This is a genomic window from uncultured Amaricoccus sp. (assembly GCF_937891315.1).
In the GTDB taxonomy this organism is placed as follows: domain Bacteria; phylum Pseudomonadota; class Alphaproteobacteria; order Rhodobacterales; family Rhodobacteraceae; genus Amaricoccus.
On the sequence record NZ_CALAGI010000052.1, the window covers coordinates 1 to 51,254 of the forward strand.

33 protein-coding genes and 1 tRNA gene are annotated in these 51,254 nt (G+C 69.9%); 13 read left to right on the plus strand and 21 right to left on the minus strand.

What is annotated here, in order from left to right; all coding sequences use genetic code 11:
• Positions 1–117 precede the first annotated feature (117 nt).
• From Q0480_RS04380 to Q0480_RS04400, 5 genes are all read right to left on the minus strand, one after another.
• Complete coding sequence (locus Q0480_RS04380) at positions 118–1,194, minus strand: ABC transporter ATP-binding protein (RefSeq protein WP_299131090.1); 1,077 nt, start codon at positions 1,192–1,194, stop codon at positions 118–120.
• Positions 1,191–2,768, minus strand: a complete 1,578-nt coding sequence (locus Q0480_RS04385) for an iron ABC transporter permease (RefSeq protein WP_299131091.1) — start codon at positions 2,766–2,768, stop codon at positions 1,191–1,193. The genes Q0480_RS04380 and Q0480_RS04385 overlap by 4 nt, the downstream gene beginning before the upstream one ends.
• A gap of 29 nt (positions 2,769–2,797) precedes the next feature.
• Positions 2,798–3,811: an iron ABC transporter substrate-binding protein gene (locus Q0480_RS04390; protein WP_299131092.1), complete on the minus strand. Its 1,014-nt coding sequence runs from the start codon at positions 3,809–3,811 to the stop codon at positions 2,798–2,800.
• Positions 3,812–4,009: 198 nt separating this feature from the next.
• The gene (locus Q0480_RS04395) at positions 4,010–5,371 is read right to left on the minus strand and encodes a HAMP domain-containing sensor histidine kinase (RefSeq protein WP_299131093.1); all 1,362 of its coding nucleotides are present in this window, start codon (positions 5,369–5,371) and stop codon (positions 4,010–4,012) included.
• On the minus strand, positions 5,368–6,039 hold the full coding sequence (locus Q0480_RS04400) for a response regulator transcription factor (RefSeq protein ID WP_299131094.1): 672 nt from the start codon (positions 6,037–6,039) through the stop codon (positions 5,368–5,370). The genes Q0480_RS04395 and Q0480_RS04400 overlap by 4 nt, the downstream gene beginning before the upstream one ends.
• Before the next feature lie 455 nt (positions 6,040–6,494).
• Here Q0480_RS04400 and Q0480_RS04405 point away from each other — a divergent pair, with 455 nt between their 5' ends.
• Together Q0480_RS04405 and Q0480_RS04410 are read left to right on the plus strand one after the other, a co-directional pair.
• The gene (locus tag Q0480_RS04405) at positions 6,495–7,091 is read left to right on the plus strand and encodes a hypothetical protein (protein WP_299131095.1); all 597 of its coding nucleotides are present in this window, start codon (positions 6,495–6,497) and stop codon (positions 7,089–7,091) included.
• 8 nt (positions 7,092–7,099) lie between these two features.
• Positions 7,100–7,849 (plus strand): hypothetical protein, encoded by a 750-nt coding sequence (locus tag Q0480_RS04410; RefSeq protein ID WP_299131096.1) that lies wholly within the window; start codon positions 7,100–7,102, stop codon positions 7,847–7,849.
• Positions 7,850–7,869: 20 nt separating this feature from the next.
• Here the strand turns inward: Q0480_RS04410 and Q0480_RS04415 are convergent, their stop codons facing one another.
• The 4 genes from Q0480_RS04415 to Q0480_RS04430 are packed head-to-tail and all read right to left on the minus strand — an operon-like array spanning position 7,870 to position 18,318.
• Entirely contained in the window at positions 7,870–8,841 is a 972-nt protein-coding gene (locus Q0480_RS04415) for a hypothetical protein (RefSeq protein ID WP_299131097.1), read from the minus strand.
• Positions 8,838–9,431, minus strand: coding sequence for an SCO family protein (locus Q0480_RS04420; RefSeq protein ID WP_299131098.1), 594 nt, complete (start codon positions 9,429–9,431; stop codon positions 8,838–8,840). The genes Q0480_RS04415 and Q0480_RS04420 overlap by 4 nt, the downstream gene beginning before the upstream one ends.
• The gene (locus Q0480_RS04425; RefSeq protein WP_299131099.1) at positions 9,428–11,182 is read right to left on the minus strand and encodes a hypothetical protein; all 1,755 of its coding nucleotides are present in this window, start codon (positions 11,180–11,182) and stop codon (positions 9,428–9,430) included. Before Q0480_RS04425 ends, Q0480_RS04420 begins: the two co-directional genes overlap by 4 nt.
• A complete protein-coding gene (locus tag Q0480_RS04430) occupies positions 11,176–18,318 on the minus strand; it encodes a hypothetical protein (RefSeq protein WP_299131100.1) in 7,143 nt (2,380 codons plus the stop codon). The genes Q0480_RS04425 and Q0480_RS04430 overlap by 7 nt, the downstream gene beginning before the upstream one ends.
• A 259-nt stretch (positions 18,319–18,577) precedes the next feature.
• Between Q0480_RS04430 and Q0480_RS04435 the strand changes: the two genes are divergently transcribed.
• The 3 genes from Q0480_RS04435 (at position 18,578) to Q0480_RS04445 (ending at position 22,054) form a co-directional block, all read left to right on the plus strand.
• Positions 18,578–21,166 (plus strand): trypsin-like peptidase domain-containing protein, encoded by a 2,589-nt coding sequence (locus Q0480_RS04435; protein ID WP_299131101.1) that lies wholly within the window; start codon positions 18,578–18,580, stop codon positions 21,164–21,166.
• Between the two features lie 269 nt (positions 21,167–21,435).
• Entirely contained in the window at positions 21,436–21,732 is a 297-nt protein-coding gene (locus Q0480_RS04440) for a type II toxin-antitoxin system RelE/ParE family toxin (RefSeq protein WP_299131102.1), read from the plus strand.
• Positions 21,733–21,745: 13 nt separating this feature from the next.
• Complete coding sequence (locus Q0480_RS04445) at positions 21,746–22,054, plus strand: HigA family addiction module antitoxin (protein WP_299131103.1); 309 nt, start codon at positions 21,746–21,748, stop codon at positions 22,052–22,054.
• 495 nt (positions 22,055–22,549) lie between these two features.
• Here the strand turns inward: Q0480_RS04445 and Q0480_RS04450 are convergent.
• Positions 22,550–22,639: transfer RNA gene (locus Q0480_RS04450), tRNA-Ser, on the minus strand.
• A 149-nt stretch (positions 22,640–22,788) separates the two neighbouring features.
• Here Q0480_RS04450 and Q0480_RS04455 point away from each other — a divergent pair.
• Both Q0480_RS04455 and Q0480_RS04460 read left to right on the plus strand, forming a co-directional pair.
• Positions 22,789–23,190 (plus strand): hypothetical protein, encoded by a 402-nt coding sequence (locus Q0480_RS04455; RefSeq protein WP_299131104.1) that lies wholly within the window; start codon positions 22,789–22,791, stop codon positions 23,188–23,190.
• A 449-nt stretch (positions 23,191–23,639) separates the two neighbouring features.
• Positions 23,640–25,346: a bifunctional sulfate adenylyltransferase/adenylylsulfate kinase gene (locus tag Q0480_RS04460; RefSeq protein WP_299131128.1), complete on the plus strand. Its 1,707-nt coding sequence runs from the start codon at positions 23,640–23,642 to the stop codon at positions 25,344–25,346.
• Positions 25,347–25,535: 189 nt separating this feature from the next.
• On the opposite strand, the gene rfbA is transcribed toward Q0480_RS04460, so the two are convergent.
• The 3 genes from rfbA to rfbB are packed head-to-tail and all read right to left on the minus strand — an operon-like array spanning position 25,536 to position 28,326.
• A complete protein-coding gene (gene rfbA / locus Q0480_RS04465) occupies positions 25,536–26,426 on the minus strand; it encodes a glucose-1-phosphate thymidylyltransferase RfbA (RefSeq protein ID WP_299131129.1) in 891 nt (296 codons plus the stop codon).
• The gene (gene rfbD / locus Q0480_RS04470; RefSeq protein WP_299131105.1) at positions 26,417–27,286 is read right to left on the minus strand and encodes a dTDP-4-dehydrorhamnose reductase; all 870 of its coding nucleotides are present in this window, start codon (positions 27,284–27,286) and stop codon (positions 26,417–26,419) included. Before rfbD ends, rfbA begins: the two co-directional genes overlap by 10 nt.
• Positions 27,286–28,326: a dTDP-glucose 4,6-dehydratase gene (rfbB, locus tag Q0480_RS04475; protein WP_299131106.1), complete on the minus strand. Its 1,041-nt coding sequence runs from the start codon at positions 28,324–28,326 to the stop codon at positions 27,286–27,288. Before rfbB ends, rfbD begins: the two co-directional genes overlap by 1 nt.
• Positions 28,327–28,578: 252 nt before the next feature.
• Between rfbB and Q0480_RS04480 the strand changes: the two genes are divergently transcribed.
• The 4 genes from Q0480_RS04480 (at position 28,579) to Q0480_RS04495 (ending at position 38,163) form a co-directional block, all read left to right on the plus strand.
• Positions 28,579–30,546: an autotransporter assembly complex family protein gene (locus Q0480_RS04480; protein ID WP_299131107.1), complete on the plus strand. Its 1,968-nt coding sequence runs from the start codon at positions 28,579–28,581 to the stop codon at positions 30,544–30,546.
• Positions 30,543–35,147: a translocation/assembly module TamB domain-containing protein gene (locus Q0480_RS04485; RefSeq protein WP_299131109.1), complete on the plus strand. Its 4,605-nt coding sequence runs from the start codon at positions 30,543–30,545 to the stop codon at positions 35,145–35,147. Before Q0480_RS04480 ends, Q0480_RS04485 begins: the two co-directional genes overlap by 4 nt.
• A 180-nt stretch (positions 35,148–35,327) precedes the next feature.
• Complete coding sequence (locus Q0480_RS04490) at positions 35,328–35,507, plus strand: hypothetical protein (RefSeq protein WP_299131111.1); 180 nt, start codon at positions 35,328–35,330, stop codon at positions 35,505–35,507.
• A 106-nt stretch (positions 35,508–35,613) separates the two neighbouring features.
• Positions 35,614–38,163 carry an AMP-binding protein gene (locus Q0480_RS04495; protein WP_299131112.1) on the plus strand — a complete coding sequence of 850 codons (2,550 nt, stop codon included), beginning with the start codon at positions 35,614–35,616 and terminating at the stop codon, positions 38,161–38,163.
• A 4-nt stretch (positions 38,164–38,167) separates the two neighbouring features.
• On the opposite strand, the gene Q0480_RS04500 is transcribed toward Q0480_RS04495, so the two are convergent.
• From Q0480_RS04500 to Q0480_RS04530, 7 genes are read right to left on the minus strand one after another with little or no spacing between them, the layout of a single operon-like run.
• Complete coding sequence (locus tag Q0480_RS04500; RefSeq protein ID WP_299131113.1) at positions 38,168–39,082, minus strand: sulfotransferase; 915 nt, start codon at positions 39,080–39,082, stop codon at positions 38,168–38,170.
• The gene (locus tag Q0480_RS04505) at positions 39,082–40,089 is read right to left on the minus strand and encodes an acyltransferase family protein (protein ID WP_299131115.1); all 1,008 of its coding nucleotides are present in this window, start codon (positions 40,087–40,089) and stop codon (positions 39,082–39,084) included. Before Q0480_RS04505 ends, Q0480_RS04500 begins: the two co-directional genes overlap by 1 nt.
• Positions 40,082–41,491 (minus strand): oligosaccharide flippase family protein, encoded by a 1,410-nt coding sequence (locus tag Q0480_RS04510; RefSeq protein WP_299131116.1) that lies wholly within the window; start codon positions 41,489–41,491, stop codon positions 40,082–40,084. Before Q0480_RS04510 ends, Q0480_RS04505 begins: the two co-directional genes overlap by 8 nt.
• Entirely contained in the window at positions 41,492–42,448 is a 957-nt protein-coding gene (locus Q0480_RS04515; RefSeq protein WP_299131117.1) for a hypothetical protein, read from the minus strand.
• Positions 42,445–43,329 carry a glycosyltransferase family 2 protein gene (locus Q0480_RS04520; protein WP_299131119.1) on the minus strand — a complete coding sequence of 295 codons (885 nt, stop codon included), beginning with the start codon at positions 43,327–43,329 and terminating at the stop codon, positions 42,445–42,447. The genes Q0480_RS04515 and Q0480_RS04520 overlap by 4 nt, the downstream gene beginning before the upstream one ends.
• Positions 43,319–44,458, minus strand: a complete 1,140-nt coding sequence (locus Q0480_RS04525; RefSeq protein ID WP_299131121.1) for a glycosyltransferase family 1 protein — start codon at positions 44,456–44,458, stop codon at positions 43,319–43,321. The genes Q0480_RS04520 and Q0480_RS04525 overlap by 11 nt, the downstream gene beginning before the upstream one ends.
• Positions 44,455–45,498 carry an acyltransferase gene (locus Q0480_RS04530; RefSeq protein WP_299131123.1) on the minus strand — a complete coding sequence of 348 codons (1,044 nt, stop codon included), beginning with the start codon at positions 45,496–45,498 and terminating at the stop codon, positions 44,455–44,457. The genes Q0480_RS04525 and Q0480_RS04530 overlap by 4 nt, the downstream gene beginning before the upstream one ends.
• 132 nt (positions 45,499–45,630) lie before the next feature.
• Between Q0480_RS04530 and Q0480_RS04535 the strand changes: the two genes are divergently transcribed.
• Positions 45,631–47,052, plus strand: coding sequence for a hypothetical protein (locus Q0480_RS04535; RefSeq protein WP_299131124.1), 1,422 nt, complete (start codon positions 45,631–45,633; stop codon positions 47,050–47,052).
• On the opposite strand, the gene Q0480_RS04540 is transcribed toward Q0480_RS04535, so the two are convergent.
• The gene (locus Q0480_RS04540) at positions 47,021–48,640 is read right to left on the minus strand and encodes a hypothetical protein (protein WP_299131125.1); all 1,620 of its coding nucleotides are present in this window, start codon (positions 48,638–48,640) and stop codon (positions 47,021–47,023) included. The genes Q0480_RS04535 and Q0480_RS04540 overlap by 32 nt on opposite strands.
• Before the next feature lie 172 nt (positions 48,641–48,812).
• Here Q0480_RS04540 and Q0480_RS04545 point away from each other — a divergent pair, with 172 nt between their 5' ends.
• Positions 48,813–50,978 carry a GNVR domain-containing protein gene (locus Q0480_RS04545; RefSeq protein WP_299131126.1) on the plus strand — a complete coding sequence of 722 codons (2,166 nt, stop codon included), beginning with the start codon at positions 48,813–48,815 and terminating at the stop codon, positions 50,976–50,978.
• Positions 50,979–51,254: the final 276 nt, after the last annotated feature.

Below are 51,254 nucleotides of genomic sequence, written 5' to 3' on the forward strand. Positions count from 1 at the left end.
GCCTCGGCTTTGTCGGGCCTGCGCCTCGCGTGCCTTCGGCGCGCTTGGTCGGAAAATCGACGAGATGGGCCGTTGGTATCAGCCACCAGACGATTCCGTCTGGCCTGAATATTGCTGCTAGTCCGGCGCCGGAGCGGCGGGGACCGGATCGCCGTCGTTCTCGTCGAAGGCATGCGCCTCGCCGCGGATCACCAGACCGACCGCGCTTCCCGGCGCGGGGGCGTCGAGCGCCGAGGCGCGCAGGGCGACGCGGATCGCGCCGACCTCGATGTCGAGCAGGCAGGCGGCGCCCTGGAACTCGACATCGACCACCCGGCCGGTGATGCCGGCCCCGGCCGGATCGGTCAGGGCGATCTGCTCGGGCCGCAGCATCACCTCCCGGACGCCGCCCGCGACGCCGGCGCGGCCGGGCGGGTGGACGGGCACGCGGCCGAGCGCGCAGTCGGCGCGGCCATCGACGATCCGGGCCGGCATCAGGATCGCATCGCCGAGAAAGCGCGCCACCTCGCGGTCCCGCGGCCGGAGATAGATCTCGCGCGGCGGGCCGGCCTGGGCGAGCCGGCCCCGGCGCAGCACCGCGACCTGATCGGCGAAGGAAAGCGCCTCGGCCTGGTCGTGGGTGACGAGGATCGTCGTGACGCCGGCGGCGGCGAGGACCGCGGCGACGGCGCGGCGGGTGCTGGCGCGCAGGCCGGTGTCGAGGGCCGAGAAGGGTTCGTCGAGGAGCATGAGGCGGGGCCGCCGCGCCAGCGCCCGCGCCAGCGCCACCCGTTGCTGCTGTCCGCCCGAAAGCGCGTCCGGGGCGCGGGTCGCGAGATCCCCATCGAGCTCGACCATCGCCATCAGGTCGCGCACCCGGGCGCCGCGGTCGGGGTCGCGCCGCGGCAGGCCGAAGGCGATGTTCTCGGCGACGCTGAGATGCGGGAAGAGGGCGCCGTCCTGGGTGACGATGCCGATATTGCGCCGGTGCGCCGGCACGAAGCCGCCGGGCCCGGCGAGGATCGCGCCGTCCAGGGTGACGGTTCCCGCGTCGGGTGCGTCGAACCCCGCGATGATGCGCAGCAGCGTGCTCTTGCCGGAGCCCGACGGCCCGACGATGGCGGCGCGCGTGCCCGCCGTCACCGCGAGATCGACACCCGCGACGGCCACCACGTCGCCGTAGCGCCTGCCGATGGCGGAAAGTCGCAGCGTCATCGTCCGGAGCTTCGCCGCGATTGCAGCCGCAGGACCACGACGAGAGGCAGAGAGAGGAGTACCATCAGCAAGGCATAGGGCGCGGCCCCGGCATAGTCGAGTTCTCCCGACAGCGCCCAGAAGCCCATCGCCAGCGTGCGGGTGCCGTTCGGGGCCAGCATCTGCGTCGCCGGCAGTTCGTTGAGGATGCCGAGCGCGGCGAGCGCCATGCCCGCCGCCGCGCCCGGCGCCGCCAGTCGCAGCGTCACCGTGACGAGGGCGGCGGTCGGCGTCCGCCCGAGGCCGCGGGCGGCCTGCTCCAGCTCCAGCGGCGCCTGGGCGATGGCGGCGCGCAGGCTGACGAGCGCGCGCGGCAGGAAGATGACGGCATAGGCGAAGAGGACGGTGGCGACGGACTGGTAGAGCGGATGCGCCACCCGCACCGTGATCGTGACCAGCGCCAGCGCGACCACGACGCCGGGCAGCGATCCGACGATGTAGTTGCAGGCTTCGAGGCCGCGTTGCAGGCGCCCCGGCGCGCGCACCGAGAGCCACGCCATCGGCACCGCCGCGAGCACCGCCAGCGCCCCGCCGGCGAGGGCGTAGCCGAGGCTCTGGCCGAGGGCGGCGAGGAGGGCGGGGTTCGTCCACACCGCGAGGCCCCCGGCGGCGAGCCAGCGGGCGAGCGTGATGAACGGCACCCCCACCGACAGGGCGGCGGCGGCGGCGCACAGCAGGAGGCAGGGCAGCGTCGCCCGCCCGAGGCGGCGACGCCCCGCCGCCCGCGCCGCGCCGGAGCCGACGCGGGCATAGCGCGCCCGCCCGCGCGCCCGCGCCTCCAGCGCCAGCAGGCCGAGGCAGAGGACGACGAGCGGCACGGCCAGCATGTTGGCGGCGGCGCTGTTGAAGCCCGCCTGGAACTGCGCGACGATCGCCGTGGTGAAGGTGTCGAAGCGGATCATGGCGAACAGCCCGTATTCCGCCAGCAGATGCAGGCTCACGATCAGCGCCCCGCCACAGAGTGCGATCCGCAGTTGCGGCAGGACCACCCGCGTGAAGACGCGGAGCGGCGGATGGCCGAGCGCCGCGGCGGCGTCCTCCAGCTCGGGATCGAGGCGGCGCAGCGCGGCGGCGACCGGCAGGTAGAAGAAGGGGAAATAGGCGAGCGTCGCGACCAGCACGCCGGCCCCGAGCCCGTGCAGCCCCGGCACGACGCTGACCCAGGCGTAGCTGTGGACAAAGGCCGGCACCGCCAGCGGTGCGACGGCGAGCCCGTCCCAGAGCCACCGGGCGGGCAGGTCGCTGCGCTCGACGAGCCAGGCGAGCGCCGTCCCGAGCAGACCGGAGACCGACCCGGCCAGGATCACGAGGAGCAGGGTATTCAGCAGGAGTTCGCCCGCGCGCGGCCGGAAGATCAGCGCGCTCGCCGTTGTCCAGCCGGTCGCGACCAGTTCCCGGAGCACGAAGCCGAGCGGCAGGAGCGCCAGCGCCGTGACCGCCAGCGCCGCGACGGCGATGGCCGGGACGCGCGGACCGATCCGCCGGGCGTGACCCGGCGGATCGGTTTCGGGCAGGAGCCGCGCGGCACGGACCATGTCGCGTCGCTCCTGCCCCGTGGTTGGCGTCAGAGCAGGCCGGCGGCGGTCATCAACTCGACCACGGCCTTGCTGTCGAGATCCGAGGGCGCGACCGTGGGCGCGTGCAGGTCGGCGAGCGGCACCAGCGCTGGGTTCGACGCCTGGCCTTCGCCCACGGCGTATTCGAACGAGGTCCCGGTCCGCAGGATCGCCTGGCCGGCCGGGCCGGTGATCCACTTCAGGAAGGCCTGCGCCTCGGCGGGATGCTTGCTGGAAGCGAGCACGCCGCCGCCGGAGACGCTGACGAAGGCGCCCGGATCCTCGTTGCCGAAATAGTGGAGGGCGACGTTGCCGCTGTTCTCGCCGGTCTTGGCCTGATCGCCGAACCAGTAGTAGTGATAGATGAGCGCGGCTTCGGTCTCACCGGCGTTCACCGCCTTCATGGCCGTGGAGTTGCCCTTGTAGGCGGTGAAGTTCTCCTTCATCCCCTTCAGCCAGGCTTCCGTCGCATCCTTGCCCTTCAGTTGCAGCAGCGCCGCGACGATTGCCTGGAAGTCGGCGCCGGTGGGCGAGGCGGCCCAGCGGCCCTTCCATTCCGGCTGCGCGAGGTCGAGCATCGACTTCGGCAGCGTGTCCTCGGTGAGCTTGGTCTTGTCATAGGCGAGGACGGTCGAGCGCGCGGCGATGCCGGTCCAGTCGCCGTCGGCCGGGCGGAACTGCGCGGGAACCTGGGCGAGGGTCGCGGGATCGACCGGGGCGAACAGGCCCGCCGCGTCGACCAGCGCCATGGCCGGGGAATTCTCGGTCAGGAACAGGTCCGCCGGAGAGGCGGCGCCCTCCTGGACGATCTGGTTGCCGAGCTCGGTGTCGCCGCCGTGGCGGATGGTGAGCTTGATGCCCGTCTCCGCGGTGAAGGCGTCCGCCCAGGCCTGGCCGAGACTCTCGTGCTGGGCGTTGTAGACGACGAGGCCGGTGTCATCCGCGGTGGCAGCCGTCCCCGCGCCCAGCGCCACGGCCAGCATCGCGCCACCGAGCGCCCTCATGGCAATCCGAAGTGTCATCCTGTCTCCCCTCTGAAAATGTCGTTCGAAAACTCGTCTTGTCCGCGGGAAATCCGACCCCATCGGCTGGGGCCGCCATTCCCGACGGCTCGGGCCATCGCCCCGCCCCATTCCTTAATACAGGTCCGCCACCATTGTCGACAAATTAAGTCATAATTAGGCGCTCCGGCGCCTGGTTTGTCCGCGCACCCGCGACACTCACTTCAGGTCGAATTCCGCCCGCAAGCCCGGCGAATTGTCGGACAGGCGCAAGGCGGTGTCATGCAGGCTCAGGATCGCCGCGACGAGGCTCAGCCCAAGCCCCGCGCCGTGCGCGCCACGGCTGGGGTTCAACCGCACGAACCGGTCGGTAACCCGTGCGCGGTCGGCCTCGGCGATGCCCGGTCCGGTATCGGCGAGGGTGATCCGGGTCCGGTCCACCCCGGCTGTCACCGTCAGACGGATGTCCGAAGGAGCCGGGCAATGGCCGATCGCATTGTCGGCAAGGTTCAGGATGGCCTGTGCGATCAGGTCGCGGTCGCCGTGCACGACGGCGGCCGGCGGCAGGTCGACGGTGAAGCGGTGCCCCGCGTCTTCGGCGGTCGGCGCCAGCATTTCGGCCAGATCACGGACGAGGGCCACGAGGTCAAAGGCTTCGACCCGCGGGGACACGAGCCCCGCCTGCATCCGTGACAAACGCAGGATCGCATCGAACGTGGCCGATATTCCGTCGAGATCGGCCAGCGCCCGGCCCAGATCGCCGCGCAGCGCGGGCGGGGTCCGATCGGTCAGGACATGCGGCTCCAGCCGCATCCGCAGGCGGGCCAGAGGTGCTCGCAGGTCATGCGCCACATCGGTCGAAACCTGCCGGATCGCGTCGATTCCGGCCTCCAGTTGCGCCAGCGTCCGGTTCACCTGGCCTGCCAGCCGCCCGATGTCGTCGTGGCCGTCATCGGCGATCCGCATACCATGCGCGCCGGCGCCGACGGCCCTGAGGGCATCCTCGAAGCGTTCGATCCGCGTCTCGTTCCGCCGGGCGATGAAAACCGCCAGCATGATTGACAGGATCAGCGCGACGCCGAGACCCCAGGCCGTTCCCTGCGAGAGGATTTCGGTGTTTTCCGCGACCCAGTCGGCATCGCGTCCGGTGATGATCCAGCCCCGGGGCGTCTGAAGCCCGTAGGCGAAGTAGTCGGTCGGCGCGACGCCATTCGGCACTTCGACCAGTGTCATGTCGCGACCGACGCGCAGGGCGCGGTGACCGGCGAAGGGATGGTCCGGACTGAAGTTGCCAGCGATGCGCTGACCCTGGGGATCGAGGAAGGTGGCCACGGCGGACCCGTCCCGCGCATTGGCGGAGATCGCGTCGATCTGTTCCAGCAGATCCTGAGGGCCGCCGTTCTGAAGCGTATAGGCCAGATTGCCAGCCATGTTTTCCACGTCCTGGCGCAACCGGTCCGTCAATTCGCCCGACAAGAGCATGTAGGCGATTGCCCCGGCCAACACGGCCGCCCCGGCGAACGCGCCCGAGATCATCAGCGCGAAGCGCATCGACCAGGACAGGCGGCGCCGCGCGCTCACGGCTGAAACACATAGCCCACCCCGTGCAGGGTCGTGAGGCAGGCCTTGTCGAACGGCTTGTCGATCTTGGCGCGCAATCTGCTGACATGGGTTTCCACAACGCTGGTCTTGGGGTCGAAATGCAGGCCCCAGACGGCTTCCAGCAGGATGGTGCGGGTCTGTACCCGGCCGGGGCGTTCCATGAAGTGCTTCAGGAGCAGGAACTCGCGGGGTTGCAGGTCGATCAGGACGCCCGCCCGGCGCGCCTCGCGCGTCAGCAGATCGAGATGCAGATCGCCCTGGCGCAACTCGGTCACCTCGGCCCGCAGGCTCGGGCGTCGGGCGATGGTGTCGATGCGCGCCAGCAACTCGGCAAAGGCGAAGGGCTTGACCATGTAGTCGTCCGCCCCGGCCCGCAGACCTGCCACCCGGTCATCGACCGCGCCCATCGCGGTCAGCAGGATCGCAGGCGTCGCCACTTGCGCGGCGCGCAGGGATTTGAGCAACGACAGGCCGTCGAGCCCCGGCAGCATCCGATCGAACAGGAACAGGTCGTAGGGTTGCAGCGTCGCCTGCGTCAGCGCCTCGCGCCCGTCGGTCAGATGATCGACAGAATGGCCTTCGGCGACCAGCCCCCCGCGGATGTAGTCGCCGATCTCCGCGTCATCCTCCGCGACAAGAATTTTCACCCGAAGAACTTTCCGAAGGGCCGCGTTGGGCTTTTCACGCCTTGCAACCATCGCCCTGGAACGGACCGGCAACAAGCCTCGAAGGCGATTTTTCCCTGTTCTTACAATTTTGTAGGAATTGCCCGGCGAATTTCCCCGGCCGGCGGCGGTTCTTACGAAACTGTAAGAGCGTCACAAGACCTGACGGGGATTGAGGGGTCAGGAAGCCATATCGACGGGCCATCCGCCGCCACTCCCCTTCCCGAAGGTTTCATGTCCACGACAGCCGGCCCCCCCATCCACAGCCGACCGACGCGCCCGCGGCGCGCCGCGGCCTGCCTGATCGGCCAGGCGCCGAAGGGACTCTTCAACCTTGCCCGCGACGACACGTCCCCCGGGCCGGACATGGTCATATGGTCATATGGTCATATGGTCATCGAAAGGATGTTGAATTGATGCGAAATCTTCTGCTTTCCGTGGCGCTGATCGCGGTGCCGGTCGCGGGTTTCGCCGCGGTGGAGACGTGGCTGATGCCCGCGCCCGCCGGCCAGACCGCCAGCGCGGGCCTTGGCGATCTGGCACCGTTCGCCGCCATCGTGACAGACACCCAGACGATCGCCGCGACCGGCGATCTGGCCGCCGCGCAAACCCGGATCACCGATCTTGAAACCGCCTGGGACGAGGCCGAGCCTGCGCTGCGGGCCGCGGATGCCAACGCCTGGGGTGTCGTCGATACATCCATCGACGATGCCTTGTCGGCCCTGCGAAGGAAGACGCCAAGCCCGGTCGAAGTGAACGATACGCTGGCCGCCCTTCAAGAGACGCTGGCAGGCCCCGTGGCCGCCGTCGTCACCGGTGCCCGGACGGTCAACGGTATCGCCGTGACCGACGAAACCGGACACGCGCTGCCCTGCGAGGCGATGCTGGCCGATCTGGCCAAAGCGCTGGACAACGAGATCGCCACGCCGGAGGTGGTCGATCTTCGGGCCAAGGCGCTGGAACGCTGCAATGCCGATGACGACGCCCGCGCCGATGCCTTCACGGCGCAGGCGCTTGCCCTTCTCAAATCCTGAGGTCGGTCATGCGTACCGCGTCCGTGAACCGCGTGCCCGATGTCACGCCCTCCTTCTGGCTGATCAAGCTGATGGCCGTGACCATGGGCGAAACCGCCGCCGACTATCTGGCGGTCAATCTCGGCCTTGGCCTGACCGCCACGACCTTGCTGATGTCGGCTGTCCTGATCGCGGCCCTGGTCTGGCAGTTCGGCCAGCGCCGCTATGTGCCGCGTGTCTACTGGACCGCCGTGGTGCTGATCTCGATCGTCGGCACCCTGGTCACCGACAATCTCGTCGACAATTTCGGCGTGGCATTGAGCACCACTTTCTGGGTGTTTTCCGCCGCCCTCGCCGCGACCTTCGCGCTCTGGTTCCGGTCCGAACGCACTCTGTCGATCCATGAGGTGTTCACCGCCCGGCGCGAGACCTTCTACTGGCTGGCGATCCTGTTCACCTTCGCGCTCGGCACCGCCGCCGGTGACCTCGTGGCCGAAAGGTTCGGCATGGGCTACTTGGCGACCGGTATCCTGTTCGGGCTGATCATCGCCTCGCTGGCCTTCGGCTATTTCGCGCTGAATCTCGGCGGGCTCTGGGCTTTCTGGCTCTGCTACATCTTCACCCGTCCGCTTGGCGCGTCCTTCGGCGATCTTCTCTCGCAGCCCAGGGAGTACGGCGGCATGGGCTTCGGCACGATCCCGACCAGCCTCGGTTTCCTCGCCGTCATCGTCCTGACCGTCGCCGTGCTGACCCTGCGCCCCGCGCCCCGCGCGGCCTGATCCGCCCCCCCCCGCCGGCGTCAGAAATCATAGCGGCGCAGCCAATCGGCCGGTTCGGCCCGGTCGATTGCCAGCCGCGCCCGCGACCGCGACAACCCCCGGCCCTGCCCGGCCAGGATGGCAAGCGCGCCAGAGGTCAGCATCCGGATCTCGGCCGCGTCGGCCCCGAGACCTTCGGCCCTGGCCCAGGCCATCGCTTCGGGCGGCGGGGCCAGCAGGGTCAGGCGGTTGCCTCGCTCCCGCAGGGTTTGCGCCAATGGCCCCACCAGCCTCGCGTCGGCGACGATATGACGGTCGCGCGGCAAGGACGAAGGCTCCGGCGCTTCGGTCAGCAGCAATGCGTCGGGAATGTCCGCGGCCAAGCCGGCCAGTCGTGCCTGGCGCCCCTCGTCGATCCGTGCGGAAAGGCCGGCCAGAACCTCGCCCAGATCCAGAAAGGCGGGGCTGCCTTCGACGGGCAGGCGCCCCCAGAACCCGTCGCCGCGGTTGAAGGCCGCCATGGCCGCCAGCGCGGCGGCATGGGCGGGCTCGCCGGTGGGCAGCGACAGGTTCACCCGGTCGGGCAGCAGACCCCGCGTCTCGTCGCGGTCAAGCTGGCCGAGAAACAGGAACAGCGCCTCGGCCATCCCGGCTTCGCTCCGAAAGCGCGGCATCTCGGCCGCGAGCGGTCGCCCGTCACTGGCCACGCCCTCGGTCAGCGCCCGCGCGAAACTGGCCGCGTCATAGCCGGGCCGAACCGCGGTGGGACGGGAAAGGGCGGCGGCGTTGATCGGGGGGATCGGCTGCCCCCCCTCGGACGCGGGAAAGGGGCCACGCCCGTCAACACCGTGACAGCCGGCACAGGCGACCGCGCGGTCGCGCAGCACCAGCGAAGTGCCCGCGATGCCGGCGGACAGGCCTTCGCCCCGGCGGAAGGCCGCCGCGCCGTCCGGCGCCCCGGCCCAAGCCACCCCCGCCGCCGCCACCAGCAGCGGCACGTACCAAGGCTTCAATGCATTGCCCCGGCGAGGCGCAACAGCTCCCGCGGATCGGGAAGGCCGACGATGCGGCGAAACTCGCCGCTGGCCATGTCGCCCAGCAGGAACACCGGATCATGCGACTCGATCGGGCCCGACGCGACGCCCAGCGCGGAAAGCAGCGCCGGGGTATCGGCGGGGCTCGCGACCAGCCATTGCCAACGGGGGCTTGCGTCCAGTTCGCGCGCGGTGGCAGCCAGCCTTTCGGGGGTGTCGTTGGCCGGGTCGATCGACAGCGTGACGATGGTCAGCGGCGGCGTCTTTGATCCGCGCATCCCCTGATCGACATCGGCGAGGATGGCATGGGTGATCGGGCACAGCGACACGCAGCCGGTATAGGAAAACCCGATCAGCACCGGGCCAACCTGCGCAAGGCGGCCGACGAAACCGGCGGTGGCGCCCTCCTTGTCCGTCACGGGAATATCGGGCAGGACCAGCTGCTCGACCGGGGCACCGGCGGAGGCGACGATCCGGGTGCCGGCCGCGTCCTGCGAATGCTGCTTCATGTCATGGGCCGCGACGGGCGGGCAGGTCAGCGCGAGCAGCAGGCAGGCGGCGATTCTCATCGGTCGTTCTCCAGCAATAGCGGTGCGACCTCGCCGCCGTCGGCCAAGGAGAGGGTGACGATGATCGGCCCCCCGTCGGGTAGCGCGATGACCGGGCTCCGCCCCCGCGCGTCCGAGGAAAAATCGCGGGCATCGCGCCAGTTGCCGGTCAGCGAGCTGAGCGTCAGGCGCCCGTGGCGATAGGCGCCTGGCCCTCCCTGGGGATCGGTCAGGACCAGCCGGTAGCCGTCCGCCTCGGGCTCAGCCCGCAATTGCGCCAATCGCGGCTCGGGCTTGTCGGGCCGGGCGACCGGCAGCATCGCGCAAAAGGACGCCTGGCCGATGCCCGCGCTCAGCACCAGCTCATAGCGGCCCGGTCCGGGCAGCGAGGTCACGGTGCGAAACCGGCCCCGGGCGGTCTCGACCAGCCCCCGGTTCAGGATCGCGACCTGACGGGGCGTGCCCCCGCGCAACACCAGCGCCGCCATCGGCGGCTTGTTCGAACTTGCCTGTGTGCGATCCAGCCGGAAGGCCGTGTAGTTGCCCGGATGCAGCGCCAGCAGCGCGGGTTGGGGCGTCAACGGCACCAGCAGGCGCTGGTCGTCCGGCGAGGCGGGCATGGGATCTCCCATGGCGAATTGCCCGACCGGAGCCGGATCCTCGCCACCGGCGAGGCGCAAGTCGATGATCCCGGTCATGCTCTGGTCGGCCAGCCGCAGATAGGCGGTATCGTCGGCAAAGGCGATCTCGGCCACCTCGGCATGGGCGGCGATGCGCTGCGCCGGCCGCCCCTGCGACAGATCGACCAGCAGGGCGCCCCGCATTTCGCCCCCGAAGACAAAGGCGAAGCGACCGGCGGGATCGACGGCCAGCCGGCCGGCCCCGCCCTCGATCGGGATGGCCATGCGCTGCCCCTGCGCGTCGCGCCACGCCAGATGCAATCCGTCGGGCGCCAGCCAGATCACCGCGTCGGCGCTGAGCGCCAGGTCAAGCGCCCCGGGCGCCTCGATCACCGCCCCTTCGCCGCCATCCGCGGCATGAAGCTCGATCCGGTCGGCATAGAGCACCGCGCCAGCGCCGTCCGGACCGCTGGCCAGCTTGCGCGCCGCCTTCAGCGGCCGCTGCCCGCCCGAGGCATCCAGCAATACCAGCCCCTCACGCACCTTCGCGGCGATGCCCTTGCCCATGGCCGGGGTCAGGGTCCGCGGCTGATCGAGACCGGAAAAAGCCTCGGTGAGCGGCCCGACCGGCGGCTGGGCCATGATGCGCCCCTCGGCCGGCAGGCTGACGAGAAAGCGCCCGTTCGCGGCATCCGCCATTATGTCGGCCGGCCGCGAGTCGAAACGCCGCGCCTTGAGGATATTGGCCGAGGCGAGGCTGCGCTCGGGATCGACCACGGTCAGGACGTCGTCCTCGGTCAGCACGCCCAGCACCGGACGATTGAGGTCGATCCCGTCGCTCGGCCCCTGATCGGTGGCGCGATAGGCGGCGGCGCTTTCGGCGCAGGACAGATCCGTCGGGCTGGCCAGACGCAGCCAGCCCATCAGCGGCAGGCGTGCCGGGGTCGGGGTGCCGCCCGCGCCCTGCGTCTCGACCACCACGGCGAAGGGCTGGCCGGGTTCGATGGCCGCGAGCGGCTCACCCTCGGGCGTCTGGACGCTGATCGCGGCGCGCAGGGCGCCGCGCGTCTCGGGCCGGGTCTGCGCGGCACAGATCCCCGGCCAGAGCAGCAGCGCCCCCAGCCCGAGACCCAGCCCGAGGCGTTTCAGCATTTCCCGCCTTCGGTCACGATCCTGCCCCAGAGACCGCGGGCGAACAGCGTCAACGGCCCGTCATGCCACAGCGCCCCGCATTCTCCGGCCTTCGGCGCCAGCCAGGCGCTGACACTCAGCCCCGGCCCCACCAGCGCGGAATGCGGAAAACCGAAGCCCGGGAACAGGTCGTCGTAGTCGTAGCCGTTCATCACGAAGGAATGTTGCCGGGCGCGGCCGCCGGGATCGACGACGCGGATCACGATCCGCTGCCCCTTGCCGACCGACAGCGTGGTATCGCCGTTGTCGCGCAGGAAGTTCGGCGGAAACACGACGCGGTTCAGATCGTCGCTTGCCTCGGCCGGAATCCCGATCGCGCGCAGCAGCGGCGCGAAGGCAGGGGACCGATAGCTGACCCCGGCATCGCCGAAATCGTAGCTGTCGTCGCAGATGAGACAATTGGGCACCATCGGGCCGGCGGCGGCATAGCGCGCGCGATCGACCGTATTGCCCGCCTCGACCGCGTTGCTCCAGCGCAGCGGCGAGTTCCGGTCGCGCAGGTTCAGCCCGTCCTGCCAGAACAGCACATATTCCCGGACATTCATCGCGGGGGTGCGCAGCCCGTCCTGGTCCCTGTCGGCCACCACGAAATCCACCGGGGCGCCGAAGCCCGCCACGGGCAGCGCCGTGCGCCAGTTGACCGGGCCGTCGTAGCCCAGATGTTTCTCCATGACGGGATCGGCCGCGGCATCCGCCAGCGGCTTGACCGTCCCGGCCTCTGCCAGCGGCCAGTCCTGTGGCAGCACGTCGATCACGCCGATGAGCCCATGCGGCACATGCGAGATCATGTCCCCCGTCGCCCGGACCGGCACCGGCCCGAAGGCATAGGGGATCCAATGCGTGTTCCGGTCGATCTCGGCGGTGACGCGGGCCTGCATGATCTTGATCAGCGCCGACGGCGGGTCATCGACGGTCCGCCCCCCCGCCGTCACGGCCAGCGAGGCGGGTTGGCCCAGGATCGACAGCGGCTGCTGACCGTCGTTCTTACTCACCCCGATGCTGGTAATATTCGCCAGCCCGCTGTCGGCGCTGATCTCGGCGAGGGCCTGCGGGGTATTGGCATCCTGCGTGACATAGGTGGCGATGGCCGTCGCATCCGAGTCGCCGGGATTGACGCCCGTCCCCTTCTTGTCCACGTCCAGCCGCATCCGTCCGGCGTAGAAGCTGAATGCCGGGCTGGCATCGACGGTTGTCCCGCCGCCGGCCTCCATCGCCTGCCGGTTGCGGCCATAGCCCAGCGGCAGATCGCGGATCAGCTCGCCCCCCGGCAGCCCGATGCTGAGCCCGAGCATGGTCGAGGGCCTGACCAGATGGCTCGCGGTGGAAAGCGCGGCGGAGACGGTCCTGCCACCCTCGTCGACCTGGACCAGCGGAACGGGATCGACGTTCAGCGGCGCGATCCGGGGCATCAGCGCATCGCCGAAACCGTCGGGCAGGTAGCGGTCGCCCGCGGCCCCGCCCAGCAGGTTGATATAGCGCAACTGCACGCAATCGCCGGCATTGACCCGCATCACGAAGGGTTCGGCCCGGCCGCCGTAATGGGCCTTGACCGCCGCGATGACGGCGGCGCGGCCAATGCCCTTCCATGGGCCGCTAGCGCGGGTGCCGTCATCGCGCAAGGCGCCTTCATCCAGGAACCCACCCGCGCCTTTGGCGGACAGGGAATCCGAGGGCAGCAGCGCCAGCATCAGCCCGTCCGGGTCGCTCTGGCCGTTGCCGAAATCGGTGCCGCCCGGCCAGACATCGGCGGTGCGCAGCGCCACCGCGATGCCGGTGGTATAGGTCACGCCGTGCTCATCACTCGGCAGTGGACAGGTCGCTGGATAGGATCGTTCATCGGTCGCCGGATCGCCGGATCGACTGCCCGCGGTTTCGGTGTCCGCGGGGTTCGGGTCCGCGGGGTTCGGGTCCGTACCGGTCGTGGGGAAACCACGCACCGGCGGGGGCGCGTCCCCGGCATTCTCGACATGGACGCGGATGAAGCCCCAGGCGCCATTCCAGAGCGAGTCGATCGAGCCGAAATTGTAGAGATAATCCGACAGGCTGGGGCTGCCCTTCTCGGCCGATCCCATATCCTCGGAGAGGCGTGCTCTCTCCGGACGCACAGCCTCGGCCGAGGACACGTCGGCGCGCGGCCTGCCGCGCATCTCGAAATGTTCCGAAATGCCGATCGCCTGCGCGAAGTTGTACCCTTCCACATTGTCGCAGCGCGCCAGCGTGGCCTTGATCTTGTCCCATTTCGCCGCGTCCGGCGGGGAGGAGCCGTCCCGTTCCCGCCGCTCGTTCCATTTCAGCCAGTCCTCGTATTCCTCGGGATAGCTGATGCGCACCGCGTCGAAACAGTCCGCGCGCGGGTCGGGTTCGGTCCGGCCGATGTCGGTCATGCCCTGCGAAAAGATCTGGTCGATATTGCGCCGGAACGGCAGGCCCGCGACGTTGAAGGTGTGCTGCACCTCTTGCGCGCCCTGGATCAGCCGGATCACCATGCGATCGCCCTGCACGGCCGGAAGGATCGGCGTGTCGGGCTCTCGCCCCGCGACATCCGGCCTCCAGCCGCCGGAGTCGTCCGGGTCGTCGGGGTTGGCCTCGTCATACCAGCGGCCCCAGGAACTGAACGCCCAGCCCAGATCGCCAAAATCGCCGCTCATCTGATAGGTCAGCGAGCAGCGGTTGAAACCGCCGTTTTTCAGCGCCTTCACGACCTTGCTGTCCCCGGTGGCCGCTTTGGGCTGCAGGCTGAGCGGGGCATTCATCCCCTTGGGCTCGCAATCGGTCGAGGGCAGCCGGCTGGCCAGTTCCGTGCCGATGCGGACCGGGATCGGGGCATTGCGGTAATTCACCAGATAGGGGTCGTGGTGATCGACCGAAATCGCCTCGGGCCGTTCGGGCGGAGCCACCGGCGAGGCAAGCACGGCGCCGATATTGTCGTTCTTGTCCAGCATCCCGGCGGCCTGGCGGCGATAGTTCAGAAAATGCGCGCTCAGGTCCTCAAGATCGGTCCGCGTGATCAGGTCGAGCAACCCGCTGTTGTGGTCGCCGTCACCGGCCATGCCGCCGGCCAGCCAGGCGGGCGCGGTCAGTTCAGCCGCGCGCCAGACGCCGGCCTTGTTTTCCAGGGCCGGTTCGTCCTCGGCCGAGGCGCAATCCAGCAGCGCCCGCGGATCGCGACGGTTGCGCCCCTCGCATAACAGCCGCGCCATGCCCTTCGATCCCGAGGCCAGGGCCTGCGCCTCGGTCTGGCGGTCGCGCGGATCGTAGAGCAGGGCGAAATCGGCGATGGCCAGCGCGAATTCGCGATAGTCGGGGTGCAGCGGATCGTCCGGCCCATCGACCAGCACGACGCGATGCGCGCCGACCAGCGCCGGGGTTCCCTGTTGCAGCGGATAGGTGCCGTCGGCATTCGCGGCCTGCCCGGTTTCGCATCCGGCGCCGAAGGGCTGGCAGATCCGGGTCGGCTCGCTTGGCTGCTGGTGCCCGCCATCGTTGCCGCCGAAGCCGCCCGCCGCGGTCACCCCGCCCGTCTGTTCCGTGTTAGCCCGCGGCTCGATCAGCAGCGCGGTATAGAACCCGTGCTGCTGGATCGAGGACGGGCCGAAATGGTCATGGCTGAAGACCGTGCGCATGGTCCGGTCCACCTCGCCGCCGTCCGAGGTGCGGGTGGTCATCGGATCGGCGAACCAGCGTTGCACCGTGGTCTGGAACTTGTCGCGGTTTGTGGACAGCGGCAGGCGCCAGTTGTCCTTGCGGCCTTCCCAGTCCTTGCATTCCGCCGCGGTCGGCAGGGCGGTGCCCTGACCCGCGAGCAGGTTGGTCGCCGCGCAGCGCCGCGACATGATCTCGTCGGGGGCGAAGGTGCCGTCCTCGTAGTTCCAGCCGTTGCCCGAACCGTCCGACGAGGTCACGTCGAATTTCACCAGATGGATGTGCTGGCCGATGGTGTCGGTCGGCGTGCGGACCTGAAAATCGTCCAGATCCAGTTCCTTCGGCAATTCGTTGGTATGGCGGAACTCGATGCATTCGCCCGAGAGCGCGCGGAAGAAGAACGGCTCCTCCTGATCGCTGATCGTGGGCGAGGCGCGGCGGGGGCCGGCAATGGCCTTCTTGTAGCGGTCCGAATTGCCGTCCGCGGTCAGCACGTTGACGCGGGCCTGCGGATCGTGCCAGCCGGCGCCGTTCACGATCATGTCGAACTGCACCGCCGAAGCCTCGTAGCGCCGGAACCCGGCCAGATCCCGGTCGGCGAAATACCCGGCCAATGTGCCGTCCAAGGGATCGTTCGTCGATTTGGCATCGTTCCGCCCCGGGGCGCCGCCGCAGGGATCGGCAAAGGGCGCGCCGGGCTTGGGCGGGGCGCCGTTCACCATGAAGGGCCTGGCCTGTGGCATTCCTTCATCCGGTCTTGGCGCCTCCTTCGAGGCATAGCCGCCCGAGACGATCCCGGCCGCGTTGCCGAAAGCATCCTGCATCGCCAGCGGGACCGGCCCGCCGGAACGCGGGTTGTAGATTTCGCCGTCGTGGTGGAAGCCCATCGCGGCGCGCTCCAGCGGCGTGCCGTCCTCATCCAGCGTAGTGATGCTGGCGCCGTGCTTCAGATGTCCCGACAGATCGCCGAGCGCGAAGGCCCGGGCGACCAGTTGCGCGCTGAGCCGCTCGAGCTTGCGCGTGGCGTCGGAATCCGAAGGCGCGGCATCGAAAGCCGCGCGCGCCTTGGCGAGTTTCGCGGCCCGGTCGCCATCCAGCGGCTTTCTGCCATATTCCGCCTCGCCCGAGGTGACGACATGGCGGCCCAGCCCGCCGGAAAACAGCCCGTCGTAGCTGCCGGGCCTGGAATCCGTCGTATCCTTCGCCATGTCCAGCGGCGGTTGCGGCGGGCGGTGGCCGGGCTGTCCGCCGATGTAGAAGGGATAGCCGGGCATCGCCGCCACATCCTTGGGTGCCACGTCCTCGGGCGCCGGCGTTACCGTCTCGGGTTGGTCGGCGGTTTCGGTCGCGGCGGCCCGATAGATGCGCTCTGGCCCGCCGGTTTGCGCAACGGCGGGTCGCGGCATGTCGCGGCGCAGGGCCGCCTCGTCCTGCGCCGCCTTCGGCGTCACCGGATCCGGCGCATAGAGCGGCAGCAGCGGCAGCGGCTCTCCCGGCAGGGGGACGAGCGCGGGAACCGGCGTGCCCTTGGCATTCGCGATCCAGCGCCCGGTGACCGGATCGACGCTGCCCATGCGCAGATGGATCCGGTCGTCGCTGTTGCGCAAGGTCAGGGACAGTCCCGCCTCGGCCTGCCCGTCGGGCAGCTTGCGGCTGCCGTCCTCCAGCACGTCATGCACCCGCCAAAGCGCCCACATCCCTTGGGCGAAATGCGGGTAGAGATGGCAGTGAAAGATCGAATCCCCCACCGTGCGGTTGCGGTTGCCCGAGCCGCCATCCTGCCAGCCGCCCTCGCCGTTGTTCAGCCCGCCGCTGTAGATGTTGTAGGTGAAGCCCTGCTGCGGCGCGACGGTCTGGCTGTCCAGATAGCTGCCGCGCGAGGGATCGTTGCCCGCGAACCATTGATGCGCGTGCAGGTGAAAGACATGGGTTTCCTTGGGCCCGGCGTGGAAATTGCGAAACACCACCGGATCGTTCAGATAGGAATGATGCACGTTGGACGGATCGTCCGGGAACCATTCCAGCAGCGCCGGATCGCCGTTGGCCCATGAACTCAGGAAGAATTCCTCGTAGAGGCATTCGGCGCAGCTCGCCGCCGGGCCGATGCCCTTGCGGTTGGCCAGCAGCAGCGCCCCCATGCCGCTGGCGCCGTAGTTGATGCCGAAGCCGTCGCGCACCCCGGCAAGCTGGCCAAGCCGGCCCAGTTCCTCGAAATTGCGGGTGTAGAAGGTCTTCAATTCGTCATGGAAGAAGACCGAGAACTCGCGGAAGGATTGCGGCAGGGCGGCGGCGGTCGGCTGGTCCGCCGGGGCCGTGCTGTAGGCAGGTTTCGGACGATCGCAGCCGCCGTTATTGCTTTCCTTGGCGGTCGCCCAACCGGGATCGCAATAGACGATGCCGTTCAGGTCGGTATGGACCAGTTCCAGCACGCGCGAGTCGCGGAAACCTGCCTGGGCCCGGCGCTCGCCGGTCGCCACCGGGGCGACATCCAGCGGCCGCGCCATGGCGACAAGGGGCACGCCCCCGGCATCGACCACCTCATAGAGCGGGTCGCCCTGGCGGGCATGAACCGGCTTGCCTTCGCCGGCGGGCGTCCAGAAGTCATCGAATTCTGCCTTGGTCAACTGGCCACGATACCAGCGCGTGCCCGCGCGCTCGGCAACAATGGCGCCGAACAGCCCGTGCACGATGCCGCCGCCGGCGCCCTCTCCGCCCGTGGGCGCGGCGTTGCTGGCCAGAAAATGCGGCCCCTCGACGGTGACGCGGTAAAGGCACTCGAAATGCTCGCCCGGCCGCGCCGCGTCGAAACCCATGCAGGCCCCGCGCGGCGGCCGCCCGTCCAGAGACAGCGGCATCAGCCCCTGAACGACGAAATTCACGCCCCGGGTCGCGGGCCAATCGGACAGTTCGGAGGTTTCCGCCCCGATTTCGTCCTTGGCAGAGGGGGCGGGGCAGGTAACCTCGCGATGGTCCAACTGGCTTGCATCGCCGGTCGAGACCGCCGGCTTCAGCTTGGCGGCGCCGTCATCGCGGGGGGCGGTCTTGCAGAAATCACTGGAAAAATCGGGCGCCGCTTCGGGCTTGAGGAGATTTTCCACCCGCACCAGCAGCATGTCGCCGACATTGGCCCGCAGCACCAGCGGCCTTGGCCGCTTGCAATCGCGCAGCCGCGCATTGCCCGGTGTCAGGCTGCCCGGGCCGCCCGCGTCGGCGCCGCCGAGGCCATCGCAGTCCTGCGCCGTCAACGCGCCGCTGTTGGTGCCGTCGATCGCCACCAGATCGCGCTTGAGCGCGAAGATCATGCCGAACGGATTGAACGAACCGAAGCGGTTGTAGACCAGCGTCTGCTCGACCGCGCCGATATCGGCGCAGATCAGCCTGCCCTCCTCACCCAGATCCGTCTTCAATGCCTCGCGCTGCTCGCGGCAATGCCTGGCGAATTCGTGCTGTGGCAAGTCCTTGGCGGATGAAGCGGGAACCTCCGCGTTCGCCGGCGCGGCCAAACCAACAAACAAAACAGCCGCGAAAAAACGACATGACATGACCGCACCCATCTACAGGTGAAAATCTGCAATAGCTTTGGCCAGAAAACCCGGCCGCGGAACCTGGAGGCAAAAAAAAGCACTCGATCCGCCATAAATACTTCAAATATCCGCGACAGAAAATGATTCGTGATACGCTTTCGGGGCAAGCCATCCCGCCGAGAGGCCCGACATGCGTGCCCGCAGCCCCCGCGACGATAGCGATACGCAAACCGAAAGCCCTGAATTCCAACGCTTCCTGCTGGAATCGGTGCTCAATCTGAACGGCCAGTTCAATCCCGCTTACCCGCTGAGCGGGACGCGGCTCGGGGCACCGCTTTCGGACGCCTCGAACTGGCAGGGCGAGGCGCAATCGATGCAGGCCGTGGCCACGGCATGGGCGCCTCTGGTCGGCTGGCTGGAATACGAGACCGACAACGGCGGACGCATCCGCATCGGCACCGCCTTTCGCATTCCCGGCCCGCGGCCGCTGGCGCTGACGGCGCGGCATATCCTGCCCCTTATCCTGCCGCCCACCGCGGGGGTCGTCGACTATCCTTTCGCGACGGCGTCGGCGGGGGTCAGCCATCGACCGCTTCGGCTGGTCTTCGACGGCGGCCCGGTCGACGCAAAGGTGCTCTGGTGTCACAAGACATTCGACCTGTTGCTCTTGGAACTGAATGCCGCCGGGAACCTGCCCCCGGTCGGGCCGGGCATTCGCGCGCCCAAGCATAATGAAAAAATCGCGGTGATCGGCTTTCCGCTGGACGCGGGCAACATTGCCAGAGCGGGCAATGGTGTCTTTGGCCAGAGCTCGCTGGGTCGCAAGCACCTCTCTCCGGGGTTTGTATCGGCCGGCGGCATCCGTACGGCCATGAACTATCACATGGCTTCCACCCTGCCGGGGTTTTCGGGCGCCCCGGTGATCGCGCTCAGCGACGGGGCGCTGCTCGGGGTGCATGTCTGGGGCAGTTCCGGGGAAGAAGAAAACGCCTGGCTGAACGACCTGTGCGGGCTGCGGAGCGTCTTTCAGAACGATCAGGAATTCGGGGCGATGGTCCAGCCCCCGAACACTCCGCCCGGTTCCCATGTAACCGGCCCGGTGCCTCTGGATCTGTCGGGGGGCGCGAGCGCCGAGTCGCGGCTGCGACAGCTCGACCTCGACATGGACGAGCTGCGCGACGAGCCGCTGCTGGCAAGCCTGGCCCAGGACCGGCCGGATTTTCGCGACCTTGCCTATGTCCCCGGCCTGCGCCGCCCGCGCGACACCGTCCAGCCGCGCGGGCGCAGCCATATCCGCGACCAGAGCGGCCTGTCCTATTGCGCCGCCTGCGCCCTTGCCGCCGTGATCGAGCGGCAGCTTGCCAACGGCGCCCGCGTCAATGTGCGGATGCTGCATGAAAACGCCCGGTTGCAGGACGAATGGGCGATCCCCGGCCTGCGCGGCACCAGCCTGCGCGGCGTGATCAAGGGGTTCTTTCACAACGGCGTCTGCCCTGAAGGCCCCGAGGGGCGGATCGAGACCGACCCGTATTGGATGCTGACCCGCGAGCGGGCCAAAGCGGCGCGCAAATGCGTGCCGGGCAGCTATTTCCGCGTCGGCCGCAGCGTCACCGACATGCGGATGGCCGTGCAGGAAACCGGCGGCGTGCTGATGGCGGCCCGGATACACAAGGGATGGATCAAACCTGACACGGACGGCCGGATCCTGCCCGACCCGCGCGTGATCGGCCAGCACGCCTTCGCGGTCACCGGCTACACCCCCGAGGGTTTCATCGTCCAGAACTCCTGGGGCAAGGGCTGGAGCGGCTTCGAAGGCCGCGACGGCCACGCGCTGTGGAGCTATCAGGACTGGGCCGATTCGATGATCGACGCCTGGACGCTGCGGCTGGCGCCCTCGTCGTCGAGCGCCTTCAATCTGGTGGCGCGCGATCTGGACGACAAGCTGCCGATGCCCCGGCGCAGCCAGTTGATCGGACATGTCGTGTCGGTCGAGGCCGACCGCGTCCTGACTTCCGGTACCCTCGCCATGGGGGTCTTGCCGCTCATGGAAACCATGCGCTTCCTCAAGAGCGAGGAGTTCCGCGCATCCTACGATGCCCTGCTGCTCATCCATCACGACCCGTTCCTCGGCAGTGAGCTGGTCGCGCGCATCGCCGGGCAGATGACCAAGCGGCTGAAGCAGGCGCGCATCTATCCGATGCATGTCCTTTACGGCTTCGATGAAATCGCCACCTGGGTGCTGAGGCTGCGGACCGAGGCCGAGCGGGTCGCCGCCGCCTACGCCGGCTCCGGCGTCGACGGGTCTGACTATCTCGAGCGCCGGGTGGCACCGCTCGTCAAGCAGGCTCTGGCCAATCTTGAGCCGCGCCTGCGCAGCTCGGCGAAAGATGGACCATTGCGTCAGGTTCTCGACCTGCTGACCGGCCCCGACCTGCCCCGGACGATGGTCCTGGCAGCCGGTGCCGGATGCCTGATAGCGCGCGCGACCGCGCTCCCGAAACAGCAATTGCCCCCCGAACGGAACTTCTGGCTGATGCCGGTTGTCTCAAACCCCGCCGGATATACGGTCCTGCGCCTCGGCGCGGAAACCAGAACCGGGGCCATACCCGGCTATGAAGGTGACTGGCCCGATCTGGTCGCCGCGACAACCGGCATGGCAGGCAAACCGCGCAATCTGGCTCGAAGCAAGGGAACCGCGTCGGGTGGCAACCTGTGCGAGGCGCTGACAGGAAGCGAGTTGACAGAGCGGCTGAGGGGCTCCGTCGCACGAGCCTTGTGAGGGATTCATCCCGCAAATCCAGTGTGATGGCGGGTGGCATCAGCATACCGGGTACGCCGATCCACAAGAGCTTGAACCAACGGGTTTGATTTCCTCAATGACTATTGACCGCGGGGACAGGGGCGGCGCGGCCGGAACACACGGATCCGGCAATGACAGGCCGCGCACGGCGTCGGAGCGGCTTGAGGAACCGCCGGGCTATTCCTGGCCGTTTCCCGTTGCAGAATGAGTTATAGCGTGGTACACTAGCCCACCATTGGAGTGGACCTGTGATCGCGGGCTTTCGAGACGACTGGCTTCGGGTCTTCTTTGTGGATGATGTTCGTTCCCGCGACATCCCGCCAGATCTTGAAGCCCGCTTGTTCCGCAAGCTCCAGATGATTGACGACGCCGTGGCCGATCAGGACTTGCGTGTGCCGCCCAGCAATCACTTCGAGAAGCTGCGCGGCAATCTCGCAGGCTTCCATTCCATCCGCGTCAACCAGCAATGGCGGTTGATCTTCCGCTGGGATGGCGAACGTGGTGAGGCGGACGGGATTTATCTGGACGATCACAGCTACCGATGAAATCGAGGCAACCATGCTGACCACAAAGCGCAAGCCGGCGACTGTCGGCGAGATACTGGCCGAAGAGTTCATGCGGCCGATGGGACTGACACAAGGCGCGCTCGCCGATGCGATGGGCGTTCAGCGCAAGCACGTCAACGAACTCTGCGGCAATCGCAGGAACGTGACGGCTGCGACGGCGCTGATCCTCGCCCGCGTATTCGGCACCAGCCCGGACTTCTGGCTCAACGCGCAGCGGCGCAGCGATCTTTGGGAGGTGATGAATACACCCAAGGAACGCGAGCGGGTTGAGCGTGCGCGTCCGTTACGGAATGCGGCCTGAGCGCGGCCAGCGGCTCACTCGTTTGGGTCGATCCAATATCGAGAAGGGGACATCACCATGACCGTGCCCCTGCGCGCCGCCCTTTGCCCGCGCGTCTCGACGGCGCGGCAGGCCGAGCATGATGCGGTGTGCCAGCGACCGGGCGGGCTCCATCGCGGAATGCGCTGCGCCGCGTTCGCCCGAGACGCCGCGAAGCGGGCTGAGGCACTCAAGGCGCGGCACGCGGTCAGCAAATCTCGCGCGAAAGAAACCGGGCCGGTTCATGGTCGTGCCACAATGTGTGGCACGACCGGACCCGCCATCCCCAAGCCACCCAAGCGCGCGACCGCCGCCAAAGCCGCTGCGAGCAAGACGAACCGCGGCACGGGCGAGCGTGGCGGCGAAGCTGGATCGCGGCGGACCGGCGGATAGACAGGCAAATCTGCCTGTTTTTTCCGCTGTCCGAGCGGGTGCGCGATGATTTCTCGTTTGATATCACATATTTACAGACTGAAGTGGCGGTGGGTCAGGGATTCGAACCCTGGAAGGGGTTACCCCCTCGCTAGTTTTCAAGACTAGTGCCTTCAACCGCTCGGCCAACCCACCGAAAGAGCGCCCGGGCGCCGGTCCGTTCTAGCCGTCGGCGACGGAGGCGTCCAGACGCGGCGCGCGCGAAAGGATGGCGGCCCTTCCCTCGCACCGGGCGGGCCGCTACATCCTCCGGGAGGCAAACCCGAACGGAAAGGCGGTGGGGCGTGGCGCGGCGACTTCACCCATGGAAGGTCGGCGCGGCGCTGATCCTCGCCGCCTGCGCCGCCGGGCAACCTCCGGGCGGGCCGGGGCCCGACACTTTCGGCGTCACCTTCGACGATGCCGACGCACCCGCCGCCTTCTCGCGCGAGATGCTCGGCCGGCGGGATCGACCGAAAGGCGCGCAGGGGCTCTGGGCGACCGTGCCCGGCCTGCGGCGTCCCGAACGCGCCGAGATCGAGAACCTCGCGAACGGCGCCAAGGTCACCGTCGCGCTCTATTCCGGCGGGACCGCGGGCGAGGCGCGGCTTTCGAACGCCGCCGCCGAACTGCTCGGCATCGACGCGACACCGGAGCGCGTGCGGATCACCGCCGTCCGCCGCGAGCCGAGACTCGTCGCGCCCTGACCCCGGCATTCGCCGCCAGCGCGACACGGTGAGGAAAGCCCCGATGCCCGCGGCCCTGGCCCTCCCGGCGCACGCGGCTTCGGCGGCGCGGGAACCATGTTCCGGCGATCTCCGTCCCGGGCGATGATCTTCCGGAAAACCCCGCCGGCCGCCGTGCTCCCGGCCCTGACGGTACTCGGCGACCGGGTGACGGATTGCTGTCTGAATCCAGCGCCCTGCCCCCCATCGCCCCGGGATTCCGTCAAGAATAACGTCCCGTTACGGCGGAGTGTGCGAGGGATCGTGCCCATGTTGCCGCGCAGCAATTAATTCGCATTCGCCCGCTGGCCGTGCTTTGACCCTGCCCTCGGCGGGTGCTAGCACGCCAGCCAATCGAATCACGCGACGAGGGTTTCGCGATGCCTGACGGGAATATGTCGACCGTGGACGCGGCGACCAAGGACAACAAGATGCCAGCCAACGTTTTCGGTCCCCTGCCGGAGCTCTATGCCTCCCCGGAGAGCGCCGCCAGGCTGAAGCTGGAGGCCGGCGGCCTGCCTTCGTGGGATCTGACACCCCGCCAGGTCTGCGACCTCGAACTCTTGATGAACGGTGGTTTCTCGCCGCTCGGAGGCTTCCTCGGCGAAGCCGACTACAACGGCGTCGTCGAGGAGATGCGGCTCGCCGACGGCACGCTCTGGCCGATGCCGGTCACACTCGATGTCAGCCAGGCCTTCGCGGACAAGGTCGCGCCCGGCGGGGACATCGCGCTCCGCGATCCCGAGGGCGTGATCCTCGCCATCCTGTCGATCAGCGACAAATGGACGCCCGACAAGGCGCGCGAGGCCGAGAAGGTGTTCGGCGCCGACGACATCGCGCATCCGGCGGTGAACTACCTCCATCACAAGGCCGGGCCGGTCTATCTCGGCGGCGCCATCACCGGCATCCAGCAGCCGGTCCACTACGATTTCAAGGCGCGGCGCGACACGCCGAACGAGTTGCGCGCCTTCTTCCGCAAGCTCGGCTGGCGGCGGATCGTGGCGTTCCAGACCCGGAACCCGCTGCACCGCGCGCATCAGGAGCTGACGTTCCGCGCCGCGCGCGAGGCGCAGGCGAACCTGCTCATCCATCCGGTGGTCGGCATGACCAAGCCCGGCGACATCGACCATTTCACCCGGGTGCGCTGCTACGAGGCGGTGCTTGACCAGTATCCCGCCTCGACCACCGCGCTGTCGCTGCTCAATCTCGCGATGCGCATGGGCGGCCCGCGCGAGGCGGTGTGGCACGGCATCATCCGGAGGAACCACGGCTGCACGCACATGATCGTCGGCCGCGACCATGCCGGCCCCGGCAAGAACAGCCAGGGCAAGAATTTCTACGGCCCCTATGACGCGCAGGACCTGTTCCGCAAGCACCAGGACGAGATCGGAGTCGAGATGGTCGACTTCAAGCAGATGGTCTATGTCCAGGAGAAGGCGCAGTACGAGCCGCGCGACGAGGTCGCGGCGGGCCAGACCATCCTCGACATCTCCGGCACCGAACTCCGCCGCCGCCTGCGCGAGGGGCTCGACATTCCCGAATGGTTCAGCTTCCCCGGCGTGGTGGCGGAGCTGCGGCGGACCAGCCCGCCGCGTGCGCGTCAGGGCTTCACGCTGTTCTTCACCGGCCTGTCGGGGTCCGGCAAGTCGACGGTGGCGAACGCGCTGATGATCAAGCTGATGGAGATGGGCGGGCGCCCGGTGACGCTGCTCGACGGTGATCTGGTGCGCAAGCATCTCTCCTCCGAGCTCGGCTTCTCCAAGGAGCATCGCAACATCAATATCCGCCGCATCGGCTATGTCGCCTCCGAGATCACCAAGAACGGCGGCATCGCGATCTGCGCGCCGATCGCGCCCTACGCCGCGACCCGCCGGGCCGTCCGCGAGGAGATCGAGCAGTTCGGCGCCTTCGTCGAGGTGCATGTCGCGACCAGCCTCGAGGAATGCGAGAAACGCGACCGCAAGGGTCTCTACAAGCTGGCGCGCGAGGGCAAGATCAAGGAATTCACCGGCATTTCGGACCCCTATGACGTGCCGGAAGCGCCGGAAGTCCGGCTCGACACCGAAGGGTTCGACGTCGACTACTGCGCGCAGCAGGTGATCCTGAAGCTCGAGAACATGGGCCTCATCCGGGCCTGACGCGGGTCGACCTTCCACGCCGTCCGCGGCCGGTCTCGCCGACGGTCGAGACCGGCGGCCCATTCGTCACGCCCAACGCCCGGCTGGGGCTTTTGTCCGACCCCTGAGCAAGAGTCAGCCGGCGTGGCCGTTGGTATAGGATCGGTCCGCGGAGACATCTCGATCCGAACCAGTCAAACGGATCTGGTCTCAACCGCCGTCGGCGACGCGGAGGAGATAGCGGCCGTATTCCGTCTTGAGATAGGGCTCGGCGAGGGCGCGGAGCGCGGCGGCGTCGATCCAGCCCTGGGCGAAAGCCACCTCCTCCGGGCAGCCCATCTTCAGGTTCTGCCGGTCCTCGATGGTGCGCACGAAATTGCCGGCGTCGAGCAGGCTCGCATGGGTGCCGGTGTCGAGCCAGGCATAGCCGCGGCCCATCCGTTCGACATTGAGCTGGCCGTCGGCGAGGTAGCTGTTCAGCACCTCGGTGATTTCCAGCTCGCCCCGCGGCGAGGGCCTGGCCGCCGCCGCGCGGGCCGGCGCGGTGCCGTCGAGCACATAGATGCCGGTGACCGCGAAATTCGAACGCGGCTTCGCCGGCTTCTCCTCGATCGAGAGCACCCGGCCCTCGCGGTCGAACTCGACGACGCCGTAGCGCTCGGGATCGGAGACCTTGTAGCCGAAGACCGTGCCGCCCTCCGACCGCTCCGCCGCGGAGCGCAGCAACTCGGGCAGGCCGTGGCCGAAGAAGATATTGTCGCCGAGGACCATGGTCGACGCGGCGCCGTCGAGGAATTCCTCGGTCAGCAGATAGGCCTGGGCCAGCCCCTCGGGCTTCGGCTGGGCGACATAGGTGAATTTCATGTTCCACTGCGAGCCGTCGCGCAGCAGCCGCTGGAACTGCTCCTGATCGGCGGGGGTGGTGATGATCGCGATCTCGCGCAGGCCGGCCAGCATCAGCACCGACAGCGGATAGTAGATCATCGGCTTGTCGTAGAGCGGCAGCAGCTGCTTCGACAGCGAATGGGTGATGGGATAGAGCCGGGTGCCTGAGCCGCCGGCCAGGACGATGCCCTTGCGGGGAGTGCCGTTCACGCCGATTCCTTCGCCAGTTCCGCGACCACGGCGTCGAGCGCCGGCCGCCAGTCGGGCTGGACGATGCCGTAGTCTTCGTGAATTTTCCGACAATCGAGCACGGAATTCTCCGGGCGCCGCGCCTTGGTCGGATAGTCGGCGGCGCCGATCCGCGTCACTTTCGGCGCGTGGTCCCAGCCGGCGCGGGCGAAGATCGCCTCGGCGAATTCGGCCCAGCTGACCGCCGGCGCGCCGGCGTAATGGTAGATCCCGCTCCGCCCTCGGCCCTCGGTCCAGGCGCGTGCGATGGTCCAGAGCGCGCCGGCGATGTCGCGCGCCGCCGTCGGACCGCCGCGCTGGTCGCCGACGACGCGCATCTCCTCGCGACCGGCGCCGACGCTCAGCATGGTCTTGACGAAATTCTTGCCATGGGCGGAAAACACCCAGGCGGTGCGCAGGATGACATGATCGCCGCCCGCCGCCGCGACCGCCTGCTCGCCCTCGAACTTGCTGGCGCCATAGACGCCGAGCGGGCCCGTCGCGTCGGCCTCGGTCCAGGCGCCGCCCGGCGCGCCGTCAAAGACATAGTCGGTCGAGACATGCAGGAAGACCGCGCCGATGTCGGCCGCCGCCACCGCCATGGCCCCCGGCGCGACCGCGTTGATGGCGTAGGCGACTTCCGGTTCGTCCTCGGCCCGATCGACGGCGGTGTGGGCCGCGGCGTTGATCACCACCTGCGCGCCGCTCTCGCGGATCGCGCGGGCGCAGTCCATGGCATTGACCAGATCGGCACCGGCCCGGCCGAGCGCCGTCATCTCGATCCCATCGGCGGACAAGGCAAGCTCGCGGGCGACCTGCCCGGTCGTGCCGAACACCAGAACCCGCATCAGCCCTTCGCCTGCTTCAGCCCCAGCCGCTCGACCCTGTGGCCGCGCTCCAGGATCGCCTGCCACCAGTCGCGATGTTCGAGATACCAGGTGACGGTGCGCCGCAGCCCCTCGTCGAGCGTGACCGAGGGCGTCCAGCCGAGGTCAGCCCGGATCTTCGAGGCGTCGATCGCATAGCGGAAATCGTGCCCCGGCCGATCCTTGACGAAGGTGATCAGCCGATCGTGCCGCGCCGTCGTCGGCGCGTTCTCATCCATCAGCGCGCAGATCTTGCGCACGATGTCGATGTTCCGCGCCTCGGCGTTGCCGCCGATATTGTAGCTCTCGCCGATCTCGCCGCGGGTGACGACGGCGAGGAGCGCGGTGGCGTGATCCTCGACGAACAGCCAGTCGCGCACATTCTCGCCCGCGCCATAGACCGGGATCGGCCGCTCGGCCAGCGCGTTCAGGATCACCACGGGGATCAGCTTCTCGGGGAAATGGAACGGTCCGTAGTTGTTCGAGCAGTTCGACAGCACCACCGGCAAGCCATAGGTCTCGTGCCAGGCCCGTGCGAGATGGTCGCTCGCCGCCTTGGAGGCCGAATAGGGCGAGTTCGGCGCGTAGGCCGTGGTCTCGGTGAACAGCCCCTCCGGCCCCAGCGTGCCGAACACCTCGTCGGTCGAGACGTGATGGAAGCGAAAGTCGCGCGTTCCGCCCCAATAGGCCCGCGCCGCCTCCAGCAGGGTGTAGGTGCCGGTGATATTGGTGTCGATGAATTCCGCCGGCCCGTCTATCGACCGATCGACATGGCTCTCGGCGGCGAGATGCATCACCGCGTCCGGCTGGTGCGTCGCGAACACGCGGTCGAGCCCGGCGCGGTCGCGGATATCGACCCGCTCGAAGGCATAGCGCGGGTCGGCGGCGACGCTGTCGAGATTGGCGAGGTTCGCGGCATAGGTCAGCGCGTCGAGATTGACGACCGAATGTCCGTCGGCGATCGCCTGGCGGACCACCGCCGACCCGATGAAACCGGCGCCTCCGGTTACCAGGATTTTCATCGCCAAACTCCTTACTCAAGCGCTCAGGCGCGCGGACAGGGGGAAGATGCGCGGCGAAAGAGTACCGCGCAAGACGCAATTCGCCCGATCCTTCGCGCGTCGGGCCGTCACGGCGAGGGAACGCCCCGGAAAGGCGTTGCCGATCGGCAAGGATCTGCGAAACCCCGCAAGGTGCGACGGCGCGCACTTGTGAGATTCGCAGAATGCTTTAGGCTAAAGCCAACAAAAAATAGCTAAGAGCAGGTTAACCAGATGGTCCGGTCGCGCCAAGTCGGCATTCTCGCCGGCGTCCTGATGGGCGTGTCCTCCTCGGTGCTCGGCCCGGCGCTGCTCGGCGCCGCGCTCGTCGCGCCCACGCCGGCGCGGGCCTTCTCGCTTTTCGGCTTCCACCTCTGGGGCGCGGAGGAGAACGAGGACCGGATCGAGGTCATCGATCCCCTGCCCTATGACGTCGTTTTCCGCCTCGACCATCCCGAGGAGGGAGTCAAGCGCGCGGTCCAGAACGCCTCGGCGCTCTGGACCAACCGCGACGATCCGGCCTCCGGCAAGGCGGGTCTCATCTCCCGTGCCAAGGGCGACTATCGCCGCCTGCTCGCCGCGCTCTACAACGCCGGCTACTACGGGGGCGAGATCAGCATCACCCTCGCCGGTCGCGAGGCGGCGGATCTCACCCTCGCCGTCGATTTCCCCCGGCCCGTGCCGGTCGTGATCACGATCCAGGCCGGCCCGGCCTTCACCTTCGGGCCACTCGCCATGGTCAATCCGCCGCCGCGAACCGCGGCGCGACGGCAGCGCGGGCCGACGCTCGAATCCATCGGCTTTCAGACCGGCCAGCCGGCGCGGGCGACGGTGATCGATCGCGCCTCGGCGCTCTCGGTCGCCCAATGGCGCGACAAGGGCCATGCCAAGGCGCGCGCGGTCGACAGCGACGTGGTGGCGAACCATGTCGACAACCGGCTCGATGTCACCCTCGCCTTCGATCCCGGCCCGGAGGTCTGCTACGGCCCGCTCGCCGTCGTGGGCCGGACGCGGGTCGATCACGACTTCATCAAATTCATGACCGACCTGCCCGAGGGCAAGCGCTTCAACGCCAGCGAGATCCAGGATTCGCAGGCCCGTCTCGGCCGGCTCGGGGTCTTCCGCTCGTTCCGCGTCGAGGAGGGCGAGGTGGTCGGGCCGGACTGCGCCATGCCGCTGACCGCGCGGGTGGATGACCGGGCGCCGCGCACGATCGGCTTCGGCGGCACGCTCTCGACCCTCGACGGTCTCGGCGTCGAGGCCTACTGGGTGCACCGCAACCTCTTCGGCCGGGCCGAGCGGCTGCGCTTCGACGCGGGGATCTCGGGCCTCGGCGTCGCGGCCACGCCCGACGATCTCGACTATACCCTCGGTGTCGCCTTCACCAAACCCGGAGTCGCCCGGCCCGACACCAATTTCGTCACCGGCGCCCTCGCCCGCCAGCTCGATTTTGACACCTACCGCGAGCGTTCGGTCTCGGGCTGGATCGGCTTCACCCAGCAGTTCGGCAACCGCCTGACAGGCGACCTGGCGGCCAACGCCTCGCGCGCGCGTTACGAGGACGTGTTCGGCACCCGGCATTTCACCATCTACGGCCTGGTCGGCAATATCGCCTATGACGATCGGAACGACCCGCTGAACGCCACCCGCGGTTACTTCGTCGCCGCGATGGCCCAACCGTTCTACGAGGCGGTCTACAACCACCCGGCGATCCGGGGCACGATCGAGGGCCGCGTCTATCATTCGCTGGTCGGCCTCGATCGGTTCGTCCTCGCCGGCCGCGCCAAGTTCGGCACCTACTGGGGACCGTCGGCGGCCGAGAGCCCGCCGGACCTGCTCTACTTCGCCGGTGGCGGTGGCTCGGTGCGGGGCTATGCCTATCGGTCGATCGGCGTCGAGATCCCGAATGTCAACGACAGCGGCGAGTCCGGCGTGGTCGGCGGCCGCGGCCTGTTCGAAGCCTCGGCCGAGGCGCGCTTTCGCATCAACGATCGCTGGGGCGCGGCCGGCTTCGTCGATTCCGGTCTCGTGACCGAGAATCCGAAGCTTTCGGGCAATACCGACCTGCGGTTCGGCGTCGGCGGCGGCATCCGCTATTTCACCGGGCTCGGGCCGCTGCGCGTCGATCTCGCGACACCGGTCGATCGTCGGCCGGGGGATTCCTGGATCGCGCTCTATATCGGCATCGGGCAGGCGTTTTGAAACGGCTGATCGCCCTTGTCTGCGTGTTGTTCGCGGTCGGCATCGCCGCCCTGGCCCAATCGGAGAACACGAGCGACGACAACGGCTTCGTGCTCAACATGATCCAGAACCAGCTGTCCGCGCCGGGGCGCAAGATCGAGCTGACCGGCGTCTCGGGGCTGCTCTCCTCGCGCGCGCGGGTGCAGGGGATCACCGTCTCCGACGACAAGGGACCATGGCTCCGCGTCGACAATGTCGAACTTGACTGGACCCGCTCCTCCCTGCTGCTCGGCCGGCTCAACATCAACCGGCTGAGCGCGGAGAAGATCACCTGGCTGCGCCTCGCCGAGGCGACCCCGCGGTCGACGCCCGAGGCAAAGCCGTTCTCCCTGCCCGAACTGCCGGTCTCCGTCCGGCTGCAGGCGCTCGATATCCAGCGCTTCGTGGTCGACGAGGCGGTGGCGGGAACCGGCGCCGAGATCAGCGTCGACGGGCATCTCAACCTGGTGGGCGGCGCGCTCGACACCGAGCTCGCGGTTCGGCGGCTCGATCCGCCCGGCGGCACACTCGACCTCGCCGCCTCCTTCTCGAATACGAGCCGGCAGCTCGCGCTCGATCTGCGGCTTGTGGAACCGAAGGGCGGCCTGCTCTCCAAGCTGCTGCGGATCGAGAACGAGCCGGCGCTGGAACTCAGCCTCAACGGCCGGGGTCCGCTCGACAACGTGGACGTGACCTTCGCGCTCGACGCCGACGAGGCGCGCATCGCCGGCGGCACCGTCGCGCTGCGTGCCAAGGAAGACGGGCTCGGGTTCAACGTCGATCTCAGCGGCGCCCTCTCCCCGCTCATTCCGCCGGCCTATCGCGACTTCTTCGCCGGCGACAGCGCGCTGCGTGTCGAGGGCGTGCGCAAGACCGGTGGCGGGACGCGGGTCGACACCATGTCGCTGCGCGGCGCGGTCCTCAGCCTCGACGGCCATCTCGACACCGCGGCCGACGGCTTCCCGCGCAGCCTCGGCCTCAGCGGCACGCTTGGCGACCCCGCCGCGGCGCCGGTGACCCTGCCGGTGCCGGGCGGGCGCACCACCCTCAATTCCGCGCAGATCTATGTGAATTTCGGCGGCGGCACACGCTGGAACGGTATTCTCGTGCTCGACCGGCTGACGGCCGGCGATATCGAGATGGAGGACGTCACGCTGAACATGGGCGGCGTCGCGCGGAACCTCGACGATCCCGCGACCCGCGCCGTGACGATGAACGTCGAGGGTCTCGCCACCGGCGTCTGGGCCGCCGACCCCGATGTCGCCCGCGCGCTCGGCACCCGGATCGACCTTTTCGCCGACGCCGCGCTGCCGCCGGGCGGACCGGGCCACATCCGCCAGCTGCAGATCAGCGGCAACGGCCTCTCGATCTTCACCGCCGGCACCATCGAGGACTGGGTCTATACCGGGCGCAACGCGATCCGGATCGACGACATCACCCCCTTCGGCGGCCTCGCGGGGCGCGACCTCGGCGGCGCGGTCGATTTCCGCGCCAATGGCAGTGTCAGCCCGCTGAGCGGCGGCTTCGATCTCGCGCTCGACGGCACCGCGACGGACCTCCGCCTCGGCGATCCGCGCATCGACAACCTGCTGGTCGGCGAGACGATGCTCGCCGGCCAGATCGCCCGCGACGAGGCCGGCATTCGCACCGAGGGCCTGCGCCTCGGCAACGCCCAGGTCACTTTCGCCTCGGACGGCCAGATCTCGACCAACCGTACCGACATCGGCTTCACCGCCAGCGTGACCGACCTCGGGTTGATCGACCCCCGCCTCGGCGGCGCGGCCAGCGCGCGCGGCACGGCGCGCGGCGGCGCGGGCTCGGTCGCGGTCACGCTCGACGCCGAAATTCCCGAGGGCCACCTGCTCGACCGCGCGCTTGTCGGCGCGGGTCTCGGCTTCGACGGCACCGTCGCCGGCGGCGCGGTGAATGGCGCGATCACCGGCCACGCCCAGCTCGACGACTTGCCGGTCAGCCTCGCGGCGGACATTCTCAGCGAGGGCGACACCCGCGCCCTGAACGGCCTGCGCCTCGCGGTCGGGCCGAACACGCTGGCCGGCGACATGGCACGCACCGGAACCCAGCCGATCACCGGCGCCGTCGCCCTGCGCGCGCCGGACATCGCGCCGCTCGCCGCCCTCGGCCTCGTCGAGGCGACGGGCGCGATCGAGGCCGACCTGACGCTCGGACCGGCGGCGGTCGGCCAGGGCGTCACGCTGGTCGGCAAGGGCCAGGACATCGTGGTCGGCGCCAATCGGATCACCCGCCTCGCCGTGGACGCGACCGTCGCGGACGCGCTTGGCCTGCCGATGGTCAACGGCGGGCTCCAGGGCAGCGACATGGCGCTCGGCGGCGTCGAAATCCGCGCGTTGGACGCGCAAGCCCGGCAGCTCGACCAGGACCGGATGACCTTCACCGCGACCAGCCAGCTCAAGATCGGTACGCTCGCCGACCTGTCAGGCTCGGTCCAGCGGCTGAACCCCGGCTTCGCCGTCACGCTCGACCAGCTCTCGCTGCGCCAGGACCAGCAGAGCGCCGAACTGACCGCGGCCTCGACGATCACGCTCCGCGAAGGCGCGGTGACCCTCACCCCGCTCGTCCTCGCCTTCGGCGGCGGCGGCGGACTGACCGCGCAAGGCGCCGTCGCCGATCAGGTCGATCTCACGCTCGACATCCGCGACCTGCCGCTCGCGCTCGGCAACACGGTCGCTCCGCGGCTCGGCCTCGGCGGCGTGGTGAACGGCGCGGCGCGGGTGACCGGGCCGCGCGCGACGCCGAACATCGACTTCCGGCTCGCCGCCGCCAATGTCGAGGCCGCGACGCTGCGCGGCGCCGGCATCCCGCCGCTGACGCTGAACGCGACCGGCGCGACCAAGGGTGACCGGCTGCGCCTCGACGCCGCGGTCTCCTCGACCAACGGCCTCGCCGCCAATGTGACCGGCACAGTCCCGCTGGCCGAGGGCGCACTGGACCTCGCGCTCGATCTCGACGCCTTCCCGCTCGCGCTCGTCGACCGCGTGGCCGGCCGCCAGGGCCTCGCCGGCACCATCACCGGCACGGGAGCCATCACCGGTACGCGCGCCGCGCCGATCGCTCGCTTCGACCTGCGCGGCACCGGCGTCACCGCCCGCCCGCTCGCCAGCAACGGCTTGCCGCCGCTGACCCTCGCCGCGGCGGGTGGCTTCCAGAACCGGGTGCTGACCATCGACCAGGCCACCGCCTCGGCGGCCGGCGGGCTCGACCTGACCGGCTCCGGCCGCGTGCCGCTCTCGGGGCCGGGCCTCGACATGCGCGCCTCGGGCGATGTGCCGCTGTCCCTCGCCAACACGCTCCTCGCCCAGCGCGACGCCCAGGCCTCCGGCGTGATCCGCGTCACCGCCACCGTCGCCGGTTCGCTCGCCGCGCCGCGCATCTCGGGCACCGCCGCCATGAACGGCGGCACGCTGGTCGATCCGCGCACGAATATCCGCCTGAACGACGTGACCCTCGACCTCTCCGTCGCCGACAACGTGCTGCGACTGCGGACCGTCCGCGCCGACGTGGCGGCGGGCGGCCGCGTCTCGGCCTCGGGCACGCTCGGCCTGACCGGCGGCATGCCGGCCGACATCGAAGCGCGGATCGACGACGTGCGCTATACCGACGGCACCTTCGTCTCGACCCGGCTCGACGGTGGCCTGACCGTGCGCGGGCCGCTGCTCGGCGGTGGCGGCGTCGTCGCCGGGACCATCGATCTCGGCGAGACCGAAATCTCGGTCGCCGAGGGCCTCGGCGCCGGCGCCCAGGCGACGCTGGAGCAGGTGACCCACTACCGCCCTCCGCCCGGCGTGCTGCTCACGCTGGAACGCGCCCAGGTCGGCGCCCCGAACCCGCCGCGACCGGCCGGCCGGACCGACCTCACGCTCGATGTCCGGATCCGGGCGCCGCGGCAGATTTTCGTCCGCGGCCGCGGTCTCGACGTGGAGCTCGGCGGCGAGATGGTGGTGCGCGGCACGCTGTCGGACATCCAGCCGGTCGGCCAGTTCACCCTGCGCCGCGGCCGGCTCAACATCCTCGGCCAGCGCCTCGACTTCGAGGAAGGGTCGCTGCAACTGGTCGGCAATCTCGATCCGCAGATCAACTTCGTCGCGCGCACCGTCTCCGACGATGTGACCGCGACCATCACCGTCGAGGGCAGCGCCTCGTCGCCGCGCATAATCCTGTCCTCCGAACCGGATCTGCCGCAGGACGAGATCCTGGCGCGGATCATCTTCAACCGTTCGGCGGCCAATCTCTCGGCCTTCCAGCTGGCCCAGCTCGCGGCGGCGGCGGCGGAGCTCGCCGGCGGTGGCGGCAACGGCCTGCTCGATCAGCTGCGGAGCGCCACCGGGCTCGATGATCTCGATATCGTGACCGAGGCCGACGGTTCCACCGCCGTCCGCGCCGGCAAATACATCGACGACAACATCTATGTCGATGTCCAGACCGGCAGCGACGGTGTGAGCCGCGCCCAGATCAACCTCGACATCAACCGAAATCTCTCCGCGCGCGGCTCGGTCGCAAGCGACGGCAACACGACGCTCGGCATCTTCTTCGAGCGCGATTACTGAGCCTCGCGCCCGGGCCGCCCTCGCGCCAGCCCACGCCATTCGCTGTTGCTTTTCCCGACCCGCGCCGGCACATTCCCGACGCATTCAGTCAGCGATTGCCCGGAACGAAGGGGAACCCATGAAGCTTTCGCACCAGACGCTCGCCCCCGCGGTGACGACAGCCATCGCCCTCGCGACTCCGTGGCGACGCGGGAATTCCTCGCCAACCAGAATTTCGGGTTCCCGGTGGTCGAGGGCGTCGAGATGAGCCCGGTCGCGGCGGCCGACGGGCCGTTCAAATCCGACAGGCTGAACCTCGGCATCCTCGGCGGGGACCAGCCGAAGGCGCAGGCGATCTTCAATGGAGTCGGCTTCCCCTGACGGGGCGCGGGCCGGGCGCGCCGCGTTTCGCCCCGGCCCATGCACGACCGGATCCCCACAAGACCCGCCGGCTCCCCACCCGGCGGGGAGCAGGTTTGCCACGAGAATGCCCCCCAGCGATTTTTCGTCCGATCTCGGCCGGCATGGTGACCGGTCGGCGCTCCTTTTCGCCGACCGGCCGCCGATCGCCTATGCCGAGCTCGAAATCCGGGTCGCCGCCCTCGCCGCCCGTCTGGAAGGCCACCGTCTGATCGCGATCGAAGCCGCGACGGAGCCGGAGCCGATCGTCGCCTGGCTCGCCGCGCTTCGCGCCGGCGTCGCCGCCGCGCTGCTTCCCTGTGAGCCCGCGACCCGCGCGGCCTTCGCCGAGCGCTTCCGCCCCGACGCGACGCTCCACCGCGCCGATGGTTGGCGCCTTCGCGAGACGCGCCCCGGCCCGGCGGTCCATCCCGATCTGGCGCTGATCCTGCTCACATCCGGCAGCGGCGGCCAGGCCAAGGCGGTCCGCCTGTCGCGCGGCGCGGTATTCGCCAATGCCTCGGCCATCGCCGCCGCGCTCGAACTCGGCGCCGGCGACCGCGCGGCGCTGACGCTGCCGCTGGCCTATTCCTATGGGCTCTCGGTGCTCAATTCCCATTTCGCCGTCGGCGGCGGCGTCTTCGCGGCCGGCTCGATCCTCGCTCCGGGATTTCTCGACGATCTCCGGGCGTGGCGCTGCGCCAACCTCGCCGGCGTGCCGCTTTCCTTCGACCTGCTCGAATCCATCGGCTTTCGCGGCGCGGACCTGCCGGACCTCCGCCTGATGACCGCCGCCGGCGGTCGACTCGCACCGGACATGGTCCGGCGCTACGCCGCGCATATGGCGGCGCGCGGCGGCCGCTTTCACGTGATGTACGGCCAGACCGAGGCGACCGCGCGCATGGCGATCCTGCCGGCGGAGCTGGCGGAGCGCTTCCCCGATCGTGTCGGCCACGCCATTCCCGGCGGCGCCTTGTCGCTCGTCACGCCGGATGGCGCGCCGATCACCACGCCCGAGACCGAGGGCGAGCTGATCTATCGCGGCCCGAACGTGATGATGGGCTATGCCCAGGACCGCGCCGACCTCGCCCGCGGGCCGGAGGTCGCGGCGCTGCGCACCGGCGATCTCGCGGTGTGCGACACGCGCGGCCTCTACCGGATCACCGGACGGCTGCGGCGGATGTCCAAGATCGCCGGCCGCCGCCTCGGTCACGACGCGCTGGAAGCGGCGATGGCCGACCGCGGCCTCGCCGTCGCGATCGTCGGCGACGATTCCGCGCTGCTCGCGATCCACGGTCTCGACCAGTCCGGCGCCGAGGTGCGCGCGCGCCTCGCCAAAGCGGCCGGCCTCACCCTGAGCCATGTCCGGACCCTGGCCCTGCCGAGCCCGCCGCGGCTCGGCAACGGCAAGCTCGACTACGAAGCCCTGCGCGCCCACCTGCCCGCGCGGCGCGCGCCCGAGGCGCCGCCGCGATCGGGGATCGCCGAAGCCTTCCGCGAGACCTTCCACCCGCGCGTGCCGGGTCCGGCCGACAGTTTCGCCAGCCTCGGTGGCGATTCCCTCCGTCATGTCGAACTCTCGCTCGCGATCGAACGCCGGCTCGGCCATCTCCCCGACCGTTGGGAGACGACGCCGCTCGCCGAACTCGCCCGCCTCGCGCCAGCCGCGCCACGTAACCCGCGCGGCATCGGCGCCGATCTCGTGATCCGGGCGCTCGCCATCCTGGCGGTGGTGGTCCAGCATGCGACGCTCTGGCCGGTTCCCGTCGGCTCGGCGGCGATGATCGTACTGATCGGATTCGGCATCGGCCGCTTCCAGCGCGTCATGCTCGCATCTGGCGAGATCGCGCGCTTCCTGCGGCCGGTCGCAACCGTTCTGGCGCCCTATTATCTGCTGGTCGGCGCCTATGCCCTGGTCTGGGGAACCCTGCCTTGGGCCTCGGTCCTGCTCGTCGGCAATTTCGGCTTCGCCGACCCGCCGCGCCACGACATGCTGCCGTTCCTCTACTGGTTCGTCGAAGTCTATGTCCAGATCATGCTGCTGACCGCCGCGCTGTTCCTCGCACCGCCGCTGCGCGCGGCGGCGACGCGCGCGCCGTTCCGCCTCGGCCTCGGCTTTCTCGCCGTCACGGTCGCCCTGCACTTCGCGCTGCCCGAACTCTGGCCGATCGGCCCGCGAAAGATCTTCTCGCTGCCCTGGGTGCTCTATCTCGCCGCCTTCGGCTGGTGCGCCGCGACGGCGGAACGCGCGGGGCAACGCTGGCTCCTGCTCGGTCTCGCGCTGCTGGTGATGCCCGCCGTCGCCTATGATGACGGCAACTGGATCGGATCCTGGATGCGCTATGGCGCGCAAGTGCTTGTGATCTCTTGCCTGCTCTTCGCACCGCGCCTTCCCGTGCCGGGATGGCTCGCGGTCGCGCTGTTGCCGGTCGCGGCCGCCAGCTACCACATCTACCTGCTGCACCGTTTCGCGCCTGAACTCCTGCTCGCCCCGCTGGAATCCCGGCTGCCGGCCTGGGTCTTCACCCTGCTCGCCATCGGTGGCGGCGTCGCGCTCGGCCTCGTCGCCCATCGCGTGTCCCGCCGCCTGCGGCGCTGGCTCGCGTCTCCGTCGCCGCGCCCGCTGCCGGCGGAATGACGTCCTACCGTTCGGAAACCGCCGCCGCGCCCCGCGCCGGGAACATGGCCCCCGCCAGCCCGCCAAGCACCCGCGCCGCCAGCCGGTCGCCCCGCGACAGCGCCGCCCGGTCCGGCGCGCGATGCGTGATGTCGATCGGGCCTTGCGAGAAACGGTCGGGATTGCCGTTCAGCGAGTGATAGCCCGCGCCCGGCGCGAACTCCGCCGGCCCGGTCCAGGCGACACCATCGAACCGCGAGCCGATCCGGCCTTCGATGGCGCGGAGCGTCGCGCGCGGCGCTCCGCAGAAACCGGCGTAGTCGACGAAAGCCACCGGTCGGCGCGCGCCGACCGCGCGGGCGAAATATTCGGCCTTCAGCCAATCCTCCGCCGCGCGCGCCGCCGACAGTCGCTGCATGTCGGCGCCGAGGCCGCGGTCGAACTTCCGCGACCGCCAGGAGGCGATCACGTCGCCGGGATCGCGCCGCAGATGGATGAACAACGGTCCATCGAGGCAGGAGAGCAGAAAGGCCCGCGGCCCCGCCTTGGAACTGTCCACCACCACCCGCTTGCCGGTCACCGCGCCGATCGCCGCGACCAGCGCAAGCTGCGCCTCCAGAAAGCACATGACCTCGGCCTCACCCAGCACCCGCTCCGGCCGCATCCCGCGCCGCCGCAGGAAGCCGCTGCGGCTGACCCGCGCCTCGAGCGCCGCGAGTTCGCCCAGCCGGTCGCCGAGGCCCGACGCCGCGAGGATCGCCTGCCAGGTGCCGCAGTCCGCGAAGCGCGCGCCGCAGGAACAGGTGATCCGCTCCGGTGGCAGCCGCCAAAGCACATGCAGTTCGCCAGCGGCGAACACCCGTCCGTCCGCGTGCAACAACCGCTCCAGGAGCGTGCTGCCGCTGCGCCCCGATCCGGAGATATAGACGAGATCGGTCATCACTCCCTGCCCCATCCGAGCGGCCCGACCAGCGACCACCGCGCGGCGAGCGCGTGGAGCAGCATCGGAATCGCCACGCCGCAGGCGGTCGCGATCACCACGGTCGCGACGCCGTCGAGCCCGGCCCGCAGGCACAGCACCCGCGCGGCCGTGAGCACGAGGATATGCGTCACGAAGATCGGCATGGTCCGCCGCCCGACCAGCGCCAGCCCCGCCCCGCGTCGCTCGATCGCCTGCGCCGCCGCGAGGATCAGGACAACGCCCCCCGCCGCCGCCGGCAGGTACCGCGGGGCGAAGGCCGGATAGCCCGCGGGCGCCTGCCCGGCCGCCTCCAGCGCGAAGAGCACGGGCGGGATCATCAGCGCGAGGCCCACCGCCCGAACCCGCCAGTCGCGCGCCGCCGCCAGCGCGGCGGCCGGCGTGAAAGCCGTCGCGATCAGGAAGATGCCGACGAACCGGAGGTTGGGCAGCATCCAGCCGTGCAGGAAATACCCCCCGACCGCGAGCGCGCAGCCAAGCGCCAGTCGCGCGCCCGGCCGGTCGCGCAGACCCCGCGCGATCAGGAAGCAGAAGAAGAGGACATAGAGAAACCACATCACCGCCGGGGGGGCGTAGAGGATGGAGAGCAGATCCAGCCGTTCCACCCTGGTGTTGGTCACCCCGCTCATCGCGTAGTGCGCGCAGAGCAGGACGGCGCTCCACAGGAAATAGGGATGGATCACGCGCGCGCCGAGCCGCCGGGCGAAGGCCGCCGCGGGCTCGGCCATCGCGCCGCGGGCCAGCAGGCCGGAGAGGAAGAAGAACAGCGGCATGTGCACGGCATAGACCAGCGTCACGGCGAAGCGCCCGGCCTCGCCCGCGCCGACCGCGCGGCCGGTGCCGATCATCGCATGGCCCCAGACGACGAGGATGATCGCGATGCCGCGCGCGACATCTAGCGCGCGGCGGCGCTCGGCGGCGACGGGCGCGGTGGCCGGCCAGTCGGCGGCGAGGGCGCCGTCAGGCACGCCGCGCCTCCGCCGTCACGCGCAGCACCATGTCGCGCCGGCGCCACCAGAGAAACAGGCCGTAGCCCGCCGCCCCGGCGATGATCTCGGTGACGAGCGCCACCGCCGGCGCCGCCTCGCCGATCAGCGCGCGCGCACCGATCACGCACAGCGCCATGAGGGCGAGCCCGGCCAGCGTGTCCACCCGCGCCCGCAGGCGTCCCGGCGCGAAGATCGCGCGATTGAGCACGGCGATGGTGGCGAGCCCGCCGAACAGCGCGGCGGCGACCTGCGACCAGGCGATGGCGAGGATGCCATGCGGCCCGGTGACGAGGATCGCGACGAGGGCCGATCCGGCGATGACGGCCGTCAGCCGCGGCAGGAGGCCGGTCCGGCCGATGATCGCCAGCGCCGGCCAGGCCACCGTCGCCGGACTCTGGAACAGCCGCGCGATCGCCATCAAGGTGACGACCTGCGCCGACGCGCGCCAGTCAGGCCCGAGCAGCAGCGCGACCAGCGGCCCGGCCACCAGGGCCAGCCCGACGAAGACCGGCGCGACCAGCACCACCGCCTGATCGAAGAACCGCTCCACCCTGTCCGCCAGCCGCGCGCGCTCGGCGTCTCCCGCCGCCGGCAGGCTCGACCAGGCGAGCACGCGCACGGTCTCGTTCATCGCCTCGGACAGCGCGCCGGCGATGCGCGAACCGACGCGGAAAAAGGCGACGCTCGCCGGCCCGAGGTAGAAGCCGACGATCAGATCGACGCCGTAGGTGGTGGCGAAATTGATCATCGCCGAGGCCGTGACATTGCCCGACACCGGGAAGGCGGCCGCCGCGCGCGCCCGGTCCCAGCCGACCGCCACCGGCCAGCCCGCCGCGACCCCGAGCCCGAGGCAGAGCACCAGCGCCCGGGCGATCCGCGCCAACGCGAGCCCGAGAATGCCTAAACCGAGCGCCAGCAGCAGGAAGGCGAGCAGAAGATGCGCGATTTCCGCGACGATCAGCGGTTTCGCCTCGCGGTCCGGCTGGCGCCGCCGCAGCAGCACGCCCTCCCACACCACGGTCGGCGCCAGAGGCACCAGCGTCGCGCCGAGCATCAGCAGGCACAGGGGATAGCGCGGCTCCAGCCCCGCCTGCCACATCAGCGCCGCCGCGCCAAAGGTGGCGACCTGCGCGGCGAGCGCGCTGGCGATGGAGAGGGTCATCACCACCGGCGGCGTGTCGGCCTCGCCGACGATCACCGCCTCGCGCCAGCCGGCGCGGACCAGCCGGCGCAGGAACTCGACGCCCGCGAAGATCAGGACGAACTGGCCGAGCGCGGCCGGCGTCAGGAACCGCGCCCCGAGGATGAGGAGCAGTGCGCCGCCGGCCTGCGGCACGACGCGCGACGCAAGCACCCAGCCGCCTTGTCGCGCCCGGCTCATTCACGCCACCCGCGCCGGAACCGGGCGGAAGAGGCGCGGGGCGATGCGCGGTTCCAGCTCCGCCGTTTCCTCGGCGACGAAGGCGCGCTCGGCCGGCGAGAGCACATCCTTCCAGTAGTCGTTCACCGCGCGGGGATCGCGCTTGCGCGAATGCGGATGGCCGGAGGGGATGGCCGCCGCCGCGCGGGGTGCGAAGCGCGCGCCGATCTCGCGCGCCGCGCGGGCATCGACGGCGAGGCCGGCATGGGCGAAGATCGCGTCGAAGGCGACACCGGGCGCGATGGCGAGATTGCCGGTCGAGACGATCATCGCGCCGGGGCCGAGCGTCAGGCACATTTCGGCGCAGAGCCGCCAGAGATAGACGGCCGCCACGGTTTCGCGCCCCACCCCGTCGCCCGTGCGTGGCGGCGCGGCGCGGAGGCCGCCGGCGACGGCGCGGCGATGGATCGCCTCGACATCGAAGCTCCAGTTCAGCCGCTTGAAGCTCGCCGCGATCGCCGCCGCCGGGCGGTAGGTCACGATCACCGGCAGCCCGAGCCCGACCAGCGCCGGAACGCAGAGCAGCGCGAAGGGATCCTTCCAGATCAGCGTATCGGCCCAGGGTCGCAGCAGCGCGCCACGCAGCGAGGCGCGCGTCCGACTGCCGATCAGCCGCTTGCCGAGCGCCGCCACCCCGTTCTCATGCGGAAAGACGCCGGGGCGCAAGGAGAGCCGTGGACCGCGGAGGTCGTCGAGAAACTCCCCGAGCGCGTCCATGTCGAAGCCGCTGGCGCCTGGAATCGGAAACGGCACGCCGAAGCGCTTGTCGCCGGACTGGATGTTCATCGGCTCGTAGAGCGAGACCGAGCCGCGCCGCGCCGCGAGCACGTCGCCGACCACGGTGGTCCCCGACCGGGGGGCACCGGTCACGAGGACGATGCGCCGCTCCTCGGCGCGCGGGCGGAGAAGCGGGATCACAGCCGCAGGATCCGCTCGGGGTCGGCCCGACCGAGCAGCGCGTCGGCGAGCGCGAGCCAGTTGCCCCGCACGCGCCCGCGCCGGTCGACCCACGGCTCCTGCCGCAGCGCGCGCCAGTGGTTCGCCAGCACGTTCCGCGCGATCAGCCGCAGCGAATAGGACCGCCGCATCGTGCCCTTGCGCATCAGATAGAGCGGGTTCGCCACCTGCGAATATCCGAGCCGCACCCCGCTCGACCGCGCCGCCTTGATGCCGCGATGCACGCCCGCGAAGGCGTCGGTCTTGCCGAGACGCCCGCGCGACAGAAGCTGCGCGGCGAAATCGATATCCTCCTGCCAGCCATAGAGCGGCAGCCGCTCGTCGAACCGGGCGGCGCCGATCGCCGCCGCGCGATAGGCCATGTTGCAGCCATAGAGCCCGCGCAGGTCGAGGGTCGGCGCGCCGGCGGTCGGGGCCGCGTCATAGGCCGCGACCAGGCGCGCCGCCTCGGCATGGTCGATGCCGGCCGAATTGATGCCGTCCGCGATCAGATGGCCGTTCGCGCCGACATGGCCCGGATTGTCCGCGAAGAAACGCGTGATCCCCGCCAGCGCGAAGCGCGACGGCACATAGTCGTCGTCAAGAAAGACGAGGATGTCGCTCTCGCCCAGCACGGCCTCGAGCCCGCGGTTCCGCTGCGCCGGCAGACCGGGCGCGCCGGTCACCACCAGTGCCCCGGAATAGAGCGCCGCGGCTTCCGGCAGGTCCCGGCCCTCGACCACGGAAAACACCACCCGGGCCGGCCGCAGGGTCTGGCATGCCAGCGCGGCGCTGATCTCGGCGAGCAACCCAGGCCGGCCACGGCTGGCGATCACCACCGAAATCCGCGGCTCAGCGGACATTCGCGCGCTCCGACTCGGCGGCGATCACCTCCAGCAGTTCCTCGGCGGCGCGGCGCCAGGTGAAACCCTCGGCCCGCGCCCGGCCAATGGCCGAGCGCGCCTGCCACATGCCGGGATCGTCGGCCAGCCGCCGGATTCGCGTCGCCCAGGCGGCGGGCTCGTGCGTCGCGGCGTAGATCGCCGCCCCGCCGCAGATCTCGGGCAGCGCGCCCTCCGGCGAGACGATCGCCGGCGTTCCGAGCAGCATCGCCTCGAGCGGCGGCAGGCCGAAACCCTCGGTCAGCGAGGGGCAGAGATGGCAGAGCGCGCCTTCCAGCAGGCCGCGCAGTTCCTCGTCCGAGACGCGGCCGGCGAAAACCACGTTCGGCGGGACGCTGAGACCGCGCCGCTCGAAAGCCGCGCGATCCTCGCCGCCGATCAGGACGAGAGCGAGGTCCGCGAGCTCGGGCCGGGCGAAGGCCGCGAGCACGACGCCGATATTCTTGTGCGCCTGCGTACTGGCCAGCGCGCAGGCATAGCCCCTCGGCCGCAGCCCCAGCCGGTCGAGCACGCCCGCGTCGGCCGTCGGGCGCAGGATATGGTCCACGCCGTTGCGGATCACCGTGATCCGCTCGCGCGGGGCGATGCCGAAGCGCGCGATCTGCTCGCGCGAATAGGCCGAGACCGTGAGAATCCGCTGGTTCCGCCGTCCGAGTACCGGCAGCGCCAGCCGGTACCACAGCCGGAAGCCGCGGGAATAGGACCGTGGCGACAGATAGACCTGCGCGTCATGTACCATGGTGATCGCCCGCCGCGCCGCCAGCGGCCCGAGGTTGCACAGATTGACGAGAAGTCCGCCTCGCGCGTAGCGCGGCAACTCCAGCTGTTCCCACGGGATCCAGGTCAGCGCGCCGACCGCGCGCGAAAGGATGCGCCGCGTCGCGGCGTCGTGCACCGCGTTTCCCGGCACCAGGATCTCGATCGGGCGCTCCGGCGCGCGCCTCTCGACCAGCAGCTGATCGACGGCGCGTATCAGTTCGGCCGCGACGCGATGGACGCCCGAGCTCTCGGCGGACAGGAACTTGCCGTTGAAGCAGACCCGCCCCGGCACGACCGGAACGGAAAAGGTCGTCGGATCGGTCATCTTCATCGCCGGACCTCCGTCACGGCGCCGGGCCGCGCGAGCCAGCCCGCCACCCGCCGCCCCGCCGCGATGCCCGGCCGCTCGACAAAGGCGAAGAGCGCCAGCGACAGGGCGAAGGTCACCATCGGCGCGCCAAGCAGCAACATGCCGCCGAAGGCCGCGCCCCAGATCAGGATTACCGGCCCATGCGTGAGATAGACCGAATAGCTGATCCGCCCGAATGTCCGCGCCAGCGGATGCCGGCAGAGCCGCGCCTCGCGCAGCGCCGCGGACCGCTGGAACGCCCAGAATACCGCTACCGCGCCGAGCCAGCCACAGAGGCCATTGAACAGCGTGACCTTGGGGTGGCTGAAATACCCGAAAGCGACGACCTGCGACACGCCGACCGCCAGCGCGAAGGCGGCGAAGGCGATCCAGAGCCGGCGGCGCGACAGCCGGCCGTCCGCCGCCACGAAGGCCGCGTAGCCGAGCGCCGCGGCGCCAAGCATCGCGAACCGGCCAAGCGGTGGCCGGCCGTCGAGGAGCAGCGCTACGAGGCTCAGCGCGACCAGCGCGGCCGAGGCGGCCAGCGTCAGGGCAAAGGCATGCCGCTCGCCGCCGGTCAACATCACGAGGGCGAAGATCCCGTACCAGACGAATTCCAGCGACAGCGTCCAGGAGACGCCGAGCAAGGCGGCGCGGCCGGTGTATTCCTGGACCAGCGCCAGGTTGGCGACGAAGCCCGCCGGCCCGTCGGCGACGAGCGTTCCGCGCCACGGCTGAAGGCCGAGCGCCCCGAGGGCGACGACCGCCGCCAGCACGGTGAGATAGGCGGGGAATACACGGAACAGCCGCCGGACGGCGAAATCGGCCGGCGCGAAACCCCGGCGCACGCTGTGGGGAATGACGAAGCCGCTGATCAGGAAGAACAGCGCGACGCCGAAGATCCCCGGCCCGAGCTCGAGGAACGGCCGGAACCTCGCCGGATCGGCCCGCTCCAGGAGATGCTGCGCGAACACCGCGATGGCCGCGACACAGCGCAGGAAATCCAGGTAGTCGAGGCGCACGCCTATCTCCCGCCGGGCCCAGGGAGAAGGCGATCGGCATCGCGCCAGCTCTCCGTTATCAATTTCCTATCAATTCAGGGTTGAGTTAAGAATGTGTAACCCGACCAAAAGGCGTGACAGGGACTACCACGCATGGACATCGCCGCGATCCTCGCCTACTGGGCGCTCGCCGCCTGGGCGTTTTTCGGCCCGAACGGCCGGCGGCTCATCCATGCGTTCTTCGTCTCGCTGCCCTTCGGATCCTTCGCGGTGCTGTCGCCCGGAGTGACCGGCGGCCTCACCCTCACGCCGACGCCGATGGTGGCGCTCCTGATCCTGCTGCGCTGCCTCGTCCGGCGTGGCGGGCTCGACGCGTTGCTGACCGAGGCGCTGGCACGGCGGCGCATGCTCCTGCTCTTTCTCTTCTGGGTGATCGCGGCGCTGATCACCGCCTTCATGCCCCGGGTGATGGCGGGCCGCGTCGATATCATCCCGTTCCGCGGCGAGATGCTGGGCGCCACGCCGCTGCGACCCACGGCGCAGAACGTATCGCAATTCGCCTATCTCACCATCTCGGTCTTCGTCGCCTTCGCCTTCGCCGTGCTGCTCCGCGCGCCTGGAATGCGACAATGCGCGCTTCGCGCCCTCAACCTCGGCGCGCTGGCGACCGTCGTCACCGGGGCGCTCGATTTCGCCAGCACATGGCTGCCGCTCACGCCGCTGCTCGATCCGTTCCGGACCGCGACCTATGCGTTGCTCGTCACCCACGAGGTGCTCGGCGTCAAGCGTGTCGTCGGACTGATGCCCGAGGCCTCGGCCTTCGGCAGCCTGGCGGTCGGATTGCTTGCGATGCTCTGGTTCTTCCGCCGTGCCATCGCCGACCGGCGGCTGCGCGAGGTCCACGCGCCTATGCTCATGATCCTGCTGGCCGTGCTCGTCTGGCGCTCGACCTCGACCACCGCCTATGTCGCACTCGGCCTGCTCGGCCTGCTCGCCGCGCTCGAATGGTGCTGGCGCGCGCTCGCCGCCCGCCGCGGGGCGCGCGCGCGCCAGGGCCTCGGCACCGAGTTCGCCGTCGCCGGCGCCAGCCTCCTCGTCGTTCTCGGCCTGCTCGCGCTCGCGCCTGGGCTCTTCGACCCGCTGGTGGCCCTGTTCGACAAGATGGTGGTCCACAAGATCGGCTCGAGTTCGTTCGAGGAGCGCGGCCTCTGGACCGCGACCTCCTGGCAGGCGATGCTCGACACCTGGGGCGTCGGCGTCGGCGTCGGCTCGACCCGCGCCTCCAGTTCCGTGGTGGGTGTGATCAGCGGCACCGGATTCCTCGGGGCACTGCTGTTCTATGCCTTCGTGCTCCAGACGCTGTTCCGCCGGCCGGCGCGCGGCGATGCCGAAGGGGCGCTCCTCCTTCGCGCCGTGCGCTGGTCCTTCGGACCGATCTTCGCCACCGGCCTGATGATCGGCATCAGCGCCGATTTCGGCCCGCTGATCGCCTTCCTGTTCGGCCTCGCCGCCGCCGTCGCCCGCCGTCCCGTGGCCTCGCCGGTCAGCGAGGCGCTTCCGACCGCCGCGCGATGACCAGACGGCGCCTGATCGCATCGCCCTCGGCGGTAGTGCCCGCCGCGACGACGAAATCGAGCCGGTCCCCCGCCGCGAGATCAACCGGGAGATCCGGCAGCGCGAGTTCCGCGCCCGCGAAATCCGCGCCCCAGATCACCACGCCGTTCTTCTCGATCGCGAGACGCACGCCATCGCCCGCCGCCCCCGCCGGCCGCGACCAACGGGCGTCCACCCGAAACGTCCCGCCCTCCGTCGCCGTGAAGCGCTCGACCACCGATGCCGACCGGCCCGGGGTGACGCCGCCGTCGCGCACCGCGAGCGCCGGGGTCGCGGGATCGCCGAGATAGCTCGTCCAGTGCCAGTCCCGCCAGCCGAGCGGCGTTTCCTCACCGTCCAGCCCCCGGCGGAAGTAGCTCCAGGGCGCCACGCCGAACTGGTAGCGCGTATCGCCGACCACCTGCGTCGCACCGACCTCGACCGTACCGCCCTCGATGACGATCGGCCGATCGTCGAGCCGCTCCGGCGCCGCGATCCCGGCGCCATCGGCCCGGCGGACCACACCCTCGACCGCGAGCCGCTGACCCGCGCCCCAGGCCACGATCGGCCCGTCGCTCCCGAAGCGAAACACCTGCGCCAGAGGATCACCGCCCAGCCGGACCGGACATCCGGCGGCGAGTGCCCGCGTCACGAGGCCGAAGGCCCGCGCCGCCGGCTTCTCCGCGCCGCGCCGGTCATAGAGGCCCATGCCGCGGTAGTGCTCCTCGTCGCGCAGCGCGTACCAGGACGCGTCCGCCACCCCCGAGGCGGCGAGCAGCGTCGCCATCTTGACGAGATAGTCGGCCGAGGCCCGCGCATCGTCGGTCTCCAGCCCGAACTCGGTGGCATGGATCGGCTTCGGCGGCCCGAACTCGGCGATCACCTCCCGCAACCGCGCGATCTCGCGGTCGATGCCTTCCGGCGTATCGCGATAGGGGTGGATCACGATCCCGTCGAGCGCGGCCAGCGCGCCGGCCTCGCCGAGGTCGCGGAACCAGCCGATCGGCACCGAATGCGCCGCGCCGCCGAGGATCGGCATTTCGGGATGCCGCGCCCGGACGGCGCTTGCCAACTCGGTCAGCAGCGCGGCATAGGCGCCAGCGCGATCCGCCGCGGCGGGGCCGGTGACGGAGGCGCCGTTGGCCTCGTTGCCGATCTCGATCGCCCGAACCTCGCCGCCGACCTGGTCCACCGCCGCCGCGACGAAATCCGCGAAGGCGCGCCGTCCCGCGGGCGAATACGGCGGATCGCCGCCGTCATGCAGCGGATTGCGGCTCGCAAAGACCAGCGTCACCCCCATCCCGAGCGCCGTCGCCTGATCGAGGAAGGCGCGATCCCGCCGCGCCACCTGAAACACTCCCGGACGCCGTTCGGTGCGCGCCCAGGAAAGCCCATCGCGCAGGCCCGCCGCCCCGACCTTCCTTGCCAGCGCCAGATCGGACAGCGGCCAGCCTTGCCCGAAATGCGTCTGCGCCCCGAGCCGGAAGGCGCATTCCTCGCCCCACGCCGTCGTCGCCAGCATGAGGGCGGCGAAACAACACGCGATGCGATCAAACTGGCATGCGACCATGGGCGGGCTCCCGTAAACCAATGAGCAACATATCGGAAAGGTTTATGGAATATTGCCAGCGCATGCTGGGAACGCACGGGCAGATCCAATGAAGCAGGAGCCCAAGGGAATCGACATCCCTTTCGCGTTGCCCCGTGCAGATCTTCGCGATTCGCCGGGCGCCGACGAAGACATGATCTCCCTGCGCGAAATTGTCTCGACCATCTGGCGCGAGAAGTGGGTGCCGATGATCACCTCCATTCTCTGCCTCGTCGTCGCCATTGTCGCGGTCTCGCAGCTGGAACCACGCTATCGCGCCGCGGCCAGTGTGATGTTCGGCACGCAGAAGGCCAATGTAATCAACCTGCAAGAGATTCTCACCGACCCCGAATTCAGCAAGGACACGCTGCAGAACGAGGTCGAGGTGCTGCGCTCCACCAGCCTGATCGAGCGCGTGGTCGAGGAGATGCGCCTGCGCGAGGATCCGGAGTTCAATCCCAAGCTCGCCGCGCCCGGCCCCCGGCTGCCCGCCGTGCTCGCCAACGTCGCCCGCCGCCTCGGGCTGGAGGCGCCCCCCTCGCCGCCGGTCGGGCCGGAGGAAATCCGCCGCCGCGAGACGCTGACCGCGATCGACCGCGTGCTGGCTGGCCTGACGCTCAGGCCGATCGCCGGCACGCGCGTCATCGAGATCTCCTTCGCCGCCGACGATCCGCGCATGGCCGCCGGCGTCGTCAATACGATCGCCGACCAGTATATCGTCGATCAGCTGGTCGCGAAGCTGCAGACCACCCGTTCGGCGATCGACTGGCTGACCGGCCGCGTCGAGGAGGCGCGGCAGCGGTTGCAGGAGGCGGAGGAGGCGGTCGAGACGCTGCGCGCCAGCCTGTCCGAGACCGCCGGCCAGAGCTTCGAGCTGACCCAGCAGCAACTCGTCGCGCTCAACGCCGCGCTCTCGGCCGCCCGCGGCCACGCGGCGCAGGTGGCGGCGCAATATCAGCGGCTGACCGGCGCGCTGGTCGATGGCGCCGACATGGGCGCGATCACCGAATTTCGCGACTCGCCGCTGATCCGGAGCTATCGCGACGGCGAGAGCGAGCTGGCCCGCCGCCTCGCCACGCTCTCGGCCTTCCATCCCGAGCGCGCGAGGGTCGAGGCCGAACTCGCCGATGTCCGCGCCCGCGTCCGCGCCGAGGCCGAAAGCGTGGTGGCGGCCGTCGGCATCGACCTCGAAGCCGCCCGCGCGCAGGAACGCTCGCTCGCCGGCGCCGTGCGCGAGCTCGAGACCAAGGGTCTCGCCCAATCGCGCGACCAGGTGCGTCTGCGCCAGCTCGAACGCGAGGCCGAGGCCAGCCGCCAGCTTTACGAGGCGATGCTGAGCCGGCTGAAGGAGACTTCGGAACAGGTGGAGCTGCAGGAGGCAAACGCCCGCGTCCTCTCGCCCGCCGACGTGCCGCTGGCGCCCGAGAACAGCCGCAAGAAGCTGATCGTCGCCATGGCCGCCGTGCTCGGCCTCGTCTCGGGGATCGGCCTCGTCTTCCTGCGCGAGCAGCTCAGCGACACCTTCCGCGCCCCGCGCCAGATCCTGGCCGGCACCGGCCAGCCGGTGCTCGCTACCCTGCCCTCGATCGGCCGGCGCCGGACCCGGGCGGAGGTGATCCGGCGCCTGCGCGACCGGCCGGGCTCCTCGCTGGCCGAGGCGGTGCGCGACCTGCGGACCAGCGCGCTGTTCGCCGAGGGCGCGGCGCCACCGAAGGTGGTGATGTTCACCTCGTCGGTCCCGCGCGAGGGCAAGTCGACCACCGCGCTCCTCGTGGCCCTCACCAGCCGCCAGATGGGCAAGTCCACGATCGTCGTCGACTGCGATCTTCGCCGCCCGGCCGCCGCCCGCGCGATGCAGACCGCGGCCCGGCCGGGCCTGCTCGCGGCGCTGGCCGGCGCGGCGACGCTCGACGAGGCGATCCATGAGGAGCCGGACACCGGCTTGCATCTTCTCATGCCGCTGGACAACGATCCTCCGGGCACGGTCAACGCCGCCGACCTGCTCGCGTCCGACCGCTTCCGCGACCTGATCCGCGCGCTTTCGGCGCGCTATGACCTCGTGGTGCTCGACACGCCGCCCACCCTCGTCGTGGCCGATGCGCGCATTCTCTGCCCGGCCGCCGACGCGGTGGTCTATGTCGTCCGCTGGGACCATACACCGCGCGGCGCGGTGGCGGAGGGGTTGCGCGAACTCGCCGCGGTCGGCGCTCCGCTGCGCGGCGTCGCCCTGACCATGGTCAACGAGGTCCGAGCCGCCCGCTATCCGGTCGATGGATATGTCTACTATCGCGGGCGATACCGCGACTACTACGGCGCTTAGCGGGCCGGATTGGCCGGCTTGTTGTACCAAATCCGTTTGATTTCCTCACCTTCGCCCTTTCTCTCCGCGGACCTCGCGTAACCGCTCAAGGCGGCGTCCCTGTCGACGCCTTTGCCGCCGGCCAACAACGCCGGGGCCATTCGCGACGTCCCAGGCTTCCCTTCGCGATTTCGAGGTTACGCGAAATCGTGACGGGCGTGCCCTGCCGGGGCATGACCGTTTTCAACGGTCAAGCCGGGCACACCCGCCCCGATTCAACCCTCCCGGAGAAATCCG

Excerpts from the sequence above, each read along its gene's own strand:
- Q0480_RS04380 (WP_299131090.1), bottom strand. The coding sequence starts at position 1,194 with ATGACGCTGCGACTTTCCGCCATCGGCAGGCGCTACGGCGACGTGGTG.
- Q0480_RS04385 (WP_299131091.1), bottom strand. The coding sequence starts at position 2,768 with ATGGTCCGTGCCGCGCGGCTCCTGCCCGAAACCGATCCGCCGGGTCAC.
- Q0480_RS04390 (WP_299131092.1), bottom strand. The coding sequence starts at position 3,811 with ATGACACTTCGGATTGCCATGAGGGCGCTCGGTGGCGCGATGCTGGCC.
- Q0480_RS04410 (WP_299131096.1), top strand. The coding sequence starts at position 7,100 with ATGCGTACCGCGTCCGTGAACCGCGTGCCCGATGTCACGCCCTCCTTC.
- Q0480_RS04420 (WP_299131098.1), bottom strand. The coding sequence starts at position 9,431 with ATGAGAATCGCCGCCTGCCTGCTGCTCGCGCTGACCTGCCCGCCCGTC.
- Q0480_RS04425 (WP_299131099.1), bottom strand. The coding sequence starts at position 11,182 with ATGCTGAAACGCCTCGGGCTGGGTCTCGGGCTGGGGGCGCTGCTGCTC.
- Q0480_RS04435 (WP_299131101.1), top strand. The coding sequence starts at position 18,578 with ATGCGTGCCCGCAGCCCCCGCGACGATAGCGATACGCAAACCGAAAGC.
- Q0480_RS04445 (WP_299131103.1), top strand. The coding sequence starts at position 21,746 with ATGCTGACCACAAAGCGCAAGCCGGCGACTGTCGGCGAGATACTGGCC.
- Q0480_RS04460 (WP_299131128.1), top strand. The coding sequence starts at position 23,640 with ATGCCAGCCAACGTTTTCGGTCCCCTGCCGGAGCTCTATGCCTCCCCG.
- rfbD (WP_299131105.1), bottom strand. The coding sequence starts at position 27,286 with ATGCGGGTTCTGGTGTTCGGCACGACCGGGCAGGTCGCCCGCGAGCTT.
- rfbB (WP_299131106.1), bottom strand. The coding sequence starts at position 28,326 with ATGAAAATCCTGGTAACCGGAGGCGCCGGTTTCATCGGGTCGGCGGTG.
- Q0480_RS04480 (WP_299131107.1), top strand. The coding sequence starts at position 28,579 with ATGGTCCGGTCGCGCCAAGTCGGCATTCTCGCCGGCGTCCTGATGGGC.
- Q0480_RS04495 (WP_299131112.1), top strand. The coding sequence starts at position 35,614 with ATGCCCCCCAGCGATTTTTCGTCCGATCTCGGCCGGCATGGTGACCGG.
- Q0480_RS04500 (WP_299131113.1), bottom strand. The coding sequence starts at position 39,082 with ATGACCGATCTCGTCTATATCTCCGGATCGGGGCGCAGCGGCAGCACG.
- Q0480_RS04510 (WP_299131116.1), bottom strand. The coding sequence starts at position 41,491 with ATGAGCCGGGCGCGACAAGGCGGCTGGGTGCTTGCGTCGCGCGTCGTG.
- Q0480_RS04520 (WP_299131119.1), bottom strand. The coding sequence starts at position 43,329 with ATGTCCGCTGAGCCGCGGATTTCGGTGGTGATCGCCAGCCGTGGCCGG.
- Q0480_RS04525 (WP_299131121.1), bottom strand. The coding sequence starts at position 44,458 with ATGAAGATGACCGATCCGACGACCTTTTCCGTTCCGGTCGTGCCGGGG.
- Q0480_RS04535 (WP_299131124.1), top strand. The coding sequence starts at position 45,631 with ATGGACATCGCCGCGATCCTCGCCTACTGGGCGCTCGCCGCCTGGGCG.
- Q0480_RS04540 (WP_299131125.1), bottom strand. The coding sequence starts at position 48,640 with ATGGTCGCATGCCAGTTTGATCGCATCGCGTGTTGTTTCGCCGCCCTC.
- Q0480_RS04545 (WP_299131126.1), top strand. The coding sequence starts at position 48,813 with ATGATCTCCCTGCGCGAAATTGTCTCGACCATCTGGCGCGAGAAGTGG.